Raw genomic sequence first — 42618 nt, forward strand, 5'->3', positions numbered from 1 at the left:
GCTGCTGCGCGCCGCTTCCCGCCGGGCTCGCCTGCCCGGCTTGCGCGGACTGCCCCGCCGGCGCAGGCGCAGGCGCGGCTGGCGGAACGGGCGTGGGGGCGGCGGCCGAGTCCTTGATTTGCTGGGCGAGGGCGGCATCGCGGGCCTGTCGTTCCAGCCCGTCCACACGCGCCCCCTCGAGGGTCACCGTCGTGTTGTGCAACGTTGCGAGCTGTCGGAGCAGGAGGTCGCGCTGGGCCTGGTTTTCCTTGACTGCGGCGGTCAGGGCGTCCGTGGCGGACTTGGCCGCCTGCTTGGATTCCGCGGCGGTCGTGGCCGCCTGGTCCGCAGCCTTTTGAGCCTCGGCTGCCTGGGCCTGGAGGGCGTCCGACGTGGAGGAGGCCGCCGCGGCCGAGTCAAAGGTGTTGGCCCGTTCCGTGGACAGGGCCATCAGGGTGGAGGCCTGGTACATGGTGTCATTGGCGCTGGAGCTGCCGAGAAATGCCTGCATGCTCAGGTTGAGTCCGCCATTTTTGTACAGGTTCCCGGCCAGTTGTCCCAGCTGCGCCCGCGCGGTCTTGTATTCCTTCGCCGCTGCCGCCGCCTTTGCCTTGGCGGTCTGTGCATCCGCCTGCCGCTGCTGCAGGGCGACCAGGGCATTGGTGTAGTCATTGTTGGCGCGCACGGTGCCCGCGAGCGATCCCTGCAGGCGGTCGTTGGCCGAGCTGAGGAGTGCGTCAATCCTGGCCGATTCCGCCGCGGTTGCCGACTCCGACTTCTTCGCGTTGGCAATGTCATCGGCGCTGGGAATGGCCGGCGCCTGGGCAACGCTGCCATGGAACGACGCCGGCGCGGCCGCTGCGGCAAGCGCACCCTGGGCGGGGGCCGCCACGGCGGGGGAAAGTACGGCGGTCGTGGCCAATGCCGCACAGGCGAAGGCGGTTGTCCCGCGTACCACGAACGAAATGCCCATCCTGAAGACCTCATAGCAACTTGGTTCCGTTATTGCCGGGCGACAATTCCTGCCCGAGCGCCCTAATGGAAGCGCGGCAATTTACACAGCACACATGACACTACGGCCCCAGAGTTCGCTTTGGCAACACCAGTAACACCAGCCTCATGAACAACATCGGTGTAACAACAACGGTGTTATTTCAACGATTTAATTTAATGGATTGAAATGAATTCCCGCACGGCTACCCCCAGCCCAGCTCGTGCAGGCGTTCGTCGCTGATGCCGAAGTGGTGCGCAATCTCGTGCACCACGGTCACCGTGACCTCGTGGATGACCTCCTCGCGCGAGGAACAAATGTCCAGGATGGGCTGGCGGTAAATGGTGATGCGATCGGGCAGGGAGCCCGCGCCCCACCAGGAGTCCCGCTCCGTCAAGGGGGTCCCTTCGTACAGGCCCAGCAGCACCATGCCCGGATCCTCGTCCGGCCGCGGGACGTAGTCGTCCTCCACGAAGACAGCCACGTTGTCCATCTGTGCGCTGATGTCCGCAGGCATTTGGGCCAGGGCGGCCTCCACGGCGGCGTCAAATTCGGCTGCACCCATCCGGAACGGGCCAAAGGATGGAATGGCGGCCAGGGGGTCGTGGTTCATGGCACCAGCCTAGTGTCCGGCCCCGCGCGTGTTCTGCCGCACAGTGCTCCTTGTTCGTTTTGTGTTCTGGGCCAATAGGCCCTATAGTTTTTCAAGTCCACTGCGGACGGCGCGCGGGAACCTGTGGGCTGGACGTGAGTGACGATGCCCCCATCGTCTAGCGGCCTAGGACACCGCCCTTTCACGGCGGCGGCACGGGTTCGAATCCCGTTGGGGGTACTTTGCGAGATGGATGGTAAATCCGGCCCTAAAAGGCTGGTAAGCTATTACTCGTGAATTTCGCGTGAATGCGCGAAAATCGGCAACACAAAGCAGTAAAAAAGTATGGCCCTGTAGCGCAGTTGGTTAGCGCGCCGCCCTGTCACGGCGGAGGTCGCGGGTTCGAGTCCCGTCAGGGTCGCTGAGGTTTCCTGAAATGATTTTCAGGGGATCTGGTGACAAAGGCTTTCGCAGTTCACCAAGGCTCTGTAGCTCAGTTGGTAGAGCGTTCGACTGAAAATCGAAAGGTCACCGGATCGACGCCGGTCGGAGCCACCACATAAAAACCCCTTAGCAATAAGGGGTTTTTTTGCTTTAACCGGTCCGGCGTTGCCCCCCAACTTTTCGGTGCATAGGCTTACCGTAAAGAAATAGGGACAAGGAGCTTTCATGGACGGGCCAAGCCAACTTCCACCAGCACCTCATGCAATTCCAACACCTGCGCCGCTTCCGGAGGGCCGGGCACAGGGCCGCACCGTCATAGGCGACACGGCCGTGGCCAAGGTGGTGGGAGTGGCCGCCCGCGGCGTCGAAGGCGTCCATGCCCTCGGATCCGGTGCCTCGCGCTCCCTCGGCGCCATCCGGGACGTGGTGGGCGCCACCGACCTCACCCAGGGCGTACGCGTTGAAGTGGGCGAGTCCCAGGTCGCGGTTGACCTGGTCCTCGTGGCCATTTACGGCTACCCGCTTCAGGAACTCGCAAACACCGTCCGCGCCGCCGTCTACAACGCGGTGGAGGGGTTGGTGGGCCGCGATGTCATTGAAGTGAATGTTGAAATCACTGACGTTCACATTCCATCCGCCGAACCGGAACGGCAGCCGCCCCGGCCCAAATTCTCCGAACGCCTTGGCGCCGCGGCCCGTCCGCCGGCGGTGAACCAGCCCCCGGCCGGCGCGGCCGCAATGAATGAGGTGGAGCAGCCGTGAACCTGACCGTGGTGTGCGCAGCGTTTGGCGCCTTCCTGGCGTATATGGCGTTTAGCTTCGGCTTCTGGGGCTTCGTCATTGGCGCCCTGTTCGTCGCCGTCGGCGCGTTTGTGGGCAGGGCCGCCGGAGGCAAGCTGGACTGGCGCGGGGTCCTCGATGCCCTCACCGGCCGGCGTTCGTCGTCGTGACGGGCACCGTCGTGGACACCGAGCGCCTGCTGTCGGGGCACACCCGGATCAGCACCCAGGCCTTGACCTCCGTGGCGCGGGCCGCCGCGGCCGACGTCTTCGACGTGGCGCCCCCTTCCGTGCGCGTGTCATGGGCGGACGACGCCGGTTCGCTGGCCCTGTCCGTTGCCTCGCCCATCGCCGTCCCTTCGCTGGGCGCGGTGCGGCGGCACCCGGAACGGGTCGCCAATACCGGGGGAGCCATTGCGGAACGGGCCTCGGCGGCGAAGCTGGCCATCCTGGCCCAGGTGGAGCGCCTGACCGGATCGCAGCTCAGCCGCGTGGACATCCGCATTTCCGGCATCCTGCCCTCGGACGAGGGGCGGGTCCAATGACCCAACCTGCAGCGCGCATCGTCAAGAGGGAGACCCATTCGTCCAGGGCCCCCCTGTCCGTGGTCGTCGCCGTGCTCGTGACGCTGCTGGCGGTCTATGGACTGTTGGAGGCAATCCTGCGGGCAGTGGGCCAGCCGCCGTGGCTGGTGGACCCGGTGACCGCGGCCCGCCGGCTGGCCGCACTGCCGGAGGGCATCAGCCCCGTGCTGTTGGGCACCATCGGCGTCCTGCTGTTCCTGCTCGGCCTGATTTGCCTAGGCCACGCTGTCCTGCCGGGCCGCCGCGCCCGGCACACCATTGCGGATCCCCGCGTGGCCATCGTGGTGGACGACGAAGTCATCGCCTCCGCGCTGGCCAGGAGGGCGCGGCTCGCCGCCGGCGTGACGCGCGAACAGGTCATGGTGGTGGTGTCGGCCCGGGCGGTGCAGGTCAATGTCCGGCCGACCTCCGGCATCCGCCTGGACGAGTCGCGCATCCGTGCCGCCGTCGAGGCGGAACTGGCGCAGATGGCCCTGGAACCCGATCCTGCCGTGACGGTACGGTTGTCCACCAGCGGGGTGATCGGCGTATGAACGGCACCCCTCGCGGACTCAACAGGGCTCTGTTGGCGATCGCCGGCCTGGTGCTGGCGGCGCTCGGGACGGGCCTGGCGGTGCTCGCCTGGGTTCCTGCCGTCGCACTCCGCTGGCAGGACTGGGCCGGTCCGCAGGTGGCCGGGCTCAGCGCCCTTGCCGCACGGACGCGGCTGGCCCCCGGCGCCGGCAGCTGGATCTGGCTCGTGGTGGCCGCCTGCCTGCTGGTGCTCGTGATTGCCATGGTGGCCTGGGTGGCCAACCAGGGCAAGGGGCGCACCAACATCCTGTTCCAGCGTGACGGCGCCGCGGACGACGACGGCGCCGCCGGCACAGTGGTGCTCAGCAGCGCAATCGCCGAGCAGTCACTCAAGGCGGCGCTCCTTGAACGGGGCGACTTGCTGGGCGTGTCCGTGACGAGCTATGACTTCCGCGGACAGGCTGCAGTGCGCGTCCGGGTGCTGCCGCGCCAAGGCGTCGCACCGCATGAAGTTGCCGCGGACATAGCATCACTGGTGGAGGCAATGGACACGCTGCTGGGGGTACAGGTCCCGGTACTTCTCAGCCTGGGGTCCGGGCCGAGGTCCCGGTTCACGAAAGCCGAACGCGTCCGCTAGTCTGGGTGCCATCACCCATGGGTGCAATCCATGCCTGGGGGCGCGAAGGTACTACAGCAGGGAGAACCACATGAGCGAGGGCAATTCAGAAAAACCACTGGACTCGGCGAAGGAGTCTGCCGGCGACGCGGCGGAGCACGCCAAGCACTTTGCCGAGGACGCCACGGAGAACGTGAAGGAGTTTGCCGGCGACGCGGCGGAGAACGTGAAGGAGTTTGCCGGCGACGCGGCGGAGAACGTGAAGGAGTTTGCCGGCGACGCGGCGGAGCACGCCAAGCACTTTGCCGAGGACGCCGCGGAGAACGTGAAGGGGCTCGGCGCCAAGATCGCCGGCCTCTTCAAGCGCGGCAAGTAGGCCCGGGCCCACACCGGGGGAGGGCGGCGGGCATCCAGGGAACTGGATGCCCGCCGCCCTCCTCTTTTTCTGCCCGGCCGCGGCACGCCCGGCCGCGGCACGCCCGGCCGCGGCACGCCCGGCCGCGGCACGCCCGGCCGGGCAGGAAACGGCCGGAGGGGGCATTCGATAATGAAATGGTCACAATCTTGCGTAAGCGCTTGCACTCGCGATCGTCGTTGCCTAGAGTGATGCACATCACCCGGGGGCCGTGCTGCGGCACGGCTCCGGCAAGTTCATGATGAAACGTTTTCACTGACGGGAAAGAGCGTGGAATGAGACATTCAAGGAAGTTTGCATCGCTTGCGGCAGTCTCGGTCCTGGCGATGACGCTGGCCGCATGCGGCGGCGGAGGCTCGGGCGGGGGCTCGACGTCGGGCGGGCTCAGCGGCGATGCGGGCGCCAACCTGGACGGCCGCGGACCCATCACCTACGTCCAGGGCAAGGACAACTCGAACGTTGTCCGCCCCCTCGTGGACAAGTGGAACGCGGACCCGGCGCACAAGAATGAACAGGTCACCTTCAAGGAGCAGTCGGACAAGGCGGACCAGCAGCACGACGACCTCGTCCAAAACTTCCAGGCCAAGAACACCGGCTACGACGTCGTCGACGTGGACGTGGTCTGGACGGCGGAGTTCGCCGCCAAGGGCTGGCTGCAGCCGCTGAAGGACAAGCTGGCCTTCGACACCACCGGCTTCCTGCCGGCCACGGTCGCCACGGCCACCTACAAGGGCACCCTCTACGCGGCCCCGCAGACATCCGACGGCGGCATCCTCTACTACCGCAAGGACCTGGTCCCCACCCCGCCCAAGACCTGGGACGAGATGATGGGCATGTGCCCCATCGCCAAGAAGAACAACATTGACTGCTACGCCGGCCAGTTTGCGCAGTACGAGGGCCTGACCGTCAACGCGGCCGAGGCCATCAACACCGCCGGCGGCGTCATCGTGGACAAGAACGGCAAGCCGGCCGTGAACACTCCCGAGGCCAAGGCCGGGCTGACCAACCTGGTCCAGGCCTTCAAGGACGGCAACATCCCGAAGCAGGCCATCACCTACCAGGAAGAGCAGGGCCGCCAGTCCTTTGAAGCCGGCAAGCTGCTGTTCCTGCGCAACTGGCCCTACGTGTACAACCTGGCCAAGACCGACGGCTCGTCCGTGGTCAAGGACAAGTTCGGGATCGCCCCGCTTCCGGGCAAGACCGGCCCCGGCGCCTCCTCCCTGGGCGGACACAACATCGCCATGAGCGTCTACAGCAAGCACAAGGCAACGGCCATGGACTTCATGAAGTTCATGACGAACGAGGAAACCGAGAAGTTCTACGCCACGCAGGGGTCGCTCGCACCGGTCCGCGCGGACCTGTACGCCGACAAGGACCTGGTCAAGCAGCTGCCTTACCTGCCTGTCCTGCTGACGTCCATCCAGAACGCCGTGCCCCGTCCGGTCTCGCCGTTCTACCCGGCCGTCACGCAGGCCGTCCAAATCAACGCCTATGCCGCACTCAAGGGTGACAAGACCGTTGACCAGGCCCTGACCGACATGCAGGCTGCCCTCGCGGCAGCCGGCTCGCAGTAGGCCGGAGCCGCGCCGTTTCCAGCCGGTAAACGGTAACCAAGGACGACGGCGGCCCGCGCACCTGGGTGCCCGGGCCGCCGTCGTCCCTGCAAAAACTCCCATGCAGTCGGCACTCAAGGAAAGGACCGGGCATGTCAATGCAAGCTGAGCCGCTGACCCGTCGCGGCAAGAAGGGAACGGGCGCGGGACCTGAGAACAAGGAAGTCGGGCAGGACCGGAAGCAAAAGACGCAGGGACGGGCGGCGGCGCTGCTGATCATCCCGTCGATGATTGTGCTGGGCATCGTGATCGTCTATCCGGTGGTCGACGCCATCGTCATGTCGCTCCAAAAGGACGCCGGGCTGGACCCCGCGACCGGGTCGTTCGTGGCTGGCGGATTTGCCGGGCTCTACAACTACATCCACTGGATACTCCAGCAGTGCAACACTCCAGGCGGCCAGGCCTCCTGCCCGGCAGGGACACTCGGATCGCAGTTCTGGTCCGCCACCGGCACCACGTTCCTGCTCACCGTCATCACGGTGGCGCTGGAGACGGTCATCGGGTTCTGGATGGCCATCATCATGTCCCGGACGTTCCGCGGACGCAGCGCCCTGCGCGCCGCGGTGCTGGTGCCGTGGGCGATCCCGACGGCCGTGACGGCCAAGCTGTGGTTCTTCATCTTTGCCTTTGACGGCATTGCCAACACGCTCTTTCACACCTCCATCCTGTGGACAGGCTCCGAAGTCCCGGCCCGGAGCGCGATCATCATTGCCGACGTCTGGAAAACAACGCCGTTCATGGCGCTGCTGATCCTGGCCGGCCTGCAAATGATCCCGGACCAGGTGTACGAGGCGGCGAAAGTGGACGGCGCCACGGCCTGGCAGCGCTTCACCCAGATCACGCTGCCGCTGGTCAAGCCGGCCCTGATGGTGGCGATCCTGTTCCGCACCTTGGACGCACTCCGGATGTATGACCTCCCGGCCATCATGACGGCGGGGGCGAACGGGACCACCACCTTGTCCATCCTGGTGGTGAACCAGATCCGCATCGGCTTCAATTCGGCCGCCGCGCTGTCCACCATCACCTTCCTGATCATCTTCATCGTGGCGTTCATCTTTGTCCGCTTCCTCGGGGCGAACGCCGTCGAATCGGCCACCAACTCGGGAAAGGTGAAGTGAGATGAGCGTTTCAACGCTAGATCCGAGGGCCGCAAAGGCCGTCGCCCGCCGGCGGGAACGCTGGGCCAGTTCCCGCACCTACATCAGTGCGGCCATCATCCTCATCTGGTGCCTGCTGCCCTTCTACTGGATGATCGTCACGGCCTTCCGCGACGTCGGCTACACCTTCGACCCGACTCCCTGGTTTACGCATGTCACCTGGGACAACTTCACCACGGTGTTTTCCGAGAGCCTGGGCAACCACTTCGCGCGGAACCTGTTGAACTCGCTGATTGTCGCCAGCGCCACCACGGCCGTGGCCCTGCTCTTCGGCGTGTTTGCCGCCTATGCGCTGGCCCGGCTGGAGTTCCGCTTCAAGTTCCTGGTGCTCGGCTTTGTGCTGGGCGCCTCGATGTTCCCCGGCGTCGCCATCGTCACCCCGCTGTTCCAGCTTTTCACCAACATTGGCTGGTTCGGCACCTACCAGGCGCTGATCATCCCGAACATTTCCTTCGTGCTGCCACTGACCGTTTACACGCTGACGTCCTTCTTCCGCGAAATGCCGTGGGAACTGGAGGAGGCAGCGAGGATTGACGGCTGCACCCAGGGCGAGGCGTTCCGGAAGGTCATCATGCCGCTGGCCGCGCCGGCGGTCTTCACCACGGCCATCCTGGCCTTCATCGGGGCCTGGAACGAGTTCCTGATCGCCAGCCAGCTCTCCAGTGAGGCAACCAAGACGGTCACCGTGGCCATCGCCTACTTTGCCGGCTCGCAGCCACACCAGGAGCCGTACACGGCCGTCATGGCTGCCGGAACCGTGGTCACCATCCCGCTGGTGATCCTGGTGCTGGTGTTCCAACGCAAGATCGTGGCCGGACTGACCGCAGGGGCGGTGAAGTAATTGGGCAGCCGCAGGCAGAAGGGTTCGGGACTGCACGCCCCCGCCTCCCGGCAACGCAGTGCCGAGGACTTCGACTTGATCATCGGGTTCCTCGGATTCTGGGCCCTGGTGGTCCTTGCCGTCACGGTCTGGATGGAGGTGACCGGGCAGCCGGCCCTGCTGTGGGCCATGGGGCTGCTGGCCCTGGTGTTGGGACTGTGGGGCATGGTCAGGCTCCGCCGGCAACTGCCGGCGCGCACCGCGCGGAGGCCCCGCTGACCAGGGGGCGCCAGTAGTCCAGCAACACCGGAGGGGGAGAGTCGAAGATGGGCGTCAGCATAGACGATGTTGCCGCGCAGGCCCACGTCTCGACGGCCACCGTGTCCCGTGCGCTGAGGGGCCTGCCGCGGGTCAGCGAGGCCACGCGTGCCAAGGTGCTTTCGGTTGCCGCCGAGCTGGGCTACGTTCCCTCGCCGTCTGCCAGCGGCCTGGCCACGGGGCGCACCAGGACCATGGGGGTGCTGGTGCCGTTTGTGGACCGCTGGTACTTTGGCCATGCCATTGAGGGGATTGACCAGGTGCTGCGCGAGAACGGCTACAACCTCCTGCTGTTCAGCCTGGGCGGCTACGTCCACGGGCAAAAGCGCAGCTTCACCGAGAGCATGGTGCGCAAGCAGATTGACGCGCTGTTGGTGCTGTCGCTGGGGCTCTCGGAGGAGGAGCTGCGCCAGCTCCACCACACTGAGATCCCGCTGCTTTCAGTCGGTGGGCCGGTGGTCGGCTGCAGCGGCGTTTACATCGACGACGGCGCGGCCGCCACGGCGGCCATGGACCACCTGCTCGGCCTGGGCCACCGCCGGATCGGGCACTTGAGCGGCGGCGTCCAGGACGAGAGGAACTTCAAGGTCCCGGCGCTGCGTACCCTGGCCTACCGGACGGCCATGGAGCGGGCCGGCCTGGAGGTCAGGCCCGACTGGATTGCGGCGGGGGACTTTACGGTGGCCGAGGGCGTGCGCGCCGCGGTTCAAATTTTCGATGCGCCGGGTGAACTCCCCACAGCGCTGTTCTGCGGCTCGGACGAGATGGCGCTGGGCGCCATGTTTGAGGCGCAGCGCCGTGGCATCCGCATTCCCGAGGAACTCTCCGTGGTGGGCATCGACGACCACGACTTTTCGGCCCCGGCCGGGCTGACGACCATCGCCCAGAAGCCGTGGCACCACGGGCGCGCCGCGGCCACCATGCTGTTGGCAGAGCTCGCTGGCGCAACAGGCGCCACGCGGGACACCCTGATGCCCTTCGAGTTGGTTGTCAGGCACAGCACCGCCCCGCCGCCCGGGTGACCGCGTCGGGACCCGGTGGTCGAGCAGCGAGCCCTGCGAGCGCGTCGAGACCTCGACAGGCCCGACCACCGGAAGCCGGTGTCAGTTGGCGCGGGCCAGCTGGCGGATGGGCATCCAGCGGCGGGCCAGGCGGCGGTAGGCTGCCGCGGCACCGGTGAGGTCGCCGTCGGCCAGGCACTGCAGGCCGGCGTGCACGTCGGCGGGTGATTCGTCGGGGTGCACGCGGTTGGCCACGGGACCGTAGTCGAGCTCCACCATGCCGTCGTCGCTGAAGGCGTCCAGCCAGCCGTGCAGTTCGTCGAGCTCTTCAAACAGGTCCAGGTCCGGGGCCATCTCGGCCAGCATCTTCAGCGTTCTCCCGGACCGTTCCACCGCCAGGGGCAGCGGCACCTGGATGCGCACGGTCAACACCCGGCCGTTGGCCTCCACCACCTCCATGCGGTCGTTGGCGTAGACCAGCGTGAACCAGCTGAACGGGATGCCCCACGTCGACGTGCGTGTCTGCAGCATGTCCCCGGGCACCGGCGAGGTCTCCATGCGCTCCAGGTGCAGGTCCCATTCGGAGTCGGGCACCACCAGCCTGGCCAGCGGCGCCATTGGCCCGCTCAGCAGCTCCGTGGTGGCGGAAATGGAGCGGGCCACCACCTGGTTGGGGGCGTACAGCAAAGGTGCGCCCTCGCCGGCCTGGAACACGCGCACCCGGTCCACGGCCGGCGTCGGCAGGGGGTTGGCCGTGGACCGGCTGACCCTGCCCAGCGAATCCGCCAGCTCCTGCGCATCCACCGTGACGGAATTCTGGTCGTCGTCGAGGCGCGCGCGCAGGTACCTGAATTGTTCGGGCGTGTAGGAATCGCGGGGCAGGTAGACACGCAGGCTGGAGACGAACGGCAGCTGCACCCCGCCCAAATACAGCCCGTTGCGCATGGCCTAGCCCAGTTCCACGATCACCGGTGCGTGGTCCGAGGCGCCCTTGCCCTTGCGCTCCTCGCGGTCAATTTCGGCGCCTGTCACGCGTGCGGCCAGGGCCGGGGAGGCCATGATGAAGTCGATCCGCATGCCCTCCTTTCTGGGGAAGCGCAGCTGCGTGTAGTCCCAGTAGGTGTAGACGCCGGGGCCCGGGTGCAGGGGGCGCACGACGTCGGAATACCCTGCCGCTTCAAAGGCGCCAAACGCCGCACGTTCGGGTGCGCTGACGTGCGTCAGGCCCTGCTCAATGAAGAAATTGATGTCCCAGACGTCGTCGTCCCGGGGCGCGATGTTCCAGTCCCCCATCAGCGCAACCTGGGCGTTTGGGTCCGCGGCCAGCCACCCCGCGGCCTGGTTCTTCAGTTCGTCCAGCCATTGCAGCTTGTACGGCATGTGCTCGTCGTCGAGGGCCCGGCCGTTGGGCACGTACAGGCTCCAGACCCGCACCCCGTTGCAGGTGGCGGCGATGGCGCGGGCCTCCTGGACGGGGTCCTTGCCGCCCTTGCCAAACGCTGGCTGCCCGGCGAAGGTGCGCTCCACGTCCGTCAGGCCCACCTTGGAGGCAATGGCCACGCCGTTCCACTGGCTGAAGCCGAAGTGCGCCACCTCGTAGCCGTTGTTTTCAAAGAGTTCCCAGGGGAAGTTCTCGTCCTTGCACTTGGTTTCCTGGATGGCCAGCACGTCGGCGTCGGTGCGGCGCAGCCAGTCTTCCACGCGATCGGCGCGGGCGCGGAGCGAATTCACATTCCAGGTAGCAATCTTCACGCCTTCAAGCTATCAAGTTAAGGCGGTGAACGCGTGATTTGCCGTACCCGCCCGCTCGCCAACCCCGTGCCACGCCCCGGGGCCCCGGGGCGTGGACACCTCTTACGGCTTTGGGGGCGGCGTTGGTCAGGTGGCGGGGAACTCCGAGTCGGAGTATTCGCGGCCCAGGCCGTTGCGGGCGGGAGCCCCCGGCGCCGGATTGGTGCCGTGGCGCGCCTCCTCGTTGGCCCGCAGCTCCACGCGGCGGATCTTCCCTGAAATGGTTTTGGGCAGCTCGGCAAATTCCAGCCGGCGGATCCGCTTGTAGGCGGGCAGGTGCTCGCGGCAGTAGGCGAAGATTTCCCCGGCCAGTGCATCACTGGGCTGGTAGGCGGCCGACAGCACCACGTAGGCCTTGGGCACGTTCAGGCGCAGGGCGTCGGGGGAGGGGACCACGGCGGCCTCCGCCACGGCCGGGTGTTCGATCAGCACGCTTTCCAACTCGAAGGGGGAGAGCCGGTAATCGGAGGACTTGAAGACGTCGTCGCTGCGGCCCACGTAGGTCAGGATGCCGTTTTCGTCCCGGCTGGCCACGTCGCCCGTGTGGTAGTAGCCGCCCCGGAAGGCCTCGGCCGTCTTGGCCGGGTCCCCGAAGTAGCCCTTGGTGAGCCCCACGGGGGCGGGGTCCAGGCGCAGGCACAGTTCGCCGTCGTCCGTCTCCTCCCCGGTGAGCAGGTCCAAAAGGACCACGTCGTAGCCGGGCAGCGGCCGGCCCATGGAGCCGATCTTGATGGGCTGGCCCGGCGTGTTGGCGACCTGCACGGTGGTTTCCGTCTGGCCGAAGCCGTCCCGGATCAGCTGGCCCCAGGCGCGCTCCACCTGCCCGATCACCTCGGCGTTGAGCGGCTCCCCGGCGGAGACCACCTTGGTGGGCGGGGTTTTCAGTTGCGTGAGGTCGGCCTGGATGAGCATTCGCCACACCGTGGGCGGGGCGCAGAAGCTCGTGACGTGTTCCGCGTCCATCTGGGTCATGAGGGCCTTGGCGTCGAAGCGCGTGTAGTTGTAGACGAACACGCAGGCCTCGGCGATCCAGGGCGTGAACACGTTGGACCAGGCGTGCTTGGCCCAGCCTGGCGAGGCGACGTTGAGGTGCACGTCGCCGGGCTCCAGGCCGATCCAGAACATGGTGGAGAGGTGGCCCACGGGGTAGGAGGTGTGCGTGTGCTCGACGAGCTTGGCCTTGGATGTGGTGCCGGAGGTGAAGTAGAGCAGCATGGTGTCATCGGCCAGGGTGGGGGCGTCCGGCGTGTAGTCCTCCGCCGCGCCGGCCGCGTCCGCGTAGTCCAGGACCGGCCGGCCGGCGTCCGCTGCGGCGGGGCCGATCCCCACCAGCGTGTAGTCCCCCGGGACGTCCGCGAACTTGTACACGTCCTCGGCCCGCGCGCCCACCCAGCGGGCCGCGCCGCGCTCCACCCGGTCGCGGAGATCGGCCGGGCCCATCATCGTGGTGGTGGGGATCATGACCACGCCGAGCTTGATGCAGGCCAGCATGAGCTCCCACAGCTCCACCTGGTTGCCGAGCATGATGACCATGTGGTCGCCGCGGCGGATGCCCTTGCCCCGCAGCCAGTTGGCGACTTGGCCGGAGCGCAGGGACAGCTCCCTGAAGCTGCGGCGGGTGGCCCGGCCGTCCTGCTCCACGATGACCAGCGCGGGGTTGTTGCCCGTGGCCGGGTCCTCGGCAATCTTGTCGATCCAGTCCAGGGCGAAGTTGAACTCGGTGAACTCGGGCCAGGTGAATTCCCGCTGGGCCCGGGCGTTGTCCAGGCGCATCTCCAGCAGCCGGTTGCGTGCCGCACGGAATTCTTCAGTGACGTTCATGGTGCTCACCCTTCGCACTTCGTTGCCATCTTGCGGGCCCCGCGGTCAGGGGGCCCCACTGCGAAATATACGCGCAGCCGGTGTAGTGCCGCCTACTTCCACCACGTGTCCAGCAGCGACACCGGTGCGGCGCGCTTGTGCCGGGTCGCCAGGTACCGCCGTTCAATGCCCGACGCCGGGCCCTCGCCGATGTCCCGCCCCTCCAGGTAGTCGTCAATTTCGTCATAGCTGATGCCGAGTTCGTCCTCGTCCGTGCGCCCGGGCGTGCCGTCCAGCAGGTCGGCCGTGGGGACCTTGCTCCAGAGCTTTTCGGGGGCGCCCAGCTCGCGCAGCAGGGCACGGTTTTGGCGCTTGTTGAGGGTGAACAGAGGAAGGATGTCGGCGCCGCCGTCGCCGAACTTGGTGAAGAAGCCCGTAACGGACTCGGCGGCGTGGTCGGTGCCGACCACCAGCAGCCTGTCATGGCCGGCCAGCGCATACTGGGCGATCATGCGGGAGCGGGCCTTGATGTTGCCCTTGTTGAAGTCGCTGACCTCCGCCGTGGCGGTCCGGGCAAACTCCGCCTCGAAGCCGTCGACGGCCGCGGCGATGTTGAAGGTGCGTTCCGTCCTGGCCCTGATGAAGTCCAGGGCGGCCCGGGCGTCGTCCTCGTCGTGCTGGACGCCGTAGGGCAGCCGGACGGCGATGAACTCGGCCTCGATGCCCTCTTCCGCCAGCCTCTCCGCGGCAAGCTGCGAGAGCCGGCCGGCCAGCGTGGAATCGATCCCGCCGCTGATCCCCAGCACATAGCCCCTGGTGCCCGTGGCCTTGAGGTAGCTGGTGAGGAATTCCACCCGCCGTGTGATTTCCGCCGCCGGGTCGATCCGGGGCTGGACGCCAAGTTCTGCAATGATCTGTGCCTGGAGTTCGCGCATGTGATCAAGCCTAACGGCCGAGGGGCCCCAAGCGAGCGCAGCGAGCTTGGGGAGGCCGGCAGGCGCTAACGGCCGAGGGGCCCCAAGCGGGCGCGGCGAGCTTGGGGTGGCCCGGCAGGCGCTAACGGCCGAGGGGCCCCAAGCGGGCGCGGCGAGCTTGGGGTGGCCCGGGTGTTACGGGGCGCGGTCCGGCCCGCCGGGCTCCGGGTGGGCGACGTTCCAGATGACACCCATCTCGTCCATTGACTGTTCCACGATCCTTGTCATGGCCGCCTGCGCCGCGTCGCCGTCCCGCCGCTGGATGGCATTGGCAACGTCCACGTGAAATTCCATGGCCTGGTGGTTGGGGCTGTTCGGCATGAGCCCGTGGTCACTGCGGCCCTTGAGGACCTCGGTCACGAGGGAGTTGAGCTGGGCAAACATTTCATTGCCGGAGGCGTCCAGCAGTTTGGCGTGGAAAAGGACGTCGAGCTTGAGGAATTCGGCAATGTCGGAGTCATGGCCCGTGGCCCACAATTGCGCCGACAGGGACACCAGTTCGCTGGCCTCGGCAAAGCTGGCGCGCTGGGCGGCCAGTTTCGCCGCCTGCGGCTCGATGGCGGAGCGGAGTTCGCTGAGGCTGCGCAGCTGGTCGATGCGGTCGCCCGAGGCGAGGCGCCACCGGATGACGTGGGGGTCGTACAAGTTCCAGGCGGTTGCCGGCTGGACAACCGTGCCGAGCCGGCGCCGCGACGCCAGCAGCCCCAAGGAGGACAGGACCCTGATGACCTCCCGGATGACGGAGCGTGAAACGCCATAACGGGCTTCCAATTCCTCGATCCGGAGTACCGTGTGCGGCGGAAACTCCCGGGTCACCACGGCCAGCCCCAGCTTGTCGACGAGTGCGGAGTGCAGGTATTCGCGCGGCAGGCCGGTGGACGGCACTGTGCCCCGGGCCCCTTCGCCGCGGTCGGGGGCGGGTGGCGGCGGTTCGGCGGTCCGGGCGGCGGTCATGGATGCATCATACCGATTTGGTCTCGGTTGTTGATAAGTATGTTTTATGTGACTAACATCGCAAATACGGCATATGTGTTGCGGTGCCCCATTGTCACGTGGAACCCTGCGGTTCCCGGTAAAGAAAAGAAAAGGACCTCGTAATGAAGCGACGCTCTGTACTTCAACTCCTGGCTGTTGCAGTGGTGGTTCCATTTGGTGTTGCGGCCTGCGGTGGTGGCGGCGGCGGGGGAAAGGCGTCCAGCACGGTCCGTGTCACGCTCGCCAACCACGTGTGGACCGACGGCATCAAGGCCGCCATTCCCGAATTTGAAAAAGAGTCGGGGCTCAAGGTCGAGCTGACCCAGCTTGGCGAAGACCAGCTGTCCGACCAGTACAACGTCAAGCTCAACGCCGGCAGCGATGAAATTGACGTCATGATGTACCGCCCCCTTCAGGAAGGCAAGCAGTTCGCCAAGAACACATACCTGGCCGACCTGACCAAGCACGTCAGTTCGGACGCGTCGTGGGACTGGAAGGACTTCCAGCCCGGACCGGTCACCGCCAGCACCTTTGACGGCAAGGTGGTCGGCGTCCCGATCATCACCGAGCGCGAGGTGCTCTACTACCGCAAGGACCTGCTGGAAGCGGCGGGCGTCGCGGTCCCGAAGACCATGGCGGAGCTTGAAGCGGCGGCCAAGAAGATCTCCGAGACCAACAAGGGCATCGCCGGCTTCGTGGCCCGCACCAACAAGTCCGCGGCGGTCACGCAATTCTCCAGCTTCCTGTACAGCTTCGGCGGGGACTTCATGGACGATTCCGGCAAGTCGACCATCGCGACGCCTGAAGCCAAGGCGGCCTACGCCTTTTACGGCGGCTTGATCAACAAGTACGGCCCCGCCAATGTCAGCACCGACATGAGCTGGCCGGAGGCCATGGCCATCTTCACGCAGGGCAATGCGGCCTTCTACACCGAGGCCGACTCCCTGTACAAGAATGCCACCGACACGGCGAAGTCCAAGGTTGCCGGCACGGTGGGCTTCGCCGCACTGCCGGCGGGGCCTGCGGGCGCCAAGCCCTACAACATCCCGTCATGGGGGCTTGCCATCAACTCGGCCTCGGGAAACCAGGACAACGCCTGGAAGTTCATCCAATGGGCCACGTCGAAGGAGCGGACCCTCGCCGCGCAGAAGGCCGGCGTCCCCGGCCCGCGCAGCTCCGTCTGGGCGGATGCGGACGGCATCTCGACCTACCCGAAGGACCTGGCCGAGGCCATCGCCTTCAGCGCAGAGCACGGTGTGGGCCACGACCGGCCCCTGGTGATTGCCGTTGGCAAGGCGCGGGAGATTGTCGGCGAACCGATCGTCACCGCCATCACCGGCGGCGATTCCGCCGCGGCGGCCACCACATCCAACGCGGCCTTCCAGAAGTTCCTGGAAAGCGACAAGTAATTCCCTTCCGGGCGGCAGGGACGGCATCCGCCGTTCCCGCCGCCCAAGTCCTGGTCGCGCCGGCCGCATGCAGGGCCGGCGCGGAACCTCCCTTTCGATTCCCTAGGTGAGCCATGTCTGTTTCCGTCAAGACCCCGGCCGGCCGCCGGTCGGCGCCCCCGCCACGATCGTTTTCCGACTGGGCCAACCAGCACAGAAAGTGGCTGTTTGCCGCACCGGCCATGATCTTTGTGGGCCTGCTGATCATTTTTCCGCTGGCCTGGACCGTCTACCTGAGCCTGACGGACTCGCATGGTTCGGTGCGGGCCCCGTCGGACTTCATCGGGCTGAACAACTACGTGACGGTGCTTTCGGACACCGACCGCTTCTGGCCCGCCGTGGGGCGGACGGCGTACTTCACGTTCACGGCGCTCGCGGTTGAAATGGTGCTGGGCATGATCATCGCCCTGCTCCTGTGGCGCCCCTTCCGCGGTGAAAAGTGGGTCCGCGTCGCGATTCTCCTGCCTCTCGTGGCAACGCCGGTTGCTGTCGGCATGATGTGGCGGCTGATCTTCGACCCCAACATCGGCTTCGCCAACCAGATGCTCGGCTGGGTGGGCATCCCCCCGCAGCCGTGGCTGTCGGGGCAGTACACGGCCCTGCCCACCACCATCTTCATGGACATCTGGCAGTGGACGCCCATGGTGGTCCTGATCCTGCTGGCCGGGCTGACGTCGCTGTCCGACGAGCCTGACGAGGCTGCCCGCGTGGACGGCGCCAGCGCCAGGCAGCGCTTCTTTTACATCACCCTGCCGCTGATGATGCCAACCGTGATTGTCGCCATCCTGCTGCGCAGCATTGACGCATTGAAGACCTTTGACATCCTCTACGCCACGAAGGGCAAGGGCGGAGGGTCATTCCATGAGGTGGAGACGCTGAATGTGTACGCGTACGGGCTCAGCTTCGACTACAACGAATACGGCGTGGCTTCCGCCGTGCTCATCATCTTCTTCCTCATCATCATCGCGTTCATGTGGGTTCTGACCCGCCGCAGGAAAGGCGCACAGCAATGAGCAACGCACTTCTGCCCGCCGGCAGCACCCGAGTGGATCCGCAGGCCGCCGCCGCGCCGGCACGCCGCCGCAAGCCGCTGTCCGTGCGCGCCTACACGTGGTTCCGCGTCGGCGCGCTCATTGTGGTGGTGCTGGCCCTGCTGGCGCCCCTGGCCTGGCTTTTCGCGTCGTCGCTGAAGACCAACGTGGACATTTACGACGCCTCCAAGACGATCGTCTTCACGCCCACGTTGGAGAACTACGTCAACGTCATCACCCGCAACAACTACTTTGTCTACATCTTCAACAGTTTCTGGGTGGCGCTTGTCTCCACCGTGCTGTCCCTGCTGCTGGGCGTCCCGGCCGCCTATGCCATGAGCCGCTTCACCATGCACCGGTCCGCCCTGGTGGTGCTGATGGCCCGCGTCATCCCAGGCATTTCACTGCTGGTGCCGTGGTACTACGTGTTCTCCAACATGCGCATGGTGGGCGGATTCACCGTCCTGATCCTCAGCCACATGTTCGTGGCACTGCCGCTGATTGTGTACATCATGATGAGCTACTTCGACTCCATGCCGCTGGAGCTGGAGGAATCGGCGCAGGTCGACGGGCTGACACCGATCGGCGCCTTCCAGAAGATCACACTCCCGCTGTCCGTGGGCGGGATGGCCACTTCAGGCATCCTGGCATTCATCTTTTCCTGGAACAACTTCATGTTCGCCCTGGTGCTCTCCGGCGCGCACACCAAGACGCTGCCCGTGGCCATATTTGACTTTGTTTCCTACGCCAGCATCGATTGGGGCGGGCTGATGGCCGCGGCAACCGTGGTCACCGTACCCATCATGGTCATTGCCCTCTTCACGCAAAAATACATCGTCTCCGGCATGACCGCCGGCGCAACCAAGGGATAGGCGCGCATTCGTGACCCGCATTGTCAAAGTGGAAACATTCCTGGTCCCGCCGCGCTGGCTGTTTGTGCGCATCGAGACGGCCGGCGGGATCGTGGGGTGGGGGGAGGCCACCTGCGAGGGCCGGAGCGAAACGGTGCGCACCGCCGTCGAACAACTCTCCGAAGTCCTCATTGGCGCCGACGCGCTGCGCATTGAAGACCACTGGCAGGTCATGAGCAAGGGCTCCTTCTACCGGGGCGGCCCCATCCTCGCCAGTGCCGTGTCCGGCCTTGACCAGGCGCTGTGGGACATTGCCGGCAAGCACTTCAACACCCCGGTCCACCAGCTCCTCGGCGGGCACGTCCGCGACCGCATCCGGGCCTACGGCTGGGTGGGCGGCGACGAGCCGGGGGAGGTGGCCGAATCCATCCAGGCCCAGCTGGACGTGGGGCTGACGGCGGTAAAGATGAACGCCAGCGGGCGGATGTCCCTTGTCGCGTCCGTGGCGGAGATCGACGGCGTGGTCCGGCGGGTGGCGGCGGCCCGGGAGGTCCTTGGCGAGCACCGCGACGTTGCCGTGGACTTTCACGGCCGGTTCACCCTGGCCAACGCGCGGCGCGTGGCGCCGCTGCTGGAACCCTACCGGCCGTTCTTCCTCGAGGAGCCCGTGGTCCCGGAAAACACCCACCTGCTGCGTGAATTCACCCGGTCCACCACCACCCCCGTCGCCACGGGGGAGAGGCTGTACAGCAGGCAGGAATTCCTGCCTGCCCTCCAGGCCGGCATTGCCGTGGCGCAGCCGGACCTCTCACATGCCGGCGGCATCACCGAGGTGCGCAAGATCGCCGCGCTGGCCGAGGTCTACGACGTCCAGCTGGCCCCGCACTGCCCCCTCGGCCCGCTGGCGCTCGCCGCCTGCCTGCAGGTGGGGTTCGCAACACCGAACTACCTGATCCAGGAACAAAGCATCGGCATCCACTACAACCAGGGAGCCGAGGTACTGGACTACGTGCTGGACAAGGGCCCGCTGAAATTTGTGGACGGGCACTTCGAGCGGCTGCTCGGCCCGGGGCTGGGCATCGACATTGACGAACGGGCAGTGCGCGACGCCGACAAGCGCGGGCACGCCTGGCGCGGCCCGGTGTGGCGGCACGCCGACGGCTCCTTTGCGGAATGGTGAGGCTGCGATGAGCCAAACACCCGAGGAATTCCTCGCCGGGATCCGGTCCGCCAAGCTCGTGGCCATTGTGCGCGGCACCGGCGGCGCCGCCGCGGCGGCCGCGGCCCTGGCCCTCATGGAGGAGGGATTCCGCTACGTTGAAGTGGCGCTGACGACGCCGGACGCCCACGGCGCGATTGCGGCCGTCCGTGCGGCGGCGCCCCCGGGCGCGCTGGTGGGGGCCGGCACGGTCCTCTCCGCGGCCGACGTCAGGGAGGTGGAAGCGGCCGGGGCCCAGTTCATCGTCACGCCCGCCCTGGCGGAGTCCATCCGTGCGGCGGCCCGGCGCGGCCTCCCGGTCCTGGCCGGTGCCCTGACCCCGACCGAGGTGCTCGAGGGCATGAACCGCGGCGCCACCCTGGTCAAGCTCTTCCCGGCGTTCATCGGCGGGCCCCGCTACCTGAAGGCGCTGCTGGACCCGTTCCCGGGGGTCCCGCTGGTTGCCGTCGGCGGGGTGGGTGCGGCGGACGCCGCCGCCTACTGGGATGCCGGGGCCGCCGCCGTCGGGCCGGGCAGCCCGCTGGTGGGCGACGCCGCATCGCCCGGCGGGGACCTGGCGGCGATGCGGGCCCGGGCCCGCGACTACCTGCGCACGGCGGCGGACCATTCGCGCCAGGCCGGCTGAGGGCGGCGTGGCTCCCGTGGACGTGCTGACCTTCGGGGAAACCATGGTGTCCCTGCGCTCCACGGGTCCGCTGGCCCAGGGCGGCACCCTCACCATGCACGCCGCCGGCGCGGAATCGAACGTGGCCGTGGGCCTGGCCCGCCTGGGGCACTCGGTGCGGTGGGCCGGCCGGCTCGGCCGCGACCCGCACGGGGACTTCGTCGAACGGGCGCTGCGGGCCGAGGGTGTGGACCTGGCGGTGCGCCGGGACGGTGGTCGGCCCACGGGGGTGATGTTCCTGGAGCGGCGCACCGCGGACCTCAGCCGGGCCTACTACTACCGCTCGGGTTCGGCCGGCTCCGGCCTCAGCCGCGCCGACCTGGAACGCCCGCTCGAGGACGGCGCCGGGATCCTGCACCTGACCGGGGTCACCCCCGCCCTCTCGGCGGAGGCACTGGACGCCTTTGTCTTCGCCGCCGAAACAGCGGCCGCGCGCGGCATGGTGGTCTCGCTGGATGTCAACTACCGCGGCAAGCTGTGGTCCCGGGAGGACGCCCGGGCGGCCCTTGCCCCGGTGGCCCGGCATGCCGCCGTCGTCATCGCCTCGGACGACGAACTGGACCTCCTGTCGGGGCGGCCCGGCACGGGCAGCGTTGCCGGCACGGCCGCGGAACTGCTCGGGCTGGGCGTGCGCGACGTCGTCGTCAAGCTGGGTGCCCGGGGCGCCGACGCCTACACGGCGGACGGGACCAGCCACGTTGACGCGGTTGCCGTGGAAGCGGTGGACACTGTCGGCGCCGGGGACGCGTTCACGGCCGGCTACCTCTCGGTGCTGCTCGAGGGCGGGGATGTCGCCGCGCGGCTCCGGCGCGGAGCCTTGCTGGGGGCCTTTGCCGTGAGCACCGCGGGCGACTGGGAGGGCCTTCCCCGCAGGGACGAACTGGGGCTGCTGGAATCGCTGGACGCGGGAGGCACGGACCGGTAGGGGTGCCCGGGTCTAGGCGATCGTGTAGGAGTTCAGCGGGCGGCCCGTGGTCCCGTAGCTGAGGTCGAGGACCACCAGGCCCTTGCGCTCCAGCGCCCCGAGATAGCGCTGGGCCGTCGGGCGGCTGACGCCCAGCCTGTCGGCGATTTCCGCCGCGCCCACCGGCCCGCCTGCGGTCTTCACGGCGTCGAGCACCTTCTGCATGGTGGGCTGCAGGCGCGGCGCGGGGGCCGCGGAACGTACGGCGGCGGAACGCGTGTTGTACAGGCTGTCCACCACGGCCTGGCTTGCCGACCGCGCCGAATCCAGCTCCTGGCGCCAGCGCTGGTAGGCCTCCAGCTGGGCGCGCAGCTGCTCGAAGCTGAACGGCTTGACCAGGTAGTAGACGGCGCCGCTGCTCATGGCCGACCTGACGGTGGCCAGGTCCCGGGCCGCGGTGATGATGATGCAGTCAACCTCGGTGCCGGCGGCCTGCAGCGACCGCAGCAGCGACAGCCCGTCCTCGTCCGGCAGATGCACGTCGAGCAGGAGCAGGTCCGGGGACAGCCGGGCAATGGCCTCCCGCGCGGACGCGGCACTGTACACCTCGCCCACGCATTCAAAGCCGTCAACCCGCCCCACCCGGGCGGCGTGGATGCGGGCCACCCGGAAGTCGTCGTCGACCACCAACGTCCTGATCACTGCGTTTCCCTCGCTTCCGTGCCCGCCGGGTCCCCCATGTCCGCCCGCGCCGGCAGCCACACCTCAAAATTACCCCCGGGCCCTGGGAAAACGTCGAGGGTGCCCCCGGCGCGGCGCACGATCCGGCGCACCAGGGCGAGCCCGATCCCGCGGCGCATGCCGGGCCTTGTGTCCTTGGTGGAATATCCGTCCACCACCACGGCGTCGATCTTGTCCGCCGGAACTCCGGGGCCGTTGTCGCGGACGGCGATGAAAACGCCGTCGGCGTCGTCGAGCTGAACGGCCACGGTGCGCGGGCGGGGCGAATTGGCCAGGGCGTCAACCGCGTTGTCCAGGAGGTTCCCGACGATGGTCAGCAGCTCCGCCTGGTCAACCAGGGGCCGTTCCAGCCGGGACCCGGCGGTGACCTCGATGTGCACGTCCTGTTCGGCGGCCACCGTGATTTTCGCCAGCAGCAGGGCTGCCAGCTCCGGCGGGGCAATGCGCGAACGCAGCCCCTCGCCCAATGAACGGGACGAGGCCGAGATCGCCGACACGTACGTCCTGGCCTGGTCCACGTCGCCAAGCTCGAGCAGCCCGTCCACGACGTACAGGCGGTTCGCGTATTCATGCTCCAGCGCCCGCATGGCCTCCATCAGGCCCTGGACGGAATGCAGGTCCCGGACCAGCCCCTCAATCTCGGTGCGGTCCCGCAGCGTCACCACCGAGCCGATGCTCCGCCCGCCGATCGAGACCGGCATGCGGTTGACCACCAGCAGGGCATCCTCCGTCAGCGCCACCTGGTCCGCGCCGTCCAGCTCGCCCGTAAGCAGCTCGCGCAGCCGGCCGTCCGGGACCAGGTCGGACACGGGCATCCCCAGGGCCGTCTCCTCCACCTTGAGCAGCCGGCGGGCCTCCTCGTTGATCACCGTCACCCGGCCGTCGTCGTCAAGCCCGACGACGGCCTCCCGGATGCCGTGCAGCAGCGCCTCCCGCTCCTGCAGCAGGAAGGCAATTTCCGCCGGTTCAAGATTAAACGTCACGCGCTTGATCCGGCGTGAAAGCAGCAGGGAACCTGCAACGCTCAGGCACAGCACCAACGCTGAAAAGCCCGCAATGAGCCAAATGTTTGACGCCTGTTCGTCCCGCTCCCTGGTGTCCAGGATCCCCACCGACACCTCGCCGATCACGGCGCCGTCGGCCCCGAAGACCGGCGCCTTGGCATTGGCCGAGAGCCCCAGGCTGCCCGGGTCAAACCCCAGGTGGGTCTTCCCGTCCAGAACGGCGACCGGTTCCTCCAGCTTTTTTCCGATCAGCGCAGGGTTCGGGTGGGAGTAGCGGATGCCGTTGCGGTCGGTGACCACCACGTAGGACGGATTGGCCGCAGCCACGATCCCCGCGGCCAGCGACGGGATGATGTGCTGCGGATCCCCGGCCGCCAGGGCGGAACGCAGCTGCGGCATGGCGGCGGTGGTGGTGGCGATGCCCAGTGCGCGGAGCTGGTACTGCCGATCCAGCGTCTGGTTGCTCACGACAGTAAAAAGGAACGCGCCCAGGACCACGGCGAGCAGCAGCAGGGAGAGCATGCTGAGCAGGATCTGCGTGGTCAGGGTCAGGGACCGGTGCCGCCCGCGGGCCGCGTGTGCCGAGGAGATTCCGCTCACCGGAACCTGCCCCCGGCCCGGTCGGGGCGCCCGTTGCGGAAAACGCACAAAACATGCACTTTTGCGCATAAGGTGCACAACTTACTGAAGTCTTTTGGCACTGACCGTCACTTTCTAAGCTCTAGGTAGTTTATGTGATCCGACTCACGTATGCGAACAGAAGCCAGGAAGGGAACCAGTGACAACGGTGTCAGAATTACACAGAAGGGGCGGTACGCCCACGGACCACGGGGGAGGTGGCGGGGACGAGGGTGCGCGGATCGAAATCCACGGCCTGACCAAGCGCTACCTCACACCGAAGGGCGAGACGTTCACGGCCATCCGTGACGTTTCGCTCACGGTGGAGCCGGGGCAGTTTTGCGCCATCGTGGGACCGACGGGCTGCGGCAAGTCGACCACGCTGGCCCAGGTTTCCGGCCTGGAGCACCCCAGCGCCGGCTCGGTGAGCGTGGGCGGCAAGGTCGTCGACGGCATCACCAACGGTGTCAGCTACATGTTCCAGGCGGATGCACTCTTCCCCTGGAAGACAGTGCTCAACAACGTGCTGATCGGTCCGGTCCTGCTCGGCACCCCCAAGCGCGAAGCAACCGAGCTTGCCATGGACTGGCTGCGCCGGGTCGGCCTGTCCGGCTTTGAGGACCGCTACCCCCACCAGCTTTCCGGCGGCATGCGCAAGCGCGTCGCCATGGCGGCGGCGCTGATCAACAACCCGCGGATCCTGTTGATGGACGAGCCCTTCGGGGCCCTGGACGTGCAGACCAAGGCCATCATGCAAAACGAGCTCCTGCAGCTCTGGGAGGGGCTGCGGCCCTCGGTCCTGTTCATTACCCACGACCTGGACGAGGCCGTGGCGCTCGCCGACAAGGTGGTCATCATGACCAGCAGCCCCGGCACCATCAAGAACGTCTTCGACATCGACCTGCCCAGGCCGCGCGGCGACGTCCAGCAAATTCGGCACGAGGAGCGCTTCCTGGAACTGCAGGGCCAGATCTGGTCGTCCCTGAAGGACGAGGTCACCCGCGCCTACAAGCAGACGGCAGGTGCGTCAGCATGACATCCTTGGCACAAAACGCCGCGCTCGTCCGGGAGCAGGAGGCCGAACTGAAGGCCTCGGCCCGGCGCGCCGTGACGCTCCGCAAAACGTGGATCTGGGTTGGCCGGATCCTGCTAGCCGTCATCGTCATTGGCGGCTGGCAGTGGTTCACGGAGGCCGGCTGGGTGGACAAGTTCTTCTTTGGCCAGCCGACCGAAGTCTGGAACAGCCTGGTCAAGCTCTTCACGGACGGCACGGCCTTTGGCTCCATTTGGGAAAACCTGTGGATCACCATCCAGGAGGCGCTGGGGGGCTTCGTTGTCGGAACCCTCGCCGGCGTCATCCTCGGCATCCTGCTAGGTTCCAACCGGTACCTCTCCGACGTGGTCGGCCCGTACATCCGGATCGTCAATTCCATTCCACGCATCGTGCTTGGCTCGATCTTCATCGTGGCCTTTGGCCTCGGAATGGGCCCGAAAGTGCTGCTCGCCGCCGTCCTGGTCTTCTTCGTGGTCTTCTTCAACGCCTTCCAGGGCGTCCGCGAAGTGGACCAGAACCTGATCTCCAATGTGCGGGTCCTGGGCGCCTCACCGCTTCAGGTGGCCATGCACGTGACCATCCCGTCCGCAATGACCTGGATCATCGCCAGCCTGCACTCGGCCTTCGGGTTCGCGATCATCGGCGCGCTCGTGGCCGAGGTCCTGGGCGCCCAACACGGTGTGGGGCTGATCATCAGCCAGGCACAGGGGACCTTCGACCCCAATACGGTCTACGCCTGCATGGTGATCATCGCGGCCGTCACGCTCGGCGCGGAATACTTCATCAGCCTGCTGGAGCACTCGCTGCTCAAGTGGCGGCCGCCGAGCCGCTCCGAGGCCCAGGCCATCTGAGACCCGCAGTCCATTCACTGAATTAGACAAAAGCCCGGAACGCCGGGTCAAACAAAAGGAAAATGAACATGATCAAGCACAAGATCTACGCTGTCGCAGCGACTGGAGCACTGGCGCTCAGCCTCGCGGCCTGCGGCGGCGGCGGAGCGGGCAGCAGCAACGGGGCCAACGCCGGCTCCGCCTCCCTCCCCACAGTCAAGATGATGGTGGGCGGCATCGACAAGCAGATATACCTGCCCTACGAACTCGCCCAGCAGCTGGGCTTCTATAAGAAGTACGGCGTGAACATGCAGCTCTCCACCGAACAGCAGGGCGGCGTCGGCGCCGAGGACGCCATGGCGTCGGGTCAGGTCGACATGGCCGGCGCCTGGTACGTCCACACCGTGGACTTCCAGTCCAAGGGCAAGGACGTCATCAACCTCGTCCAGCTCTCCGGTGCACCGGGGGAGCGCATCATGTGCGGCACTGACAGCGGGGTCCATTCGCCCGCCGACTTCAAGGGCAAGACCATGGGCGTCACCGACCTTGGCTCCGGCACCGACGAGCTGACCCAGTTCGTCGCCTCGACGGCCGGCCTGACGAAGAAGGACTACCACACCCTCGCCGTCGGCGCCGGGGCCACGGCCATCGCCGCCATCCAGCGCAAGTCCGCGGACTGCGTCATGACCACCCAGCCCACCGTCGGCGCGCTGACGAGCAAGAAGCTTGCCTACACCGCTGTTGACCTGGCGACCGCCGACGGCGCCACGAAGACACTCGGTGGCGACTGGCCGGCTGCCGGCGTCCTGGCCAACGCCAGCTGGGTCAAGTCCCACGAGGACGCTGCCCAGAAGGTGGTGGACGCGCTGGTCGCGACAATGCACTGGATCAACACGCACACCGCAACGGACATCGCCAACAAGCTGCCGTCGTCGTACGTGGAGAACAGCACCATCAGCAAGGACCAGTACATCGCCGGCCTGACCACCGACAAGGGACAGTTCCTTCCTGACGGCATCATGCCTGCCGGCGGCCCGAAGGTCATCTTCGCCATGGAGAAGGGCAATGGCGTGGACACCTCGAAGGTCACCATCGCCGGCACGTTCACCAACAAGTACGCGTTGGCGGCGAACAAGCTGGAGGGCTTCACCACCACCACGACGCCCGCAGGCGCCGACGGCTAGGCCCGCCTCCGCACAATCGAGTCCCCTTCTGCGCACCACTCCCACGGGGTGGTGCGCAGAACCGCGTCATGCGCAAGGCCCGTCGCCGGCCGTGCGTACAACAGGACACCTGCCGGGCTCGGCCGGGCGGACCACCTAGAATGGAGGCCATGACCCAGACACCTGCCGCCGACCGCGCCCGCCTGCTCGAACTCATCAAGGAACTGGCCGTGGTCCACGGCAGGGTGACCCTCTCCTCCGGCAAGGAGGCCGACTACTACATCGACTTGCGCCGCATCACCCTCCATCACGAGGCCTCCCGCCTGGCCGGCCGCGTCATGCTGGCCATGCTCGACGACGCCGGCATCCAGTTTGAGACGGCCGGCGGCCTGACCATGGGGGCGGACCCCGTCGGCACGGCCCTGATGCATGCCGCGGCCGACGCCGGCCGGGCCGTCGACGCGTTCGTGGTGCGCAAGGCACAAAAGTCCTACGGCATGGGCCGCCAGGTGGAGGGCCCCGGCGTCGACGGGCGCGACGTCGTCGTGCTGGAGGACACCTCGACCACGGGCGGCTCCGCGCTCGCCGCCGTCGAAGGCGTGCGCAAGGCAGGGGGCATCATCAAGGCCGTCGCCGTGATCGTGGACCGCGACACGGGCGCCAAGGAGCGCATCGAGGCCGAAACCGGCGTGCCATACCTGTTCGCGTTTGGCAAGGATGAACTCGGCCTCGACTGACCGGTGGTCGAGCCTGTTCCGGTGGTCGAGCCTGTCGAGACCCGGGCGACGATCCGGCGTGAGCACGAACCCTTGAAAGGACCCTTTTGGCCAAGCTTTACTTCCGCCACGGCCCCATGAACTCCGGCAAGTCGACCGGCCTGCTGCAGGTGGCCTACAACTATGAGGAGCGCGGGCAGCGGGTGCTGCTGGCCAAGCCCGGCGTCGACACCAAGGGTGCCGGGGAGATCGTGTCCCGGCTCGGCATGAACCGCAGCGTGGACTTCCTCATCCAGCCGGACGACGACGCCCGCGGCGTGTTTGCCGCCCACGCCGCCGGCGACGACCCGGATGCCCTGCTGGAACACGTCCAGGTGCCGCCGGTGGCGTGCCTGCTCGTGGACGAGGCGCAGTTCCTGACGCCGGCGCAAATTGATGACCTGTTCCGCATTGCCGTCCTGGACCGCGTCCCGGTCATCGCCTACGGGTTGCGCACGGACTTCCGCACCCGTGCATTCCCCGGCTCCGCCCGGCTGATGGAGATCGCGCACTCCCTGGAGGAGCTCAAGACGATCTGCCGCTGCGGCCGCAAGGCCCTGTTCAACACCCGCCGGGTGGGGGACGCCATAGTGTTCGACGGCGACCAGGTCGCCATCGACGGTGCGGACGTCTGGTACGAATCGCTGTGCGGAAACTGCTACCTGGATGCGTCCGGCGGCAGGCTCCTGTCCTAGGGGACCGCCCCGCGCTAGATCTCCGAGATCAGGTCCGCCACGGAGCCCACCGCCTGGTCGGGGCGGAACGGGAAGGCGTCGATGTCCTCCGGCTGGGTGATGCCGGTGAAAACCAGCACCGTGTGCAGTCCCGCCTCCATGCCTGCGACGATGTCGGTGTCCATGCGGTCGCCGATCATGGCCGTGGTTTCGGAATGAGCCTCAATCCGGTTCATGGCGGAACGGAACATCATGGGGTTCGGCTTGCCCACAATGTACGGCTCCCGGTTCGTGGCCTTCGTGATCAAGGCGGCGATGGCGCCGGTGGCCGGCAGCGGCCCTTCCGCGGACGGGCCCGTGGCATCCGGGTTGGTGGCGATGAAACGCGCGCCCTCTCCAATGAGGCGGATGGCGCGGGTGATCGCCTCAAAGGAATAGGTGCGGGTCTCGCCCAGCACCACGTAGTCGGGGCTTTGGTCGGTGAGGATGAAGCCGGCCTCGTGCAGCGCCGTCGTCAGCCCGGCCTCGCCAATGACAAAGGCACGCCCGTGCGGCATCTGGGCCTTCAGGAACTGGGCAGTGGCCAGGGCCGACGTCCAGAGGTTCTCCTCGGGCACCTCCAGACCGGAGGCGCGCAGCCGGGCGGCGAGGTCGCGCGGGGTGTAGATGGAGTTGTTTGTCAGTACCAAAAAGCGTTTGGACGTGTCCACCCAGCGCTGGATCAGCTCCGCGGCGCCGGGCACGGCCTGGTTCTCATGGACCAGCACACCGTCCATGTCGGTTAGCCAGCATTCAATGTCGGCAGGCTTGCGGTTGGTCAGCTTGGTCATGGTGCCTCCTGGTGCCGGACGGTTTCCTTGGGTCCCAGTCTGGCAGACGGAACACCGGGGACGCGGGTGAACGTGATGAATTCGTCAAGGTGGGCGAACGGCTAAAATTGGACGGTGACCACTCCCGCCGACACCGCCGCCGCAATGACCCCGGATTCCCCCGAGACCCACCCGGCCGCCGGGCACCCCGAGCTCCACCACGAGGTGGGCGTCGGACCCTGGGAGGGTGAACTGCCCGACGGCGACCACTGGGACGCGGAACTGCTGGCCGACGGGGACCGGCGCAACGTCCTGGACCGGTACCGCTATTGGACGATGGAGGCGATCATCGCCGAGCTGGACACGCGCCGCCACGACTTCCACATCGCCATTGAAAACTGGCAGCATGACATGAACATCGGCACCGTGGTGCGCACCGCCAACGCGTTCCTGGCCAAGGAAGTGCACATCATCGGGCGCCGCCGGTGGAACAAGCGCGGGGCCATGGTCACCGACCGCTACCAGCACGTCCGCCACCACCCCACCGTGGCGGACTTTGTCGGCTGGGCCAACGGGGAGGGGCTGGCGATCATCGGCGTCGACATCTTCCCCGACTCCGAAAAGCTGGAAACCTACGAGCTGCCGCGCAACTGCGTGCTGGTTTTTGGCCAGGAAGGCCCGGGGCTCAGCGAGGAAGTGCACGCCGCCGCGCAGGCCACGCTGTCCATTGAACAGTTTGGCTCCACCCGCTCCATCAATGCCGCCTCGGCGGCCGGCATCGCCATGCATGCCTGGATCCGGCGCCACGTTTTTGACCAGGCCGTGCGCTAAAAAATCATTCAGTGATTCCCCCCCAGGCCCTAGTCAGCAAAAACTTTGCGGGTTTAGGCTCGGGCTTGTGCGGACGCAGAGGGCGCCCGCCCTGTGAAGGGTCTCTGATGAGAACATCATTCAAGCCGCGAAAATTAGTCACCAAAATGCTGGCCGTTGGCGCCGCCACGGCCTGCGCCGTTGCCCTTGGAGCCACGGGGGCCAGCGCCGCCCCCGTGTCGCCGGACACCCCGTACCCCGGCTCCATCCCCAGCTGGGCCCAGCCGTCAAACGACCAGGGGGCCGCCGCCGCGGACACGTCGGTTGAAGGCGAACTGTTCCTGTCCCTGCGCAACCAGGACGGCGCGAAGGCACTGGCCGAGGCCGTTTCCAACCCGCGCAGCGGAAAGTACCAAAAGTGGCTGGACGCGGCGCAGTGGATCGCCCGGTTCTCCCCGACCAAGGACGACTACGCCAACACGGTCAGCTTCCTGGAGTCCAAGGGGCTGACCATCACGGGCACGCCCGACAGCAGGCAGTACGTGGTGTTCCGCGGAACCGCCGCGCAGGTGAACTCCGCCTTTGGCGCACAGCTCCACAAGTACGACTTCAAGGGCACCACCCTGATCGGTCCGTCGCAGGCGCCCACGCTGCCAAAGGCCGTCGCCGCCCACGTCGTGGGCGTCACGGTTGACCAGGGCGCGGCCAGGCACCCGAACTACGCCACCCCGGATTCAGGGCAAAGCGATTCAGGACAAGGCGGTTCCGGGCAGGGTGCGGCGCCGCGCTCGCGCAGCGCCGCACCGGCCACGCCGTCGGCGGCCTGTTCGAACTACTTCGGCCAGAACGCGGACACCGTGCCGCCGGCCTATGGCAGGACCAGCTTCCCGACGTACATCTGCGGCTACACGCCGGGCCAGATCGAGTCGGCCTACGGCAAGGACGCGCTTGTGAAAGCCGTGCCGGGCAACCGCGGCAAGCACGGGCAGGCCCCGGACGGGAAGGGCCAGACCGTCGCGATCATTGACGCGTACGCTTCCCCGACCATTCTCGCCGACGCCAACGCCTATTCCGCCAGGTACGGACTCCCGCCCGTGGACTACCGGCAGATCGTCCCGTCGCCGGGCGAGTTCAAGGATGGGGCCCTGTGCGGCTTCCCCAGCGGCTGGCAGCCGGAGCAGTCCCTCGACGTCGACGCCGTGCACGGCACGGCGCCAGGGGCCAAGATCCTGTACGTCGGCGGCTATAACTGCAACGCCGGGATCGACATCGCGCTCTCGAAGATCCTTGACGGAAAGCTGGCCAACATTGTCAGCAACAGCTACGGCAACCAGGGCGAGGCGGTGTCCGCCAACTACCTGTTCGGCCAGGTCAACCTGGAACTGCAGGCCGCAGGTGAAGGCATCGGACTGTACTACTCCAGCGGCGACAGCGGCAACGAGGCGGCCAGCCTGGGGTACGCGTCCCCTGACTTCCCCGCGAGCTCGCCGTGGGTCACCGCCGTGGGCGGCACCAGCCTGGCGGTCGCCCAGGACGGTTCCTACCAGTTTGAAACCGGCTGGGGCGACACTAGGGACCAGATCGTCAACGGTGCCTACAACGACCCGCTGCCCGGACCGTTCCGGTTTGGCGCCGGCGGCGGCGTGAGCGCCGCCTTCGCCCAGCCGGACTACCAGAAGGGCGTGGTGCCCAACACGCTGGCTCAGGGCAAGCGTGTCTCGCCGGATGTTGCCTCGGATGCGGATCCTTACACCGGCTATGTGGTGGGAATCAGCCCCATCACGGACAACACCACGCTGGCCACGGGCCCGTTCGCGATCTTCACCTATGGCGGCACATCGCTGGCCTGCCCGCTGACGGCCGGCCAGATGGCCGTCGCCCAGCAGGTCTCCGGCGAGGTCATCGGCTTCGCCAACCCGGCCATCTACGCCACCAGCCGCCGGTCGGGGACGGTGCAGGACGTGGTCCCGCCGCCAACGCAGGAGGCGCTGGCGTTTACCAGCCCCAGCACGGGGAGCAAGTACCTCGTCTCGCTGGACCTCGACACCTCGCTGCAGACGGCGAGGGGGTACGACGACGTCACCGGCCTCGGGAGCATGAACTACCAGTTTGCGCTGGCCGTCGCCCGGCAGGGGGACCACGGCCGGCCCTTCTAGCCGCCTTGGAAAGCACGACGGCGGCCCCGGCACCAAGGTGCGGGGGCCGCCGTCGTGCGGTCCGCCGGCCGGACACCGCTTCATCTTCTTCGACACCGTGGTGCCAATCGCTAGGATGAAGGTAGCCATGCGGGAGGTGCCTGAAATGCGCCTCTTTGAACCGTTCAGCCCAAGGAGCCTTTCATGCCCATTGCATCACCGGAGAAGTATGCCGAAATGATTGACCGCGCGAAGGCCGGCGGGTTCGCCTACCCGGCGGTCAACGTGACGTCCTCCCAGACGCTCAACGCCACCCTGCAGGGCTTCGCCGATGCCGGCACCGACGGGATCATCCAGGTGTCCACCGGCGGCGCGGCCTACTGGTCCGGCGCCGGCGTGAAGGACATGGTGGCCGGCTCGCTCGGCTTCGCCGCGTTCGCCCGCGAGGTGGCCAAAAACTACCCCGTGAACGTGGCCCTGCACACCGACCACTGCCCCAAGGACAAGCTGGACGGCTTTGTGCTTCCCCTCCTGGCCGCCTCCGAGGCGGAGGTTGCCGCCGGGCGCGATCCGATCTTCAACTCCCACATGTGGGACGGCTCCGCCGAGACCCTTCAGGAGAACCTGCGGATCGGCCGCGAGCTGCTGGCCCGCACCTCTGCGGCCCACATCATCCTCGAGGTGGAGATCGGCGCCGTGGGCGGGGAGGAGGACGGGGTGGAGAATGCCATCAACGACAAGCTGTACTCCACCGTCGCCGACGGCCTGGCCACGGTCGAGGCCCTGGGCGCCGGCGAGCACGGCCGGTACATCACGGCCCTGACGTTCGGCAATGTGCACGGCGTGTACAAGCCGGGCAACGTCAAGCTGCGCCCGGAGATCCTCAAGGACATCCAGGCGCAGGTCGGTGCGAAGCTGGGCAAGGCCAACCCGTTTGACCTGGTCTTCCATGGCGGCTCGGGCTCCTCCGCGCAGGAAATCGCCGACGCGGTCTCCTACGGGGTCATCAAGATGAACATCGACACCGACACCCAGTATGCGTACACCCGCCCGGTGGCCGGGCACATGTTCTCCAACTACGACGGCGTGCTGAAGGTGGACGGGGACGTGGGCAACAAGAAGGCCTACGATCCGCGCGTCTGGGGGGCCGCGGCCGAGAAGGGCCTGGCCGCCCGCGTGGTGGAAGCCGCGCAGCAGCTCGGCTCCGCCGGCAAGACCTTCGCGTAGTGGGCGACGAATTCCGCCGGAACCTCCTGGGCCCCGAGCCCACGCTGCTCCCGGCCGAAGACGACCTTCAGGCGCGCCTCGCGGCGGGGGACGAGGCCGTGGACCTGGCGGCGAAGCACCCGACGTCGTCGCTGCTGTGGGCCATCCTGGCCGACGAGGCGTATGCGGAGGGCCGGACCATCGAGTCCTATGCGTATGCCCGGACCGGCTACCACCGCGGGCTGGACTCGCTGCGCCGCAACGGCTGGAAGGGAACCGGCCCTGTGCCATGGGCGCATGAAGGCAACCGCGGCTTCCTGCGCGCGCTGTACGCGCTGGGCCGGGCGGCGGGTGCCATTGGCGAAGCCGACGAGGCCGCGCGGATTGCGACGTTCCTGAACGACTCCGACCCGGCCGCGCACGCCGCGATCGAAGCCGCACTTTAGCCCCCGCACGAAAAATGCCGCCGCTCCCGCTTTTTGCCACCGCTGTACCGGCGGCAATTTGCGGCAGCGGCGGCGTTTTTGCTGGCGGCGGCTGGCTGGGGATCAGTTGCGGACCATGCTCAGCTTCCAGGTGTCCGGGCCGTTCTCGACGTAGTCGACCGCGAACTTGCCGGCGGAGCGCTGCTCCAGCTGGGCGAGCAGCGGCAGCGGGTTGTGGTTGGCGATGAGCAGGATGCCCTTGCCGGAGGAAAGCCCCTCGAGGGCGCCAAAGATGGTCGCGTGGCGGATGGCATGCGGGATGACGCGCGTGTCCAGCTCGGCGAGGCCGGGCTCGTCGTGCCCGCCACAGGCGCAGCCGCCAGTGGCGGGGGCGGCCTCAGCGGGCGCCCCCGCCACACGGTCCGGAAGGATGCCGGTCAGCGTGAGCGACGGGTTTTGGGCGAGGGCAGGCAGCATCAATTCGGTGGCGTGCTCCAGGAACGCGGCCCCGGCTTCCTGCAGCCGCGCGCCTGCGTGCACCACCTGCACCGGCGCTTCCTGACCCTCCAGGTTCTTGGCGGCCTCGGCCAGCCGCGCCGTGTGGCTTGCGGCCAGCTGGGCCACTGCGGCGTCCTTGCCGGCAGCGCCGGCGAAGGCACGGGCAAAGGCGGAGGCCAGCGGCTGCAGCTCCTGCTCGGCGAACTCCACCAGCTTCGACTGGTCCTCCCCGGCCAGTTCGCCGCTGGCAGCCGTTGCCGCCGAGAGCAGGTTCCGGCCCAGCGTTGCCAGCGTTCCGCCCGCCTCGGCCAGGCGGTTTTTGGCGTCTTCCAGCGCGGCGGCCTCGACGGAGGAGGAGGCAAGGACCAGATTGTTCACGGCGACTTTCCTTTACTTGTTGGATCGAATGGAGATTGTGAGTTTATATTACTACAATAAATTCCGTGGAAAACAATATTTCGGGACTACCGCTGCGCGGGCCCAGGCCGGGCGGCACGGAGCCCGTCGCCCCGATGTCCAAGGCGCGCGCAGCGGTTCTTGAGCGCCTTCGGTCCTCGGCCGCACCGCTCACGGTGGAGTCCCTGGCGGCAGAAACCGGGCAGCACCCCAACACGGTCCGCGAACACCTGGACGCCCTGGTGGCGTCCGGCCTGGCCGGACGGACAACGGCGCCCCGCTCCGGGCGCGGCCGTCCCGCCTCCCTTTATGTCCCGGAAGCGCCCGAGTCCCGGACGGCCGGCTACGCGGCCCTGGCCGCCGCGCTGGCCCGCCACATTGCCGCGACCAGCGACGACCCCGCGGCCGCCGGCGACCTCGCCGGCCGGCAGTGGGCCCGCGTCCTGGCCGGTTTGGAGGCCGGCGCGGACCATTCCCCCGCGGAGCCGCTGCGCCACGGCATAAAGACTCATTCCGATCCGGCCCCACGCGGGTTGCCCGGTGCGGCACGCCGGCGCCAGACGCGGCTCAACGTCGCAGCCTCGCTGCGGGATGCCGGCTTCGGAATCCAGGGCAATGCCGACGCCACCGACTTCACGCTGACCACGTGCCCCATCGTGGCCGCCGCCCGCGAAAATACGGACGTGGTCTGCGCCGTTCACCTGGGCCTGGTCAAGGGCCTGCTCGAGGGAAGCGGCGTCCCGGAGGACGGCGTCGTGCTGGTGCCGTTTGCGGCGCCGGGAATGTGCACGCTCCACCTGCCGTCGGCTGCGGCCACGTGACCGCCCCGCGGCAGGACGCCCCGCGGCCGGGCGCCGCGAGGCCGGTGCCCCGGCCAGGGCAATCGAAGCCTGCCCGGGAACGGCGGATCCGGGCGTTCCTGCGCAAACCCGGCTTCCGGATGCTGTTCCTGCTTCCCGCCGGCGCCGCCCTGCTGGTCGGCCTGAACGCGGGGCTGCAGCTGCTCGGCGCCGACGCCCCCGTCAAGCTGGACCGGTTCCCGGAGATCCACGGCATGCTGCTCGTCCTGAGTTTCGTGGGCACCGTGATCGCGCTGGAACGCACAGTGGCCTTGGGGAAGGTGGCCGGATACCTTTCCCCGGCGCTCCTGGGCGTCGCCGGCCTGTTCATGATCTCCCCGCTGCCCCTGCTGGTCGGCAAGCTGGTGCTCCTCGCCGGCACCATCGCCATGCTGCTGGTCTACGTCCCCCTGTGGCGGCGCCAGCGGGACAACGTGGTGTTGATCCAGGTTCTCGGCGGCGTGACGGCCGTCGGGGCGGCGGCCCTGTGGCTGCGCGTGCCCAGCATTGCCGTCCTGCTCCCGTTCCTCATCAGCTTTGTGGTCCTGACCATTGCCGGCGAACGGCTGGAGCTGGCCAGGATCGGCATCACCAGCCCACGCGCCGAGCCCATCCTGACCTCGTTGGCCTTCGCGATGACCATGGCCACCGTCGCCACGTTGCTCTGGCCCGCCGCGGGCTACCCGCTCTTTGGGCTGTCGCTGCTGGCCATGGTGGCGTGGCTGGTGGTTTTCGACGCCGCCCGCAAGACCATCCGGGGCACGGGCCTGCCGCGCTACATCGCCGCGTGCCTGCTGGCGGGCTACGGCTGGCTGGCGATTGCCGGCGTCGTACTGGCGCTGCATGACACCACACTGACCGGCGCCGCCTACGACGCCGTGCTGCATGCCGTGTTCCTGGGCTTCACCATTTCCATGATCATGGCCCACGCCCCCGTGATCCTGCCCGCCGTGCTGCGCAAGCCGTTGCCCTACACCGAACTGTTCTGGGTCCCGGCCGTGCTCCTGCACGCATCGCTGCTGCTGCGCCTGGGCCTGGGCGACGCCGCCGGAATCCAGGGCGCGTGGGTCGCCGGCGGCGTGCTGAATGTCATTTCCATCCTGCTCTTTGCCGTCATGGCGTTCTGGCAGGCCACCCATCCACCGAAAGCCACCGCGTGAACATCAACCTGACCCCGCCCGGGAAGCCCGCATCCCCGCAAGGTCCCGGCGGGATGAACCGGGCCGCCTGGCATCTGCGCGCGAACGCCCCCGCCGTGGCGTGGCTGGTGGCGCTGGTGGTGGTGGTCCTCATCCACCGCAACGTGCCGGACTCGGGCTGGCTCATGGTGCACCTGCTGTTCCTGGGCGCCATCACCAACTCCATCCTCGTGTGGAGCTGGCACTTTGCCCAGGCGCTGCTGCGCGGCCCCACCCCGCGCTCCCGCGGCATGGCATGGCGGCTGGCGCTGCTCAACGTGGCCGTGCTGGCCGTGGTGGTGTCCATGATGGCCGACATCTGGCCGCTGACACTGCTGGGCAGCATCCTGGTCGGAGCCGTGGTGGCGGCGCACGCCGTGGTGCTGGGACTGCGCGCCCGCAAGGCCCTGCCCTCGCGCTTTGGCGCCACTGTCTGGTACTACGTTGCCGCCTGCCTGCTGCTGCCCGTGGGCGCCGGCGTGGGTGCAACGCTTGCCTCCGGGCTGACCGGTGAGACGCACGCGAGGCTGCTGCTGGTCCACCTGACCGTGAACGTGCTGGGCTTTGTCGGCCTGACGGTCCTTGGCACATTGATGACGCTGCTGCCCACCATGCTGCGCACCCGCGTGGCCGACGGCGCCGATTCCACGGCCCGCCACGGCATCTATCCGCTGCTGGCCGGGGTGGTCCTGACCGCCGCCGGGGCAGCCGCGGGCGTCACGTTCCTGTGCACGGTGGGGCTGCTCGTGTATCTGGGCGGCGTGGTTCATATATGCATCCCGCTGGCGAAGGCCGTGCGCGGCAAGCCGCCGGTCAGCTTTGCACCCCTGTCCGCCATCGCGGCGCTGGCGTGGCTGGCGGTCTCCCTGGTCTGGCTGGCCGGCCTGACGGCGGGTTCCGGGTCCTGGGAAAGCCTGCCCGGCGGCATCGGGTCCGTGGCGCCCGTGCTGGCGGCCGGCTTTGCCGCCCAGGTGCTCGGGGGCGCGCTCAGCTACCTGGTGCCCGTGGTCATGGGCGGCGGACCGGCCCGGGTCAGGCAGCGCACCGCCATCCTGGACAAGGCCGCCGTCTTCCGCGTGGTCCTGACAAACCTGGCGCTGGTGGCATCCCTGCTGCCCGTGCCCAGCCTGGTCCGCGTGGGCACCACCTTCCTGGTCCTGGCGGGGCTGGCCTGGTTCCTGCCGCTGCTTGGCATGGCCGTGCTGGCGAAGCCGCCGGAAGGTTCGACGCCGGGCGCCCGGCCCGCTGCCCCGGCCGGCGGCTCCGCCGAGGGTTCCCTCCCGCGCGGGCCTGGCGGGGACGTCCCCGCCTGGAACCCGGCCCCGGGGAGAAGGTGGGGGATGGCGGCAACGGGACTGGCCGCCGTCGTACTGGTGGTGGTGGCGGGAATAGTTGCCGATCCGTCAGCCCTGCCGGGGCTCAGCCAGGCCGGCACGCAGACGGCCGTCCATGCCACGGGGCAGACCACCACTGTGGAGATGACCATGAAGGACATGCGCTTCCACCCCTCCACGGTGGACGTGCCGGCGGGCAACAGGCTTGTCATCCACGTCACGAACGTGGACAGCATGGTGCACGACCTCGTCACGGCCGGCGGTGCGGAGTCTGGGCGGCTGTATCCGGGGGAGAAGTCCACCGTGGATGCGGGCGTGATCGGAGCCGACATGGATGGCTGGTGCAGCATTGTGGGGCACCGGCAGCAGGGAATGGTGTTCAAGATTGTCGCCACGGGGGCGGCGCCAACGGCCAGTGACATGGCGGCCATGCCGGGCATGGACCACGGCACGCCGGCAGCCGCAGGTCCCGGAGCCGCGCCGCGGCTGGATTTCATGAAGCAGCCGGCCGCCGGTTTCACCGCCCACAACGCCGCGATCCCGCCGCTGCCCACCGGCACCGTGCACAACGTCACCCTGAAGGTCGCGGACCAGCTGACGGAGGTGGCACCGGGCGTGAAGCAAACCCTGTGGACCTACAACGGCACGGCCCCCGGGCCCACGCTGCGCGGCAGGATCGGCGACAAGTTCAAGGTCAAGCTCGTCAATGACGCCACGATGGGCCACTCGATCGACTTCCATGCCGGCACGCTGGCCCCCGACGTGCCCATGCGCACCGTCAATCCCGGCGAATCGCTGACCTACACGTTCACCGCCACACGCGCCGGAATTTGGATGTACCACTGCAGCACCATGCCCATGAGCCAGCACATCGCGAACGGCATGTTCGGCGCGGTCATCATCGACCCGCCCAAGCTGCCCCCCGTGGACAAGGAGTACGTCCTTATCCAGTCCGAGCTGTACCTGGGCGCCCAGGGAGGCGTGGCGGACCTGGCCAAAATCCAGGCCGACAAGCCGGACGCCGTGGTGTTCAACGGCTACGCGAACCAGTACGACTTCCGCCCGCTGCCCGCGAAGGTGGGCGAGAAGGTGCGCATCTGGGTGCTCGACGCCGGACCCGACCGGGCAACGTCGTTCCACGTGGTGGGGGGCCAGTTCAGCGCCGTGTGGAGCGAGGGCCGCTACCTGCTGGACGGGTCGGACCCTTCCGCCGGGTCGCAGGCGCTGGCGCTGGCCCCCGCACAGGGCGGCTTCGTGGAGCTGACGTTCCCGCAGGCCGGCAGTTACCCGTTCGTCTCGCACTACATGGTCGATGCCGAACGGGGCGCCCACGGCATGTTCAAGGTGACCGGCTGAGTCCTGGCCCCGGTCCCGACAGGCCCGGCGGTCGCGTGGCGATCCGGGATGACGATTCGGCGAAATGAGGTCGATAAATCGGGATCATTTCGCCGAATCGTCCTCCCGGCGAAGGGTCACGTCAACGGCGCCACCTCGCTGGGCCGGGACTCCGCAGGGCACGCCGAAGCCCTCGCGCTGCCGGGTGCCGCCCTCTTTGACCCGTCGGGAATGAACCGGCCGTTCAGGGACTGGGTGGTGGTACCGTTGGCGTCGGCAGACCACTGGCCGTCATTGGCGGACGCCGCCTTGGCCTTCACGGAAGGCCGACTGTTCAGACCAACGAGGCATGCAAGCCCCGGACAACGAACGTGGGACAGCGATGGATGCGGATGGAACACGGGCCGGCGGGGCCACGGTGGTCATCGCCGGTGCCGGTCCGGTGGGGCTGATGCTCGCCTGCGAACTGGCGGGCGCAGGCGTCGCATCGACAGTCCTCGAGCGTGCCGCTGAGCCCAGCGCCATGCCGAAGGGCAACGGCCTGGTCGGAGAGATCGTGACCGTCCTGGCCCGCCGGGGCCTGCTTCGCGGGCAGGGGGGCCTGCACGCATTTCCCGCGCCCCGCTACTCCTTCGGGGCCCTGCCCCTGCGCCTGAACCCGCTGCGGCCCGACGCGCTGCGAATACTGCCCATTCCGCAGCGGCGGCTCGAGCAGCTGCTCGAGGCACGGGCCCGCGCCGCGGGCGTGGACATCCGCCGCGGGCACGCCGTCACCGGATTCAGGGACGACGGCGAACGCGTGCTCGTGGAGGTTGCCTCCGCCGCAGGCAGTTACACCCTCCACGCCGGATTCCTGGCCGGGTGCGACGGCGCCCACAGCTTCGTGCGGCACCACCTCGGCATCGACTTTCCGGGCACCACGGGCAGCCAGCTGGTGCGGATCGGCCACGTTGCCGTCCCGGCGGGCGCACTCCGCCGGACCAGGAACGCCGTCGAGCTTCCCGGCGGCCCGCGCCTGGCCCTGTTCAAACCGAACCACACGCCAACCGGTTCCTTCACCATCGCACCCCTGGCATCGCTGGACCGCGGCGCGCCGAAGGAGCTCTACATCGTCGCCTCGCAGGAGCCGCTGGGCACCCAGGAACCGGCCGCGCAAATTTCACTGGAGGAGATGGAGGCCAGCATCCTGCGTGTGCTGGGCGCCCGGCTCCCGGTCAGCGGCGGCCAGTGGCTGCGCTCCACGGTCGCCAACAGCCGCCTGGCCGCACGGTACAGGATCGGACGCGTCTTCCTCGCCGGCGACGCCGCCCACGTGTTCTCCGCGGGCGGTTCCTCGCTGAACACGGGAATGCTCGACGCCGTCGACCTCGCCTCCCGGCTGGCCCAGGTGCTGGACGGCAGTGCACCCTTCGAGACGCTGGAGGACTACCACACCGCGCGCCACGAAGCGGGCCAGCTGGCGCTGCGCCAGACCAGGGCGCAGGCCGCGTTGTCCGCGCCCGGTCCCGAGGCCGAGGCCCTCCGGCAGGTCCTCGGCGCCGCCTTTCGCAGCCGCAATCCGCACCGCTACCTGGCCACCCTGCTCATCGGCAAACCGCCCCGAGACCAGCGGGCGCGCCGCCGGTGATGGCTGCTGCGGAAAAACCCGGGCGGCGGATATTTGGTGTGCGGGAGCCTGACGCGGCAGCTACATGAATTGTGCCTGACGCCGGCGGCCCGCACGGCGCAGGTGGACAAGCTGCGCGGCGCCCGCGGGTTGCCCCGCGCAGTTGCTTCGGCGACTTCCGGCGGCAGCCAGGTTCCCGGCGTCGTTCATTCCATGCGTCAACGTGCGGCTGCCGCACCGTTCCGGTAAACTTGGGACGCAAGACCCCCTTTGACCGCCTGCCGGGCTGCGACCATGTTGCAGACGGCCGGCGGTTGCCAAGGGGCATTTTCGTGTCCGGACGGTGTACGGCGGAACGTTCCGCCACCCATGCAGCGGCCGGCTCAACTTTATGAGCAAGGGGGAGGATCCCATGCCAGCAATCGTGATCGTCGGCGCCCAGTGGGGCGACGAGGGCAAGGGCAAGGCCACGGACCTGTTGGGCGGCCTGGTCGACTATGTGGTGAAGCCAAATGGCGGCAACAACGCCGGGCACACCGTGGTCGTGGGCGGTGAGAAGTATGAGCTCAAGCTCCTTCCTGCCGGCATTTTGAGCCCCAACGCCACACCCATCATCGGCAACGGCTGCGTGGTGAACCTGGAGGCCCTGTTCGAGGAGATCGAGGGCCTGCAGGCGCGCGGCGCGGACACGTCCAAGCTGCGAATTTCCGCCAACGCCCACCTCGTGGCCCCCTACCACCAGGTGTTGGACAAGGTGACCGAGCGGTTCCTGGGCAGCCGGGCCATCGGCACCACCGGCCGCGGCATCGGCCCGGCGTACATGGACAAGGTGGCCCGCCTGGGCATCCGCGTCCAGGACGTCTTTGACGAGTCCATCCTGCGCCAAAAGGTGGAGGGCTCGCTGAAGCAGAAGAACGAGCTCCTCGTGAAGGTCTACAACCGCCGGGCCGTTGAGGTCGACGACGTCGTGGAGTACTTCCTGGCCTTCGCCGAGCGCCTGCGCCCCATGGTCATCGACTCCACGTTCGTGCTGAACGAGGCCCTGGACCGCGGCGAAGTGGTGCTCATGGAGGGCGGCCAGGCCACGTTCCTGGACGTGGACCATGGCACCTACCCGTTCGTGACCTCCTCCAACCCGACCGCGGGCGGCGCGTCCGTGGGTTCGGGAATAGGCCCCACGCGCATCACCCGCGCCGTGGGCATCATCAAGGCCTATACCACCCGGGTCGGCGCCGGCCCGTTCCCCACCGAGCTCTTCGACGACATGGGCGTCTACCTGCAGAAGACCGGCGGCGAGTTCGGCGTCAACACCGGGCGCCCGCGCCGCTGCGGCTGGTACGACGCCATCCTGGCCCGCCACGCCTCCCGCGTCAACGGCTTCACCGACTACTTCGTCACCAAGCTGGACGTGCTCACGGGCATCGAACAGATCCCCGTCTGCGTCGCCTACGACGTCGACGGCGTGCGCTTCGACGAAATGCCCATGACGCAGACGGACTTCCACCACGCGAAGCCGATCTTCGAATACTTCCCGGGCTGGACGGAAGACATCACGGGCGCCCGCACCATGGAGGAGCTGCCGCAGAACGCGCGCGACTACGTCCTGGCGCTGGAAAAGATGTCCGGTACCCGGATCTCCGCCATCGGAGTGGGCCCGGACCGCGACCAGACCATCGTGCGCCACGACCTGATTAGCGACTGAGCCCGGGACCCTCGGGCGCGTGGACCC

General features: G+C 67.9%; 41 protein-coding genes, 3 tRNA genes and 1 pseudogene. 34 read left to right on the forward strand and 11 right to left on the reverse strand.

Annotation, left to right across the window (positions count from 1 at the left end; all coding sequences use genetic code 11):
* Nucleotides 1–952 (reverse strand): annotated as a pseudogene (locus G6034_RS17190) (hypothetical protein); the annotation flags it as partial.
* A 223-nt stretch (nt 953–1175) separates the two neighbouring features.
* Entirely contained in the window at nt 1176–1583 is a 408-nt protein-coding gene (locus G6034_RS17195) for a metallopeptidase family protein (RefSeq protein ID WP_246296207.1), read from the reverse strand.
* A 146-nt stretch (nt 1584–1729) separates the two neighbouring features.
* Here G6034_RS17195 and G6034_RS17200 point away from each other — a divergent pair.
* From G6034_RS17200 to G6034_RS17265, 14 genes are all read left to right on the forward strand, one after another.
* Nucleotides 1730–1802 (forward strand) — tRNA-Glu (locus G6034_RS17200).
* Between the two features lie 107 nt (nt 1803–1909).
* Nucleotides 1910–1983, forward strand: a tRNA-Asp gene (locus G6034_RS17205).
* 61 nt (nt 1984–2044) lie between these two features.
* Nucleotides 2045–2120, forward strand: a tRNA-Phe gene (locus tag G6034_RS17210).
* A gap of 111 nt (nt 2121–2231) precedes the next feature.
* The gene (locus G6034_RS17215) at nt 2232–2768 is read left to right on the forward strand and encodes an Asp23/Gls24 family envelope stress response protein (RefSeq protein ID WP_176636336.1); all 537 of its coding nucleotides are present in this window, start codon (nt 2232–2234) and stop codon (nt 2766–2768) included.
* On the forward strand, nt 2765–2956 hold the full coding sequence (locus tag G6034_RS17220) for a hypothetical protein (RefSeq protein ID WP_176636337.1): 192 nt from the start codon (nt 2765–2767) through the stop codon (nt 2954–2956). The genes G6034_RS17215 and G6034_RS17220 overlap by 4 nt, the downstream gene beginning before the upstream one ends.
* Nucleotides 2953–3330, forward strand: a complete 378-nt coding sequence (locus G6034_RS17225; RefSeq protein WP_176636338.1) for a hypothetical protein — start codon at nt 2953–2955, stop codon at nt 3328–3330. Before G6034_RS17220 ends, G6034_RS17225 begins: the two co-directional genes overlap by 4 nt.
* Nucleotides 3327–3902, forward strand: coding sequence for a DUF6286 domain-containing protein (locus G6034_RS17230; protein WP_176636339.1), 576 nt, complete (start codon nt 3327–3329; stop codon nt 3900–3902). Before G6034_RS17225 ends, G6034_RS17230 begins: the two co-directional genes overlap by 4 nt.
* Complete coding sequence (locus G6034_RS17235) at nt 3899–4519, forward strand: hypothetical protein (RefSeq protein ID WP_176636340.1); 621 nt, start codon at nt 3899–3901, stop codon at nt 4517–4519. Before G6034_RS17230 ends, G6034_RS17235 begins: the two co-directional genes overlap by 4 nt.
* Before the next feature lie 70 nt (nt 4520–4589).
* Complete coding sequence (locus G6034_RS17240) at nt 4590–4874, forward strand: hypothetical protein (protein ID WP_176636341.1); 285 nt, start codon at nt 4590–4592, stop codon at nt 4872–4874.
* Nucleotides 4875–5188: 314 nt separating this feature from the next.
* Nucleotides 5189–6487 carry an ABC transporter substrate-binding protein gene (locus G6034_RS17245; protein WP_176636342.1) on the forward strand — a complete coding sequence of 433 codons (1299 nt, stop codon included), beginning with the start codon at nt 5189–5191 and terminating at the stop codon, nt 6485–6487.
* Nucleotides 6488–6624: 137 nt separating this feature from the next.
* Entirely contained in the window at nt 6625–7644 is a 1020-nt protein-coding gene (locus G6034_RS17250) for a carbohydrate ABC transporter permease (RefSeq protein WP_425485543.1), read from the forward strand.
* A gap of 1 nt (nt 7645) precedes the next feature.
* The gene (locus G6034_RS17255; protein WP_176636344.1) at nt 7646–8524 is read left to right on the forward strand and encodes a carbohydrate ABC transporter permease; all 879 of its coding nucleotides are present in this window, start codon (nt 7646–7648) and stop codon (nt 8522–8524) included.
* A complete protein-coding gene (locus G6034_RS17260) occupies nt 8525–8782 on the forward strand; it encodes a hypothetical protein (RefSeq protein ID WP_246296209.1) in 258 nt (85 codons plus the stop codon).
* Between the two features lie 47 nt (nt 8783–8829).
* Complete coding sequence (locus G6034_RS17265) at nt 8830–9843, forward strand: LacI family DNA-binding transcriptional regulator (protein ID WP_176636345.1); 1014 nt, start codon at nt 8830–8832, stop codon at nt 9841–9843.
* Between the two features lie 81 nt (nt 9844–9924).
* Here G6034_RS17265 and G6034_RS17270 read toward each other — a convergent pair whose 3' ends face one another.
* The 5 genes from G6034_RS17270 to G6034_RS17290 form a co-directional block, all read right to left on the reverse strand.
* Nucleotides 9925–10767, reverse strand: a complete 843-nt coding sequence (locus G6034_RS17270) for a DUF8083 family protein (RefSeq protein ID WP_176636346.1) — start codon at nt 10765–10767, stop codon at nt 9925–9927.
* Nucleotides 10768–10770: 3 nt separating this feature from the next.
* A complete protein-coding gene (locus G6034_RS17275; protein ID WP_176636347.1) occupies nt 10771–11574 on the reverse strand; it encodes an exodeoxyribonuclease III in 804 nt (267 codons plus the stop codon).
* A gap of 126 nt (nt 11575–11700) precedes the next feature.
* Entirely contained in the window at nt 11701–13434 is a 1734-nt protein-coding gene (locus G6034_RS17280) for an AMP-binding protein (RefSeq protein WP_176636348.1), read from the reverse strand.
* Between the two features lie 92 nt (nt 13435–13526).
* Nucleotides 13527–14348, reverse strand: a complete 822-nt coding sequence (nadE, locus tag G6034_RS17285) for an ammonia-dependent NAD(+) synthetase (RefSeq protein ID WP_176636349.1) — start codon at nt 14346–14348, stop codon at nt 13527–13529.
* A 174-nt stretch (nt 14349–14522) separates the two neighbouring features.
* Nucleotides 14523–15341 (reverse strand): FadR/GntR family transcriptional regulator, encoded by an 819-nt coding sequence (locus tag G6034_RS17290; protein ID WP_176636350.1) that lies wholly within the window; start codon nt 15339–15341, stop codon nt 14523–14525.
* Between the two features lie 143 nt (nt 15342–15484).
* Here G6034_RS17290 and G6034_RS17295 point away from each other — a divergent pair, with 143 nt between their 5' ends.
* The 6 genes from G6034_RS17295 to G6034_RS17320 all read left to right on the forward strand — a co-directional run bounded on the left by G6034_RS17295 (nt 15485) and on the right by G6034_RS17320 (nt 21500).
* The gene (locus G6034_RS17295) at nt 15485–16771 is read left to right on the forward strand and encodes an ABC transporter substrate-binding protein (RefSeq protein WP_176636351.1); all 1287 of its coding nucleotides are present in this window, start codon (nt 15485–15487) and stop codon (nt 16769–16771) included.
* A 113-nt stretch (nt 16772–16884) separates the two neighbouring features.
* Nucleotides 16885–17823, forward strand: coding sequence for a carbohydrate ABC transporter permease (locus tag G6034_RS17300; RefSeq protein WP_246296211.1), 939 nt, complete (start codon nt 16885–16887; stop codon nt 17821–17823).
* Nucleotides 17820–18713: a carbohydrate ABC transporter permease gene (locus G6034_RS17305; RefSeq protein WP_176636352.1), complete on the forward strand. Its 894-nt coding sequence runs from the start codon at nt 17820–17822 to the stop codon at nt 18711–18713. Before G6034_RS17300 ends, G6034_RS17305 begins: the two co-directional genes overlap by 4 nt.
* Nucleotides 18714–18723: 10 nt before the next feature.
* Complete coding sequence (gene dgoD / locus G6034_RS17310; RefSeq protein WP_176636353.1) at nt 18724–19872, forward strand: galactonate dehydratase; 1149 nt, start codon at nt 18724–18726, stop codon at nt 19870–19872.
* A 7-nt stretch (nt 19873–19879) separates the two neighbouring features.
* Entirely contained in the window at nt 19880–20536 is a 657-nt protein-coding gene (locus G6034_RS17315; protein WP_176636354.1) for a bifunctional 4-hydroxy-2-oxoglutarate aldolase/2-dehydro-3-deoxy-phosphogluconate aldolase, read from the forward strand.
* A 7-nt stretch (nt 20537–20543) separates the two neighbouring features.
* The gene (locus tag G6034_RS17320) at nt 20544–21500 is read left to right on the forward strand and encodes a sugar kinase (RefSeq protein WP_343038140.1); all 957 of its coding nucleotides are present in this window, start codon (nt 20544–20546) and stop codon (nt 21498–21500) included.
* Nucleotides 21501–21512: 12 nt separating this feature from the next.
* Here G6034_RS17320 and G6034_RS17325 read toward each other — a convergent pair whose 3' ends face one another.
* Together G6034_RS17325 and G6034_RS17330 are read right to left on the reverse strand one after the other, a co-directional pair.
* Complete coding sequence (locus G6034_RS17325) at nt 21513–22181, reverse strand: response regulator (protein ID WP_176636355.1); 669 nt, start codon at nt 22179–22181, stop codon at nt 21513–21515.
* Nucleotides 22178–23824: an ATP-binding protein gene (locus G6034_RS17330; protein ID WP_218064023.1), complete on the reverse strand. Its 1647-nt coding sequence runs from the start codon at nt 23822–23824 to the stop codon at nt 22178–22180. The genes G6034_RS17325 and G6034_RS17330 overlap by 4 nt, the downstream gene beginning before the upstream one ends.
* A gap of 178 nt (nt 23825–24002) precedes the next feature.
* Between G6034_RS17330 and G6034_RS17335 the strand changes: the two genes are divergently transcribed.
* The 5 genes from G6034_RS17335 (at nt 24003) to G6034_RS17355 (ending at nt 28339) form a co-directional block, all read left to right on the forward strand.
* Nucleotides 24003–24878: an ABC transporter ATP-binding protein gene (locus tag G6034_RS17335; protein WP_218064024.1), complete on the forward strand. Its 876-nt coding sequence runs from the start codon at nt 24003–24005 to the stop codon at nt 24876–24878.
* On the forward strand, nt 24875–25747 hold the full coding sequence (locus tag G6034_RS17340) for an ABC transporter permease (protein WP_176636357.1): 873 nt from the start codon (nt 24875–24877) through the stop codon (nt 25745–25747). The genes G6034_RS17335 and G6034_RS17340 overlap by 4 nt, the downstream gene beginning before the upstream one ends.
* A 68-nt stretch (nt 25748–25815) precedes the next feature.
* Nucleotides 25816–26910 carry an ABC transporter substrate-binding protein gene (locus G6034_RS17345; RefSeq protein ID WP_176636358.1) on the forward strand — a complete coding sequence of 365 codons (1095 nt, stop codon included), beginning with the start codon at nt 25816–25818 and terminating at the stop codon, nt 26908–26910.
* Between the two features lie 149 nt (nt 26911–27059).
* On the forward strand, nt 27060–27626 hold the full coding sequence (gene pyrE, locus G6034_RS17350) for an orotate phosphoribosyltransferase (RefSeq protein WP_425485542.1): 567 nt from the start codon (nt 27060–27062) through the stop codon (nt 27624–27626).
* 86 nt (nt 27627–27712) lie between these two features.
* A complete protein-coding gene (locus G6034_RS17355) occupies nt 27713–28339 on the forward strand; it encodes a thymidine kinase (RefSeq protein WP_176636360.1) in 627 nt (208 codons plus the stop codon).
* A gap of 14 nt (nt 28340–28353) precedes the next feature.
* Here the strand turns inward: G6034_RS17355 and G6034_RS17360 are convergent, their stop codons facing one another.
* Nucleotides 28354–29148, reverse strand: coding sequence for an HAD-IIA family hydrolase (locus G6034_RS17360; protein ID WP_176636361.1), 795 nt, complete (start codon nt 29146–29148; stop codon nt 28354–28356).
* 144 nt (nt 29149–29292) lie between these two features.
* Here G6034_RS17360 and G6034_RS17365 point away from each other — a divergent pair, with 144 nt between their 5' ends.
* The 4 genes from G6034_RS17365 to G6034_RS17380 all read left to right on the forward strand — a co-directional run bounded on the left by G6034_RS17365 (nt 29293) and on the right by G6034_RS17380 (nt 33724).
* A complete protein-coding gene (locus tag G6034_RS17365) occupies nt 29293–29958 on the forward strand; it encodes a TrmH family RNA methyltransferase (RefSeq protein ID WP_176636373.1) in 666 nt (221 codons plus the stop codon).
* A 107-nt stretch (nt 29959–30065) separates the two neighbouring features.
* Entirely contained in the window at nt 30066–32093 is a 2028-nt protein-coding gene (locus tag G6034_RS17370) for a S53 family peptidase (RefSeq protein ID WP_246296213.1), read from the forward strand.
* 183 nt (nt 32094–32276) lie between these two features.
* Nucleotides 32277–33299 carry a class II fructose-bisphosphate aldolase gene (gene fbaA, locus G6034_RS17375; RefSeq protein ID WP_176636362.1) on the forward strand — a complete coding sequence of 341 codons (1023 nt, stop codon included), beginning with the start codon at nt 32277–32279 and terminating at the stop codon, nt 33297–33299.
* Complete coding sequence (locus G6034_RS17380) at nt 33299–33724, forward strand: DUF3151 family protein (RefSeq protein WP_176636363.1); 426 nt, start codon at nt 33299–33301, stop codon at nt 33722–33724. The genes fbaA and G6034_RS17380 overlap by 1 nt, the downstream gene beginning before the upstream one ends.
* Before the next feature lie 102 nt (nt 33725–33826).
* Here the strand turns inward: G6034_RS17380 and G6034_RS19965 are convergent, their stop codons facing one another.
* On the reverse strand, nt 33827–34579 hold the full coding sequence (locus G6034_RS19965; protein ID WP_176636364.1) for a DUF2249 domain-containing protein: 753 nt from the start codon (nt 34577–34579) through the stop codon (nt 33827–33829).
* 65 nt (nt 34580–34644) lie between these two features.
* Between G6034_RS19965 and G6034_RS17390 the strand changes: the two genes are divergently transcribed.
* The 5 genes from G6034_RS17390 to G6034_RS17410 all read left to right on the forward strand — a co-directional run bounded on the left by G6034_RS17390 (nt 34645) and on the right by G6034_RS17410 (nt 42591).
* Complete coding sequence (locus tag G6034_RS17390; RefSeq protein ID WP_176636365.1) at nt 34645–35418, forward strand: helix-turn-helix domain-containing protein; 774 nt, start codon at nt 34645–34647, stop codon at nt 35416–35418.
* The gene (locus G6034_RS17395) at nt 35415–36596 is read left to right on the forward strand and encodes a hypothetical protein (protein WP_343038142.1); all 1182 of its coding nucleotides are present in this window, start codon (nt 35415–35417) and stop codon (nt 36594–36596) included. Before G6034_RS17390 ends, G6034_RS17395 begins: the two co-directional genes overlap by 4 nt.
* Complete coding sequence (locus tag G6034_RS17400) at nt 36593–39304, forward strand: multicopper oxidase domain-containing protein (protein WP_343038143.1); 2712 nt, start codon at nt 36593–36595, stop codon at nt 39302–39304. Before G6034_RS17395 ends, G6034_RS17400 begins: the two co-directional genes overlap by 4 nt.
* A 328-nt stretch (nt 39305–39632) precedes the next feature.
* Nucleotides 39633–40910, forward strand: coding sequence for an FAD-dependent monooxygenase (locus G6034_RS17405; RefSeq protein ID WP_176636366.1), 1278 nt, complete (start codon nt 39633–39635; stop codon nt 40908–40910).
* Nucleotides 40911–41301: 391 nt separating this feature from the next.
* Nucleotides 41302–42591, forward strand: coding sequence for an adenylosuccinate synthase (locus G6034_RS17410; RefSeq protein ID WP_176636367.1), 1290 nt, complete (start codon nt 41302–41304; stop codon nt 42589–42591).
* Nucleotides 42592–42618: the final 27 nt, after the last annotated feature.

Origin of the sequence: Arthrobacter wenxiniae, assembly GCF_013376105.1 — a bacterium.
GTDB classification, from domain to species: domain Bacteria; phylum Actinomycetota; class Actinomycetes; order Actinomycetales; family Micrococcaceae; genus Specibacter; species Specibacter wenxiniae.

Bases quoted from the DNA above. Each gene is read 5' to 3' on its own strand.
- G6034_RS17195 (WP_246296207.1), bottom strand. From the start codon at position 1,583: ATGAACCACGACCCCCTGGCCGCCATTCCATCCTTTGGCCCGTTCCGG.
- G6034_RS17215 (WP_176636336.1), top strand. From the start codon at position 2,232: ATGGACGGGCCAAGCCAACTTCCACCAGCACCTCATGCAATTCCAACA.
- G6034_RS17230 (WP_176636339.1), top strand. From the start codon at position 3,327: ATGACCCAACCTGCAGCGCGCATCGTCAAGAGGGAGACCCATTCGTCC.
- G6034_RS17235 (WP_176636340.1), top strand. From the start codon at position 3,899: ATGAACGGCACCCCTCGCGGACTCAACAGGGCTCTGTTGGCGATCGCC.
- G6034_RS17240 (WP_176636341.1), top strand. From the start codon at position 4,590: ATGAGCGAGGGCAATTCAGAAAAACCACTGGACTCGGCGAAGGAGTCT.
- G6034_RS17245 (WP_176636342.1), top strand. From the start codon at position 5,189: ATGAGACATTCAAGGAAGTTTGCATCGCTTGCGGCAGTCTCGGTCCTG.
- G6034_RS17250 (WP_425485543.1), top strand. From the start codon at position 6,625: ATGCAAGCTGAGCCGCTGACCCGTCGCGGCAAGAAGGGAACGGGCGCG.
- G6034_RS17255 (WP_176636344.1), top strand. From the start codon at position 7,646: ATGAGCGTTTCAACGCTAGATCCGAGGGCCGCAAAGGCCGTCGCCCGC.
- G6034_RS17265 (WP_176636345.1), top strand. From the start codon at position 8,830: ATGGGCGTCAGCATAGACGATGTTGCCGCGCAGGCCCACGTCTCGACG.
- G6034_RS17270 (WP_176636346.1), bottom strand. From the start codon at position 10,767: ATGCGCAACGGGCTGTATTTGGGCGGGGTGCAGCTGCCGTTCGTCTCC.
- G6034_RS17280 (WP_176636348.1), bottom strand. From the start codon at position 13,434: ATGAACGTCACTGAAGAATTCCGTGCGGCACGCAACCGGCTGCTGGAG.
- nadE (WP_176636349.1), bottom strand. From the start codon at position 14,348: ATGCGCGAACTCCAGGCACAGATCATTGCAGAACTTGGCGTCCAGCCC.
- G6034_RS17290 (WP_176636350.1), bottom strand. From the start codon at position 15,341: ATGACCGCCGCCCGGACCGCCGAACCGCCGCCACCCGCCCCCGACCGC.
- G6034_RS17295 (WP_176636351.1), top strand. From the start codon at position 15,485: ATGAAGCGACGCTCTGTACTTCAACTCCTGGCTGTTGCAGTGGTGGTT.
- G6034_RS17300 (WP_246296211.1), top strand. From the start codon at position 16,885: ATGTCTGTTTCCGTCAAGACCCCGGCCGGCCGCCGGTCGGCGCCCCCG.
- G6034_RS17305 (WP_176636352.1), top strand. From the start codon at position 17,820: ATGAGCAACGCACTTCTGCCCGCCGGCAGCACCCGAGTGGATCCGCAG.
- G6034_RS17315 (WP_176636354.1), top strand. From the start codon at position 19,880: ATGAGCCAAACACCCGAGGAATTCCTCGCCGGGATCCGGTCCGCCAAG.
- G6034_RS17340 (WP_176636357.1), top strand. From the start codon at position 24,875: ATGACATCCTTGGCACAAAACGCCGCGCTCGTCCGGGAGCAGGAGGCC.
- G6034_RS17345 (WP_176636358.1), top strand. From the start codon at position 25,816: ATGATCAAGCACAAGATCTACGCTGTCGCAGCGACTGGAGCACTGGCG.
- pyrE (WP_425485542.1), top strand. From the start codon at position 27,060: ATGACCCAGACACCTGCCGCCGACCGCGCCCGCCTGCTCGAACTCATC.
- G6034_RS17360 (WP_176636361.1), bottom strand. From the start codon at position 29,148: ATGACCAAGCTGACCAACCGCAAGCCTGCCGACATTGAATGCTGGCTA.
- G6034_RS17365 (WP_176636373.1), top strand. From the start codon at position 29,293: ATGACCCCGGATTCCCCCGAGACCCACCCGGCCGCCGGGCACCCCGAG.
- G6034_RS17370 (WP_246296213.1), top strand. From the start codon at position 30,066: ATGAGAACATCATTCAAGCCGCGAAAATTAGTCACCAAAATGCTGGCC.
- fbaA (WP_176636362.1), top strand. From the start codon at position 32,277: ATGCCCATTGCATCACCGGAGAAGTATGCCGAAATGATTGACCGCGCG.
- G6034_RS17405 (WP_176636366.1), top strand. From the start codon at position 39,633: ATGCAAGCCCCGGACAACGAACGTGGGACAGCGATGGATGCGGATGGA.
- G6034_RS17410 (WP_176636367.1), top strand. From the start codon at position 41,302: ATGCCAGCAATCGTGATCGTCGGCGCCCAGTGGGGCGACGAGGGCAAG.